Origin of the sequence: Roseovarius azorensis (assembly GCF_900109455.1) — a bacterium.
GTDB classification, from domain to species: Bacteria; Pseudomonadota; Alphaproteobacteria; order Rhodobacterales; family Rhodobacteraceae; genus Roseovarius; species Roseovarius azorensis.
Genome location: NZ_FOAG01000016.1, coordinates 1 through 57,671, shown reverse-complemented (window position 1 = coordinate 57,671; position 57,671 = coordinate 1). Strand labels below are relative to the sequence as shown.

The following is a 57,671-nucleotide window of genomic DNA, read 5'->3' as shown; positions in this document are numbered from 1 at the left end:
CTGCAAGGCGTTCAACGCCAGAACCGCAGACATGGAGCCGGGCGCGCCCTGCCCGGTGGTGATTTCCTATTATCAGGACAAATCCTTTGATCTGGAGATCAAGACGCCGCCCGCGTCCTATTTTCTGAAAAAGGCCGCCAAGCTGCAGTCGGGGGCGAAAACCCCGGGTCGCTCCACCGCTGGCACAGTCACCACCAAGCAGGTGCGCGAGATCGCCGAAGCCAAGTGGAAAGATCTGAACGCGAACGATATCGACGCCGCCATGCAGATCATTCTGGGCAGCGCGCGTTCCATGGGCATCGAGGTGAAGTAAGATGGCAAAGCTTGGAAAACGGACCCGCACCCTGCGCGAAGCCTTTGCTGGCAAGGACAATCTCAGCGTCGAGGACGCAATTGCCCTGATCAAAGGCAATGCCACCGCGAAATTCGACGAGACCGTCGAGATTTCGATGAATCTCGGCGTCGATCCGCGTCACGCAGACCAGATGGTCCGCGGCGTTGTAGGTCTGCCCAACGGCACCGGCAAGACCGTGCGCGTCGCAGTCTTTGCCCGCGGTGCCAAGGCCGATGAGGCGCAGGCCGCAGGGGCCGACATTGTCGGCGCCGAGGATCTGATGGAAATCGTGCAGGGCGGCAAGATCGAATTCGACCGATGCATCGCCACGCCCGACATGATGCCCGTAGTGGGCCGTCTGGGCAAGGTGCTGGGCCCGCGCAACCTGATGCCGAACCCCAAGGTGGGTACGGTGACGATGGATGTGGCGCAGGCCGTCAAGAACGCCAAAGGCGGCGAAGTGCAGTTCAAGGCCGAAAAGGCCGGGGTCGTGCATGCCGGCGTCGGCAAGGCGTCGTTCGACGCGGCCAAGCTGGCCGAGAACGTCCGCGCCTTCGTGTCGGCCGTGCAAAAGGCCAAACCCGCCGGTGCCAAGGGCACCTATGTCAAGAAGATCTCGCTATCGTCCACAATGGGCGCGGGCGTGTCGGTCGACATCAACAGCGCGGTCACCGAATAAGAATTTGCTCCGGGCCACGGTCCGGGGCGAATAGGCGGGGCCTCAATCCGGCCCTGTCCTGTCCGAGACGGAGGGTTCAGGCGGTCGCCTGAATAATTCCTTCCTGAGATGGGGAACGAGATGAGATTTCCGGCGCGGGCGACCGCACTCGGGTGATCTTGGCCTCGGGACCCTTGTTTTGGACCCGAACGCCGCCCCGTCGGGGTGGCAGAACTGAGCCGGGGGGAGACCCCCAAATTTGGAGTAAAACTGTGGATAGAGCCCAGAAAGAGAAAGTGGTCGAGGAACTCGGCCAGATCTTTGAAAGCTCTGGCGTTGTAGTGGTGGCCCACTACACGGGTCTTACAGTTGCCGAAATGCAGGATTTGCGTGCCCGCGCCCGTGCGGCAGAGGCATCAGTCCGCGTTGCCAAGAACAGGCTCGCCAAGATCGCCCTTGAGGGCAAGCCCTGCGCAAGCATTGCTGAATACCTCTCGGGCATGACCGTGCTCACCTATTCCGAGGACCCCGTGGCAGCAGCCAAGGTGGCCGAGGACTTTGCCAAGGTTAACAAGAAATACGAGATCCTTGGCGGGGCAATGGGAGACACGGCGCTGAACCGGGCCGGTGTCGAGGCCGTGTCGAAAATGCCTTCGCGTGACGAGCTTATTGCTTCGATCGTGGGCTGTATCGGCGCACCTGCTTCGAACATCGCCGGGGCAATTGGCGCACCTGCTTCGAACATCGCGGGCATCCTTTCGACCATCGTAGAAAAGGCCGAAGCCGCGTAAGGCAAACTGTAATATCCGCGTAGGGTTTACTTCCCGACGTTGGAACACATCTAGATAACGGAAAGAGTCACAAATGGCTGATCTGAAGAAACTGGCAGAAGAGATCGTTGGTCTGACGCTTCTCGAAGCACAAGAACTGAAAACCATCCTGAAAGACGAGTACGGCATCGAACCCGCCGCTGGCGGCGCGGTCATGATGGCCGGCCCCGCAGGCGGCGACGCCGGTGGCGCGGCTGCCGAAGAGCAGACCGAATTTGACGTGATCCTGAAATCGGCCGGTGCGTCGAAGATCAACGTCATCAAGGAGGTGCGCGCCATCACCGGTCTGGGGCTGAAAGAAGCCAAGGATCTGGTCGATGCCGGCGGCAAGGCCGTCAAGGAGCAGGTCTCGAAGGACGAAGCAGACGACATCAAGGCCAAGCTGGAAGCAGCTGGCGCCGAAGTCGAAATCAAGTAATCCACGCCGGGGAAACCCGGACAGGATTTTACGGCTGGACCCGGAATCCCGGGTCCGGCCAAACCTGTCTCAGAGAGGCCCTGCGGTGCCGGGGCTTTTCTCAGGCAAGGTTTACGTGATCGGGAGGCCGTCATTGGGACGACGGCCATGAATGGATCAAACCCTGCCCTCTCTGATGGCCGTGGCGCTGGACCCCGACAGCGCGCGACCGGTGAGAAATGAAAGGTGACATCGACCATGGCTCAGACCTTCCTCGGCCAGAAACGTTTGCGCAGATATTACGGCAAGATCCGCGAAGTGCTGGAAATGCCGAACCTCATCGAGGTGCAGAAATCCTCTTATGATCTCTTCCTGAAATCGGGCGACCAGCCTCAGCCGATGGACGGCGAGGGGATCAAGGGCGTATTCCAGTCGGTTTTCCCGATCAAGGATTTCAACGAGACTAGCGTGCTGGAATTCGTCAGCTACGATCTGGAGAAACCGAAATACGACGTCGAGGAATGCATGCAGCGCGACATGACCTATGCCGCGCCGCTCAAGGTCAAGCTGCGGCTGATCGTGTTCGATGTCGATGAGGATACCGGCGCGAAATCCGTCAAGGATATCAAGGAGCAGGACGTGTTCATGGGCGACATGCCCCTGATGACGCCCAACGGCACCTTTGTCGTCAACGGCACCGAGCGCGTGGTCGTCAGCCAGATGCACCGCAGCCCCGGCGTGTTCTTTGACCACGACAAGGGCAAGACCCATTCCTCGGGCAAGCTGCTCTTTACCTGCCGGATCATTCCCTATCGCGGCTCCTGGCTCGATTTCGAGTTCGACGCCAAGGACATCGTATTTGCCCGCATCGACCGTCGCCGTAAACTGCCGGTGACGACGCTGCTCTACGCGCTTGGTCTCGATCAGGAAGCGATCATGACGGCCTATTACGATACGGTCGAATACAAGCTGAAAAAGAAAAAGGGCTGGGTCACCAAGTTCTTCCCCGAGCGGGTGCGCGGCACCCGCCCGACCTATGATCTGATCGACGCGAAAACCGGCGAAGTGATCGCCGAGGCCGGCAAGAAGGTGACGCCGCGCGCGGTCAAGCAGATGATCGACGAGGGCAAGGTCAAGGAACTGTTGGTGCCGTTCGAGCATATCGTGGGCAAATTTGTCGCCCGCGACATCATCGACGAGGAAACCGGCGCGATCTATGTCGAGGCGGGCGACGAGCTGACACTGGAATATGGCAAGGATGGCGAGATTTCTGGCGGTACGTTGCAGGATCTGCTGGATGCCGGGATCATCGACATCCCGGTGCTCGACATCGACAACATCAATGTCGGCCCCTACATCCGCAACACCATGGCCGCCGACAAGAACATGAACCGCGAAAGCGCGCTCATGGATATCTACCGCGTGATGCGCCCCGGCGAGCCGCCCACCGAAGAGGCCTCTGCCGCGCTGTTCGAGACGCTGTTCTTTGACGCCGAGCGCTATGATCTCAGCGCCGTGGGCCGGGTCAAGATGAACATGCGGCTCGATCTGGACAAGCCGGACACGCAACGAACGCTGGACCGCGACGATATCGTGGCCTGCGTCAAGGCGTTGACGGAACTGCGCGACGGCAAGGGCGATATCGACGATATCGACCACCTCGGCAACCGCCGGGTGCGCTCGGTCGGCGAACTGATGGAGAACCAGTATCGCGTCGGTCTGCTGCGGATGGAGCGCGCGATCAAGGAACGCATGTCGAGCGTGGAAATCGACACGGTGATGCCGCAGGATCTGATCAACGCCAAACCGGCGGCGGCGGCGGTGCGCGAATTCTTTGGTTCCTCGCAGCTGTCGCAGTTCATGGACCAGACAAACCCGCTGTCCGAAGTCACCCACAAGCGCCGCCTCTCGGCGCTCGGGCCGGGCGGCCTCACGCGCGAGCGCGCAGGCTTCGAGGTGCGCGACGTTCACCCGACCCATTATGGCCGGATGTGCCCCATTGAAACGCCGGAAGGTCCGAACATCGGCCTGATCAACAGCCTCGCCACCTTTGCGCGGGTCAACAAATACGGCTTTATCGAGACCCCCTATCGCAAGGTGGTCAACGGCAAGGTGACGGATCAGGTGCAATACATGTCCGCCACCGAGGAAATGCGCCACACGGTCGCGCAGGCAAACGCCAAACTCGATGACAGCGGGCATTTCGTCAACGATCTGGTCTCAACCCGCCAGTCGGGCGAATACATGCTGGCCCCACGCGAGAGCGTGGATCTGATCGACGTGAGCCCGAAGCAGCTTGTCTCCGTGGCGGCCTCGCTCATTCCGTTCCTGGAAAATGACGACGCCAACCGCGCCCTCATGGGCTCGAACATGCAGCGCCAGGCGGTGCCGACGCTGCGCGCCGAGGCGCCGCTGGTGGGTACCGGGATCGAGGGCGTCGTGGCTCGCGATTCAGGCGCGGCCATCATGGCGCGCCGCGCCGGGGTGATCGACCAGGTCGATGCCGCGCGGATCGTGGTGCGCGCCACCGAGGATCTGGAAATCGGCGATCCGGGCGTGGACATCTACCGGATGCGCAAGTTCCAGCGCTCGAACCAGAACAGCTGTATCAACCAGCAACCGCTGGTCAAGGTGGGCGATACCGTGCAGAAAGGTGAGGTGATCGCCGACGGTCCCTGCACCGACATGGGCGAGCTGGCGCTTGGCAAGAACGTTATCACTGCCTTCATGCCGTGGAATGGCTACAACTACGAGGATTCGATCCTGATCTCGGAACGCATCGTGCGCGATGACGTGTTCACCTCGATCCATATCGAGGAATTCGAGGTGGCTGCTCGCGACACCAAACTGGGGCCCGAAGAGATCACCCGCGACATTCCCAACGTGGGCGAAGAGGCGCTGCGCAATCTCGACGAGGCGGGTATCGTCTATATCGGGGCAGATGTGCAGCCGGGCGATATCCTGGTGGGCAAGATCACCCCCAAGGGCGAAAGCCCGATGACACCGGAAGAGAAACTGCTGCGCGCGATTTTTGGCGAAAAGGCCAGCGACGTGCGCGACACCTCGCTGCGGGTGAAACCGGGTGACTATGGCACGGTCGTCGAGGTGCGCGTCTTCAACCGCCACGGGGTTGAAAAGGACGAGCGCGCCCTGCAGATCGAGCGTGAGGAAGTCGAACGTCTGGCGCGTGACCGGGATGACGAACTGGCGATTCTCGATCGCAACATCTATGCCCGCCTGCGGACGCTCATTCTGGGCAAGGTTGCGGTCAAGGGCCCGAAAGGCATCAAGCCGAATTCCGAGATCTCCGAGGATCTGCTTGCGACCCTGACCAGGGGCCAATGGTGGCAACTGGCACTCAAGGACGAGGCCGACGCGCAGATCGTCGAGGCGCTGCATGACCAGTACGAGGCGCAAAAGCGCACGCTGGATGCGCGGTTCGAGGACAAGGTCGAAAAGGTCCGCCGGGGCGATGATCTGCCACCGGGCGTGATGAAGATGGTCAAGGTCTTCATCGCCGTTAAACGCAAGCTGCAGCCGGGCGACAAGATGGCGGGGCGGCACGGCAACAAGGGTGTCATCTCCAAGGTGATCCCGATGGAGGACATGCCGTTCCTCGCCGATGGCACGCCAGTCGATATCTGTCTCAATCCGCTTGGCGTTCCCAGCCGGATGAACGTGGGCCAGATTCTGGAAACCCACATGGGTTGGGCGGCGCGCGCGCTGGGCCTCAGGATCGACGAGGCATTGCAGGAATACCGCCGCTCGGGCGATCTCACGCCGGTGCGCGAGGCGATGCGCATTGCCTATGGCGACGATGTCTACGCCGAGGGTATCGAGGGCATGGACGAGGAGACGCTGATCGAATCGGCCGGCACGGTGACACGCGGCGTGCCGATTGCCACCCCGGTTTTTGATGGGGCCAAGGAGCAGGACGTGAACGACGCGCTCCGGCGCGCGGGCTTTGACGAGAGCGGCCAGTCGGCGCTCTTTGACGGGCGCACCGGCGAGCAGTTCGCGCGGCCCGTGACCGTGGGCATCAAGTACCTGCTCAAGCTGCATCACTTGGTGGACGACAAGATCCACGCGCGCTCGACCGGGCCTTACAGCCTGGTGACACAGCAGCCTCTGGGCGGCAAGGCGCAGTTCGGCGGACAGCGGTTCGGGGAAATGGAGGTCTGGGCGCTTGAGGCCTATGGCGCCGCCTACACCCTGCAGGAGATGCTGACCGTCAAGTCAGACGACGTGGCAGGTCGCACCAAGGTCTACGAGTCGATCGTCAAGGGTGAGGACAATTTCGAAGCCGGCGTGCCGGAATCGTTCAACGTTCTCGTCAAAGAGGTCCGGGGCCTCGGCCTCAACATGGAACTCCTGGATGCGGAGGAGGATGAGTAAGCGCAACGCCGGGCCAAAGCCCGGCATGCGCCAACTCGGTAGGCCGGGCTTTGGCCCGGCATCCTCCACCGCCAGCCTCTAAGGATTTGAAAATGAACCAGGAACTCACAAACAACCCGTTCAACCCCGTGGCCCCCGCCAAGGTGTTTGACGAAATCAAGGTCAGCCTTGCCAGCCCGGAGCGTATTCTCAGCTGGTCCTACGGCGAGATCAAGAAGCCCGAGACGATCAACTACCGCACGTTCAAACCAGAGCGTGACGGGCTGTTCTGCGCGCGCATTTTTGGTCCGATCAAGGATTACGAATGCCTTTGCGGCAAATACAAGCGCATGAAATATCGCGGCGTCGTCTGCGAGAAATGCGGCGTCGAGGTAACCCTGCAAAAGGTTCGGCGCGAGCGTATGGGCCATATCGAACTGGCAGCCCCCTGCGCGCATATCTGGTTCCTGAAATCACTGCCCAGCCGCATCGGCCTCATGCTCGACATGACGCTGCGCGATCTAGAGCGGGTGCTCTATTTCGAGAATTACGTGGTGATCGAGCCGGGCCTTACCGATCTGAGCTATGGCCAGATGCTCAGCGAAGAAGAGTTCATGGATGCGCAGGATGCCTATGGCATCGACGCCTTTACCGCCAATATCGGCGCCGAGGCGATCCGTGAGATGCTCCAGAACATCGATCTCGAAGCCGAGGCCGACCGTCTGCGCGCCGATCTCAAGGAAGCCACCGGCGAGCTCAAGCCCAAGAAGATCATCAAGCGCCTGAAAGTGGTAGAGAGCTTCATCGATTCCGGCAACCGCCCGGAATGGATGGTGATGACCGTGCTGCCGGTCATTCCGCCCGAATTGCGCCCGCTGGTGCCGCTGGATGGCGGCCGGTTCGCCACCTCGGATCTCAATGATCTCTATCGCCGGGTAATCAACCGCAACAACCGTCTCAAGCGGCTGATCGAGCTGCGGGCGCCAGATATCATCGTGCGCAACGAAAAGCGGATGCTGCAGGAATCCGTCGATGCCCTCTTTGACAACGGCCGCCGTGGCCGGGTCATCACCGGCGCCAACAAGCGCCCGCTGAAATCGCTCTCGGACATGCTCAAGGGCAAGCAGGGCCGCTTTCGGCAGAACCTGTTGGGCAAGCGCGTCGATTTTTCGGGCCGTTCGGTCATCGTGACCGGACCGGAACTGAAGCTGCATCAATGCGGTCTGCCCAAGAAGATGGCGCTCGAACTGTTCAAGCCGTTCATCTACAGCCGTCTTGAGGCCAAGGGCCTGTCGAGCACGGTGAAGCAGGCCAAGAAACTGGTCGAAAAGGAACGCCCCGAGGTCTGGGACATCCTTGATGAGGTGATCCGCGAACATCCCGTGATGCTCAACCGTGCGCCGACACTGCACCGGCTGGGCATTCAGGCGTTCGAGCCGGTGCTGATCGAAGGCAAGGCGATCCAGCTGCATCCGCTGGTCTGCGCCGCTTTCAACGCCGACTTTGACGGCGACCAGATGGCCGTACACGTGCCGCTGAGCCTTGAGGCGCAGCTTGAGGCGCGCGTTCTGATGATGTCGACCAACAACGTCCTCAGCCCCGCCAACGGCGCACCGATCATCGTGCCCTCGCAGGACATGATCCTTGGCCTCTACTATGTCACGCTGATGCGTGCGGGCATGAAGGGCGAGGGGATGGTATTTTCCTCGATCAGCGAGGTTCAGCATGCGCTGGACGCGGGCGAGGTGCATCTGCATTCCAAGATCACCGTGCGCGTGCCGCAGATCGACGAAACCGGCAACGAGGTCATGGTGCGGGTCGAAACCACGCCGGGCCGGGCACGTCTGGGCGCGCTTCTGCCACAGAACGCCAAGGCGCCGTTCAGTCTTGTGAACCGCTTGCTGCGCAAGAAAGAGGTGCAGCAGGTCATCGACACCGTCTATCGCTACTGCGGCCAGAAAGAGAGTGTCATCTTCTGCGACCAGATCATGACGCTGGGCTTCCGCGAGGCGTTCAAGGCGGGCATCTCGTTCGGCAAGGACGATATGGTCATCCCTGACAACAAGTGGTCGATCGTCGAAGAGACCCGGGCGCAGGTCAAGGCCTTCGAACAGCAATACATGGATGGCCTGATTACCCAGGGCGAGAAATACAACAAGGTGGTCGATGCCTGGTCGAAATGCAACGACCAGGTGACCGAGGCGATGATGTCGACGATTTCCGCCGATATCCTCGACGAGAACGGGGCCGTGCAGGAACCCAACAGCGTCTACATGATGGCGCATTCGGGGGCGCGGGGTTCGGTCACGCAGATGAAACAGCTGGGTGGCATGCGGGGCCTCATGGCCAAGCCGAACGGCGATATCATCGAAACGCCGATCATCTCGAACTTCAAGGAGGGCCTGACCGTTCTTGAATATTTCAACTCGACCCACGGCGCCCGCAAGGGTCTGTCGGATACGGCCCTCAAGACCGCCAACTCGGGTTACCTGACCCGTCGTCTGGTGGATGTGGCTCAGGATTGCATCGTGCGCGAGCATGATTGCGGCACCGAGCGCGCGGTCATGGTCGAGGCGGCGGTCAACGACGGCGAAATCGTGGCATCTCTGGCAGAGCGCAGTCTTGGCCGCGTGGCGGCAGAGGATATCGTCGATCCGCTGACCGATACGGTCATCGTGACCAAGGGGCAACTGATCGACGAACGCATGGCCGACGCGCTGGAAGATGCGGCGGTGCAGACCGTGCGCCTGCGCTCGCCGCTGACCTGCGAGGCCGAGGATGGCGTTTGCGCCACCTGCTATGGCCGGGATCTGGCGCGTGGCACGATGGTCAATATCGGCGAGGCGGTGGGCATCATCGCCGCACAGTCGATCGGTGAGCCGGGCACGCAGTTGACGATGCGGACTTTCCACATCGGCGGCGTCGCGCAGGGCGGGCAGCAGTCCTTCCTTGAGGCGAGCCAGGAAGGCACGATCGCCTATGACCAGCCGCAGACGCTGGACAATGCGAATGGCGAAACCCTCGTGATGGGTCGCAACATGAAGCTGCGGATCATTGGCGACAAGGGCGTGGAACTGGCCAGCCACAAGGTCGGCTATGGTACCAAGCTCTTTGTCAAGGAGGGCGATAAGGTTGTTCGCGGCCAGAAGCTCTTTGAATGGGATCCCTACACCCTGCCGATCCTTGCCGAAAAAGCCGGAACCACGAAATTCGTGGATCTGGTCAGCGGCGTGTCGGTGCGTGACGTGACCGACGATGCCACCGGCATGACCCAGAAGATCGTGACCGACTGGCGCGCGGCACCGCGTGGCAACGAACTCAAGCCCGAGGTGTTCATCGTGGGCGAGGACGGCGAGCCGGTGCGCAACGATGCGGGCAATCCGGTGACCTATCCGATGTCGGTGGATGCGATCCTCTCGGTCGAAGAGGGCCAGGAGGTGCAGGCCGGCGACGTGGTTGCACGGATCCCGCGCGAGGGCGGCAAGACCAAGGACATCACCGGCGGTCTGCCGCGTGTGGCCGAACTGTTCGAGGCGCGCCGCCCCAAGGATCACGCGATCATCGCCGAAATCGACGGTCATGTGCGGTTCGGGCGCGACTACAAGAACAAGCGCCGCATCACCATCGAACCCACCGACGAGAGCCTGGAGCCGGTCGAATACATGGTGCCCAAGGGCAAGCATATTCCGGTGCAGGAAGGCGACTATGTCCAGAAGGGCGACTACATCATGGACGGCAATCCCGCGCCGCATGACATTCTCGCCATCATGGGGGTCGAGGCGCTGGCCAACTACATGATCGACGAGGTGCAGGAGGTCTACCGCCTGCAGGGCGTCAAGATCAACGACAAACATATCGAGGTCATTGTCCGCCAGATGCTGCAGAAATGGGAAATCCAGGACAGCGGTGACACGACGCTGCTCAAGGGCGAGCACGTGGACAAGATCGAGTTTGACGAGGCCAACGAAAAGGCCATCTCCAAGGGCGGTCGTCCGGCGCAGGGCGAACCGATCCTTCTGGGGATCACCAAGGCCAGCCTGCAGACGCGATCCTTTATATCGGCGGCGTCCTTCCAGGAAACCACCCGCGTCCTCACCGAGGCCTCGGTTCAGGGCAAGCGCGACAAGCTGGTGGGTCTCAAGGAAAACGTCATCGTCGGTCGTCTAATTCCGGCGGGCACGGGTGGTGCAACGCAGGACATGCGCCGCATCGCGCAGACGCGCGACAACATCGTGATCGAGGCCCGCAGGGAAGAGGCCGCCGCGGCGGCCGCGCTTGCGGCACCGGTCATGGATGATGACGTGGTCGGTGGTGACGAGTTCGACAACCTCGTCGATACGCCCGAGAGCCGGGAAGAGTAATCCCCAGCATGACGGATTGAAAGGCCCCGCCGATGGTGGGGCCTCAAAGCGTGGAGAAATCCTGCCCCCCGGAGCAGCCCCCGAAAGCCCGGGAAATGTTCCCGCTGCGATTCCGTTCCCTGAACGTAGCGTGAAGACGGGGTGGATTTCAGCGCCTGCTACCTTCGCCGGCAGTCTGATCCCGGCCTGCGCGGGGGCGACGACGGATCACTACAGGTGGCCGGCGTGTCGTGTCACGAGAACACCGTCTGTGCGGGGGTGAGGGGGCGCTTGCGGGACGGGCGCCGGGCGCATTAGGTTCGGGACATGACCGATATCGAGTATTTCTATTCCGCCCATTCCGCCTTTGCCTGGCTGGGCTCTGCGCGTCTGATGGAGATCTGCGCCGCGCATGGCGCGCGGCTGGTTCACAAGCCGATATACCTGTCGCCGGTGGTCGAGGCGGTGGGTGGCCTGTCCTTTGCCGGTCGCACGCAGGCGCATGTGGATTATTTCTTTGGCCGCGATATCGAGCATTGGGCCGAGTTTCGCGGAGTCGAGGTGATCCGCCACCGCCCGACGCATCACGACAATTCGCTCACGCTGCCCAATGGGGTGATCATCGCGGCACAAGAGGCGGGGCGGGGGGCGGATGCGCTGGCCCATGCCATCCTCGGCGCGCATTGGCGGGACGGTGCGGATATCGCCGACCCCGCCACCCTCGCGCCGCTGATCGCGGGCTGCGGGATTGATCCCGGTGGGCTGCTGGCTGCGGCGATGTCGGGGCCGGTGCAGGCCATCCACGACGCCAATACCGCCGAGGCGATCGCGCGGTCGGTCTTTGGCTCGCCCACCTATTTCGTCGGGGGCGATCCGTTCTATGGGCAGGACCGGCTCGATCTCGTGGAGCGAGCGTTGATGTGCCCCTTCTCGCCGTCCGGCTGGCGCAACCCGCTGGTGGGCTGATCGCTTGGCCCTTGATCCCGACGCGTCGGGCGTCTATACGCCCCCGGTGGCCATGTGGCCCGACTCAACCAGACACGCCGCGTTCGGCCGCTCCCGTCGCTGGGGGCCGCATCCGGCAAGAGGAGAAGCGACAATGAAACTGCATGAACTGCACGACAATCCCGGTGCGACCAAGCGCAAGAAACGCGTTGGCCGTGGTCCCGGTTCCGGCATGGGCAAAACCGCCGGGCGTGGCGTCAAGGGCCAGAAATCCCGTTCGGGCGTGGCCATCGGCGGCTATGAGGGCGGCCAGATGCCGCTCTATCAGCGTCTGCCCAAGCGTGGCTTTACCAAGCCGAACCGCAAGTCGTATGCGGTGATCAACCTTGGCCTGATCCAGAAATTCGTCGACGCCAAGAAACTCGACGCCTCGGCCGCGATCACCGAGGACGCGCTGGTGGCCTCGGGCCTGGTGCGCCGCAAACTGGACGGTATCCGGGTCCTGGCCAAGGGTGATGTCACCGCCAAGCTCGACATTGCCGTGACCGGCGCCTCGCGCGCCGCCATCGAAGCGGTGGAGAAGGCGGGCGGCAGCCTGACGGTCACAACCGCGCAGGTGGCCGAATAAGAGGTTGTGAGCGGCCTCTGTGCCGCTTACATATGCTTCGAGTTTTCCCTTGACGCCGCCTGAGCTGGAAAACAGCCCGAGGCGGCGTTCATACATGAAAGAGACCCGCCAATGGTATCTGCAGCAGAGCAAATGGCCGCCAATACAAGCTGGTCGGCGCTGGGTAAGGCCACCGATCTTCGCAAACGTATCCTGTTCACGCTGGGTTTGCTGATCGTCTACCGGCTGGGTACTTTCATTCCGGTGCCCGGTATCGACGGCGTGGCGCTGCGCGAATTCATGGAGGGCGCGCAGGCCAGTATCGGCGGGATGCTCAGCATGTTCACCGGCGGCGCGCTCGGGCGGATGGGCATCTTTGCCCTGGGGATCATGCCTTATATTTCGGCCTCGATCATCGTGCAGTTGCTGACCGCGATGGTGCCCGCGCTCGAACAACTCAAGAAAGAGGGCGAACAGGGGCGCAAGAAGATCAACCAGTATACCCGCTATGGCACGGTGTTCCTGGCGACGCTGCAGTCCTATGGTCTGGCGGTCAGTCTGCAGGCGGGCGATATCGTGACCACGCCCGGCGCATTCTTTATCGCGTCCTGCATGATCACGCTTGTGGGCGGCACCATGTTCCTGATGTGGCTGGGCGAGCAGATCACGGCGCGCGGCATCGGCAACGGGATTTCGCTGATCATCTTTGTCGGCATCATCGCCGAGGTGCCCGCCGCCCTGGCGCAGTTCTTTGCTTCTGGCCGATCCGGTGCGATCAGCCCGGCGGTGATCATCGGGGTGATGGTGATGGTGGTGGTGGTGATCGGCTTCGTGGTCTTCATGGAACGCAGCCTTCGCAAGATCCACATCCAGTATCCGCGCCGCCAAGTGGGCATGAAGGTCTATGACGGCGGTAGCAGCCACCTGCCGGTCAAGGTCAACCCGGCGGGCGTGATACCGGCGATCTTTGCCTCCTCGCTGCTCTTGCTGCCGGCCACGGTGAGCACGTTTTCGGGCAATCACGCCAGCCCGGTGATGTCCGCGATCATGGCCTATTTCGGCCCCGGTCAACCGCTCTATCTGCTGTTCTTTACCGTGATGATCGTGTTCTTCACGTATTTTTACACGTTCAACGTGTCGTTCAAGACCGATGACGTGGCCGAGAACCTGAAGAACCAGAACGGTTTTGTGCCTGGCATTCGGCCAGGCAAGCGCACGGCGGAATATCTTGACTACGTGGTCAACCGCATTCTGGTGCTAGGTTCTGCCTATCTGGTGGCGGTCATGCTGCTGCCGGAAATCCTGCGCGATCAGTTCGCCATTCCGTTCTATTTCGGCGGTACCTCGGTGCTGATCGTGGTCTCGGTGACCATGGACACGATCCAGCAGGTTCAGTCGCATCTGCTGGCGCATCAGTATGAGGGGCTGATCGAGAAGTCGCAGTTGAGCGGCAAGGGCAAGAAACGCACGCGCAGAGGGGGGGCAGCGCGCCGATGAATATCATACTACTGGGGCCGCCGGGGGCGGGAAAGGGTACGCAGGCGCATCATCTGGTCGAAACCCGCGACATGATCCAGCTCAGCACCGGCGACATGTTGCGCGAGGCCAAGGACAGCGGATCGGAAATGGGGCGCGTCGTGGCCGGGGTGATGGCGCGTGGCGATCTGGTGACCGACGAGATCGTGATCGGTCTGATCCGCGAGAAGTTGCAGGGTGACCGGCGTGGCGGTTTTATCTTTGACGGGTTTCCGCGCACGCTGGCACAGGCCGATGCGCTGGCCGATCTGCTGGAAGAGCAGGAACAGACGCTGGACGCGGTGATCGAATTGCGCGTCGATGACGAGGCTCTGGTCAGCCGCATCACCGCGCGTTCGACCTGTGGCGGCTGTGGTGAAGTCTACAACGACATCACCAAGCCCTGGCCCGCGGACGGCAAATGTGCCAGATGCGGCAGCACCGAGGTCAGGCGCCGGGCGGATGACAACGAGGAATCGCTGCGCAATCGACTGATGGAATATTACAAGAAAACCTCGCCGCTGATCGGCTATTACTATGCGCATGGCCAGCTCTTCTCGGTCGATGGGCTGGGCGATATAGACGCGGTAAAGGCGGCGATTGCAGAGGCGTTGGACAAATAGAGGTGGGGGGCTTGACGCCCCTTTGATTTCCCCATAACCAGCCCTATCTCGACCATGAGATTGATTCTCTTCCGGGTGCGCATCCGGGACGTGAATCGATAATCCGAATTCAGCTGCGGCCCGGAGCGATAGCGCCTCGGGCTTGCGTTGTGAAAAAAGGTTCTGGTGCTACGGAACCGCAACGAAAAGGAAACTGCACTTGGCACGTATCGCCGGCGTCAATATCCCGACCAACAAACGGGTACCCATCGCCCTCACCTATATCACCGGAATCGGCCATGCCTCGGCCAAGGCCATCTGTGAAGCCGTGAACATCGACGCATCGCGTCGCGTCAACGAGCTGTCGGATGCCGAGGCGCTGGCCCTGCGCGAACATATCGACGCGAATTACACCGTCGAAGGCGACCTGCGGCGCGACACCCAGATGAACATCAAGCGACTGATGGATCTGGGTTGCTATCGCGGTCTGCGTCACCGCCGCAACCTGCCGGTGCGCGGTCAGCGCACCCATACCAATGCCCGCACCCGCAAAGGCCCCGCAAAGGCCATTGCCGGCAAGAAGAAATAAGGGAGGGCAGCAGATATGGCACGCGATACAAAACGCACCAAGAAAAAGGTTTCCAAGAACATCGCCACCGGCGTTGCTCATGTTAACTCGTCCTTCAACAACACCAAGATCCTGATCTCGGACGTGCAGGGCAATGCGATTGCCTGGTCCTCGGCCGGGACCATGGGGTTCAAGGGATCGCGCAAATCCACGCCCTATGCCGCGCAGATGGCCGCAGAGGATGCGGGCCGCAAGGCGCAGGAACATGGCATGCGCTCGCTTGAGGTCGAGGTGCAGGGCCCCGGCTCGGGTCGCGAATCGGCGCTGCGCGCGCTGGCGGCGGTCGGGTTCAACATCACCTCGATCCGTGACGTGACGCCGATGGCGCATAACGGCTGCCGCCCGCCGAAACGTCGTCGGGTTTGATCCGGCAGAAATCCAAGCGGGACCGCGCATTTTCGTGCGGTCCCCTTTCGTCATTTTACATCCTCGGGCGTTCTGGACCTTTGGACATGGGGACAGAACTGGAATGGAGGGACGCATGATCCACAAGAACTGGGCTGAACTGATCAAGCCGACGCAGCTTGACGTTAAACCGGGCAATGACCCGCTGCGTCAGGCCGTGGTGATCGCCGAGCCGCTGGAGCGCGGCTTTGGTCTGACGCTGGGCAACGCGCTGCGCCGCGTGCTGTTGTCGTCGTTGCAGGGTGCAGCCATCACCGCAGTGCAGATCGACAATGTGCTGCACGAATTTTCATCGGTTGCCGGGGTGCGCGAGGATGTCACCGACATCGTCCTGAACCTCAAGGGTGTCGCGATCCGCATGGAAGTGGACGGTCCCAAGCGCCTGTCAGTCAACGCCAAGGGACCGGGTGTCGTGACAGCCGGTGATATTTCGGACAGCGCGGGCATCGAGATCCTGAACAAGGATCACGTAATCTGCCATCTGGACGAGGGCGCCGATCTGTTCATGGAACTGACCGTGAATACCGGCAAGGGCTATGTTTCGGCCGACCGCAACCGGCCCGAGGATGCGCCCATCGGCCTTATCCCGATTGACGCGATCTATTCGCCGATCACCAAGGTCAGCTATGACGTGCAACCAACCCGCGAGGGACAGGTTCTGGACTATGACAAGCTGACCATGAAGATCGAGACCGACGGTTCGCTGACGCCGGATGACGCCGTAGCCTATGCTGCGCGCATCCTGCAGGATCAGCTGTCGATCTTTGTCAATTTCGACGAGCCGGAATCGGCCAGCCGTCAGGATGACGATGACGGGCTGGAGTTCAACCCGCTGCTGCTCAAGAAAGTGGACGAGCTGGAATTGTCGGTACGTTCGGCCAACTGTCTGAAGAACGACAATATCGTCTATATCGGCGATCTGATCCAGAAAACCGAAGCCGAGATGCTGCGCACCCCGAACTTTGGTCGCAAGTCGCTGAACGAGATCAAGGAAGTGCTCAGCGGAATGGGGCTGCATCTGGGTATGGATGTCGAAGACTGGCCGCCCGACAATATCGAGGATCTGGCCAAGAAATTCGAAGACGCCTTTTGAGACATGGTGGGTTTCACCCACCCTACGGCAGGAACGTAGGGTGGGTGCCAACCCACCACCCCGGGCAATCCCGCCCCAAGGAGAGCGGTGCGACACGCATCGGACCGCCGGACAAAGCAAAACGCGAAGGAGATAGAAAATGCGTCACGCCAGAGGATACCGCCGCCTCAATCGCACCCAGGAGCACCGCAAGGCACTGTGGGCGAACATGGCCGGCTCGCTCATCGAACATGAGCAGATCAAGACCACCCTGCCCAAGGCCAAGGAACTGCGCCGGATCGTTGAAAAACTGATCACATTGGGCAAGCGCGGCGATTTGCACGCCCGCCGTCAGGCTGCTGCACAACTGAAACAGGATGCCCATGTGACCAAACTGTTCGACGTTCTCGGCCCCCGCTACGCGGAGCGTCAGGGCGGTTATGTCCGCGTGCTCAAGGCCGGGTTCCGCTATGGCGACATGGCGCCGATGGCAATCATCGAATTCGTCGATCGCGATGTCGACGCCAAGGGCGCCGGCGATCGTGCCCGCCTTGCCGCCGAAGAGATGGCTGACGAAGAATAATACAACCACATCAGTTGGTTGACGTTTTGCCCCTGCCTTCACCGGCGGGGGCCTTTGCATGTGGCGGATCGGGTTCTTGCCGCTGGGAGGAAACAGCGGAGGCTTGCATTGGCCGTGCCGCCCCCGCATATCCTGTGGCGGACAGTCAAGATGCGTGGAGGCCAGATTGATCCGCATTCTCTGTATGTTCCTGATCGCGCTTGCGGGTCCGGCCGTGGCCGAGACCCGTGTGCCGGTGACGCAATCCGAGATCCAGCTTGGTTTTGCCCCCGTGGTGCGGCAGGCGGCCCCGGCGGTGGTAAATATCTATGCCCGCCGCGTGGTCGAGGCGCAGCGTAGCCCGTTCCGGGGGGATCCGTTCTTTGAGCGGTTCTTCAACGATTTCGGGGCTGGTCGCCCGCAGGTGCAGAATTCGCTCGGGTCGGGCGTGATCCTGTCGGCGGATGGTATCGTGGTGTCGAACTATCACGTGGTGGGTGAGGCCACGGATATCCGCGTGGTTCTGAACGACCGGCGCGAATATGCGGCAAAGGTTCTTTTGGGCGATGAAGAGGCCGATCTTGCGGTGTTGCAGATCGAGGATGCGCCGGATCTGCCTGCATTGAACCTGCGCGACAGCGACAGCGTGCAGGTGGGCGAACTGGTGCTGGCGATCGGCAATCCGTTTGGCGTGGGGCAGACCGTCAGCAGCGGTATCGTTTCGGGGCTTGCACGGTCGGGCACCGCGATGGGCAATGCGCGCGGCTACTTCATCCAGACCGACGCGCCAATCAATCCCGGCAATTCGGGTGGCGCGCTGGTTGATGTGAATGGCGATCTGATCGGCATCAACACGGCTATCCTGTCGCGTTCTGGTGGATCCAACGGGATCGGTTTTGCTATTCCCTCGGCGCTGGTGGCGCAGTTCGTGGCGCAGGCGCAGGCGGGCAAGACCGCGTTCGAGCGGCCCTGGGCGGGGTTGGGCGGTCAGCCGGTGACGCCAGATGTGGCCGAGGGGCTGGGCCTTGTGCGACCCGACGGGATCGTGATTTCTCAGGTGCATCCGATGAGCAGTTTTGCCGGTCACATCCGACCCGGCGATGTGATCTCGCAGGTGGGCGGTCAGCCGGTGGGCAGCCCCGCCGAGATGGTCTATCGCATGTCGCTGGCGGGTATCGGCAACAGCGCCGTCATCACCCGCCTGCGTGACGGCGAGGCGGCACAGGTCGAGGTGCCGATGATCGCCGCCCCGGACGAGCCACCGCGTGCGACGGTCGAGACCGGCCCGCGCGCCGCGCTGCCGGGGCTGACGCTGTCGACCGTCAACCCGGCGGTGATCGACCAGTATCGTCTGCCGCTGATGGCCGAGGGGACGATCGTCGAGGATCCGGGGCCTTATGGCGCGCGGGCGGGTCTGCGGGCGGGCGATATCCTGCGCGCGGTCAACGGGGTTGCGACACCGGACAGCGCCAGCGCCGTGACCGCGTTGAACAACGCCGGTCGCAGCCTTGCGCTGGAGGTGCAGCGCGGGTCGCAGCGCGTGATGCTGCGGCTGCGGATCTGAGGTATGGCGGATCTTTTCGACAGTGGTGCAACGCCCCCGTCCGGCACCGCCCCGCGTCCGCTGGCCGACCGGCTGCGCCCGCGTGTGCTGGGCGATGTGATCGGGCAGGATCAGGTGCTGGGGCCTGACGCGCCGCTTGGGGTGATGCTGGCCTCGGGCAGCCTGGGATCGCTGATCTTCTGGGGGCCGCCCGGTGTGGGCAAGACCACCATCGCGCGGTTATTGGCGGATGAGACCGATCTGCATTTCGTGCAGATCAGCGCGATCTTTACCGGCGTGCCGGAGTTGCGCCGGGTGTTCGAGGAGGCAAAGCACCGGCGCGGCAACGGGCAGGGCACGCTGCTGTTCGTCGATGAGATTCACCGGTTCAACAAGGCGCAGCAGGACGGGTTTCTGCCGCATATGGAGGATGGCACGATCCTGCTGGTGGGGGCGACGACGGAGAACCCATCGTTCGAGTTGAACGCGGCGCTGCTGAGCCGCGCGCAGGTGCTGGTGCTGACGCGGCTTGATCTGGTGGATCTGGAACGGCTGGCACAGCGGGCGGAGAAGGATCTGGGCCGCGCCCTGCCGCTGGACGGTCCGGCGCGCGAGGCGCTGCTGGAAATGGCCGACGGCGACGGGCGTGCGCTGTTGAACCTGATCGAGCAGGTGACGGCATGGCGTGTCGAGGACAAGCTGGACAGCGCCGCGTTGGCGGGGCGCCTGATGAAACGCGCGGCCAAGTACGACAAGTCGGGCGACGAGCATTACAACCTGATTTCCGCGCTGCACAAGTCGGTGCGCGGGTCGGATCCCGACGCCGCGCTCTACTGGCTGGCTCGGATGCTGACGGGGGGCGAGGATCCGCGCTACCTGGCGCGACGGATCACCCGGATGGCGATCGAGGATATCGGGCTGGCAGATCCGCAGGCACAGTCCGTCTGTCTGCATGCCTGGGAGATCTACGAGCGTCTGGGCAGTCCGGAGGGCGAACTGGCGCTGGCGCAGGCGGTGACCTATCTGGCACTCGCGCCGAAATCGAATGCCGGTTATGGCGCCTACAAGGCGGCGATGCAGGAGGCCAAGAGGACCGGCAGCGAGCCGCCGCCCAAGCATATCCTCAATGCGCCGACCCGGCTGATGAAGGAGCAGGGCTATGGCGAGGGGTACGCCTATGACCATGATGCCGAGGACGGATTTTCGGGGCAGAACTATTTTCCCGAGGGCATGAAACGGCCCGTTCTCTATCAGCCGGTCGAGCGCGGATTCGAGCGCGAGCTCAAAAAACGACTCGATTACTTTTCCAGGCTGCGGGCACGTCGGACGTAGGTTTTCGTCATCCTGAACCAAAAAACCTCAGTATTTCTGACCTTTAAATCTTTGGTGATTTCCGGAATAGAGGCTGGAAACGTGGGTCGTTTCGTGTTTTGTTTTCAATATGTCGTATTTGAGCATCCTTGCAGGTCCTCTGAAAAGGAAGCTTTGGGAGAAGTCCGGTCAAGCGGGCTCTCCAATGACACATCAACCACAAAACAGGGAAGTCTCATGACAAAGAAAACCGATCAGGTCCTTCTGGACAGGCTGGCCGATGCCGCACGCAGGGGCGACATCTCGCGCCGGTCGTTCATGCATTTTGCCGCTGCCGCGGGGATCACGGCCTCTGCTGCCACTGGCCTATGGGGCACGTCCGCCGCCGCCAACCCGAGCCGCGGCGGCACGTTCCGCTGGGGCGTGCATGACGGCAACACCTCGGACACGCATGATCCGGGCACCTATGTGACGCGGCAGATGATCTTTCTGGCGCACACCCATCGCAGCTATCTGACGCTGATCGAGCCGGACAACACGCTCGGCCCGGATATCGCGTTGAGCTGGGAGGCGACGCCGGACGCGAAGCAGTGGACGTTCGAACTGAACCCCAACGCATCCTTCCACAGTGGCAAGCCGGTCACCTCGCAGGATGTCATCGACAGCCTAAACCATCACCGCGGCGATGCCTCGACCTCGGCGGCCAAGGCGCTGTTGACTGATGTGACGGATATTACCGCCGATGGCGATCATACGGTGGTGATCACGCTGGCGCGCGGCAATGCCGATTTGCCTTGGCTGATGACCGACTATCACTTTGCGATCTGCCCGTCGAACGGCGATGGCACGATCAACTGGCAATCCGGCGACGGGTCTGGCCCCTACAAGATCGACTCGGGCGAATTCGGCATCCAGTGGGCGCTCAGCCGTCATGACGGCTGGCATCTGGACGGCGCCTATTTCGATCAGGTGAGCATGATCATCCTCAACGATCCGAACGCGCGCCAGACGGCGCTGGTGACGGGCGATGTGGATTGTGTGTCGCTGATCGAGCTCAAGACTCTGGCGCTTTTGCAGCGCAATCCCGACATCTCGGTGGACAATATCCCATCGGGTGGAGCGATCACCATGCCGATGCATTGCGACACTGTCCCGTTCGACGATGTGCGGGTGCGCACCGCGCTGAAGCTGGCGATCGACCGCGACGAGATCATCGAGAAGATCTCGTTTGGTGCTGCGACCAAGGGTAACGATTTCCACCTGTCGCCGGTGCAGCCCTACTGGCCCGACGATATCCCGCAGCGCGAATATGACCCGGATCAGGCGAAATCTCTGTTGCGTGAAGCCGGCCAGGAAGGGCTGAGGGTCAATATCTCGGTCGCCGAAAGCGTCTATACTGGCGCGGTGGACATGTGCGTGCTCTACGCCGAACAGGCCAAGGCGGCGGGGATCAACATCAACGTCGTGCGCGAACCGTCGGACGGTTACTATTCCGATGTCTGGCTGAAAAAGCCGTTCAGCGCCGTATCCTGGGGCGCGCGCCCGACGCCAGACGTGATGTTCACGCTGGCCTACAAGGATGACGCCGCCTGGAACGAGACCCGCTGGCAGAACGAGCGGTTCAACGAGTTGCTGCTGCAGGCCAAGGCGGAGCTGGATCAGAATCTGCGGGCCGAGATGTATCGCGAAATGTGCATGCTGATGCGCGATGACGGTGGCACGCTGTTGCCGTTCTTCAACAACTGGGTCTATGCCCGCGGTAAAGGCGTGGAGCGCCCCGAGAATGTCGCGGCGAGTTGGGGCTGTGACGGCGCGCGCGCCGCCAGCCGCTGGTGGTTCGCGGCGTGACGCAATGATAAGCCCGGCATCTCTTACGGTGCCGGGTTTTTCCGTTGTCGGGACGGGGTTTGACGACCGGTGTCCGGAGTCATGAAAATAATTGCCGTCGTGGCATGAAATACTGTTAGCCTGAGCCGAAAAGGCCCCGCCGGAACAAGGCGGCAGGCAACAACAGCAGGAGGGAAAGATGGGGGACATCCTGGGGCTCGTTGCAAAACGGCTCGGACTGGGGTTGATCATTCTACTGGTCATCTCGGTCATCATATTTTTCATGGTTGAGCTTTTGCCCGGCGATATCGCGCAAGCGGTTCTGGGTCAGGGAGCGACGCCTGAAAACCTTGCTGCGCTGCGCAAAGAGATGGGGCTCGATCAGCCCGCTGTCGTCCGCTATCTGGGTTGGCTCAAGGGCGCGGTGGTGTTCGATTTCGGCAATTCCATCGTGACCGGGGCGAGCGTTTCTGAGACCATCGGCGAGCGGTTCGCCAATACGCTGTTTCTGGCAACCTATGCGGCGGTGATCGCGGTGCCGGTGTCGATCGTTCTGGGGGTTCTGGTCGCGCTGCTGCGCAACTCGATCTTTGATCGGGTGGCGAATGTGGCGACGCTCACCTCGATTTCGTCGCCCGAGTTCTTTCTGGGCTATATCCTGATCCTCTATTTCGCGGTGAACTGGGGCATGTTTCCGGCGATTGCCAGTCTCAGGGCCGACATGAGCTTTGTCGATCTGCTGCACCGCACCTTTCTGCCCGCGCTCACGCTGGTGCTGGTGGTGACGGCGCATATGATGCGCATGACCCGCGCGGCGATCATCAACCTGCTGGCCAGTCCTTATATAGAGATGGCGCGGCTCAAGGGCACGCCGCCCTGGAAGGTGATCGTGCGGCATGCCCTGCCCAATGCCTGGGCGCCGATCATCAACGTGGTCGCCCTGAACCTTGCCTATCTGATCACCGGCGTTGTGCTGGTCGAGGTGGTGTTTGTCTATCCCGGCATCGGACAGGCGCTGGTCGACGCGGTCAGCAAGCGTGATTTCCCGGTGGTACAGGCCTGCTGCCTGATCTTTGCCGCGACCTTCATCCTGCTCAATCTGGCGGCGGATGTGGGTGCGATTCTGACCAACCCGCGCCTGCGGCATCCGAAATAAGGGGCAGAGACATGAGTGTTTTCGTCATCCTCTACTATACTCTGCTTCTCGGCGCGTCCTGCCTTGCGGCCTATTTCAACAAGCGAGCGGCGTTTCTGTTGTTGTTTTCGCTGACGCTGGTCTCGTTCGTTCTGGGGATCATCGGCGGGGTTGCGGCGCTCAGAATCGTGGCGATCGCGGCGGGGCTGCTGGCGTTGTCGGCGATGGTGGCCTATGCGTTCCGCGAGTTCCTGATCGTCATCGCCTCGCAGAACATGGCCAAGGAGTTGCGCACCGCGCCGCTGACTGCAGCCTTCGGGATGTTCGTGATCTTCACCGTTGCGATTGCCGGGATATTTGCGCCTTTCATCGCCCCGTTCGGTGAGGCACAGGTGATCTCGTCGGCCTTTGCCCCGGCGGACGAGAACATGCTGCTGGGGGCGGATCAGTTGGGCCGCGACATGTTCAGCCGACTGGTCTACGGCGCGCGCAACACGGTGGCGCTGGCGCTCATGGGCACGGTGCTGGCGTTCACGCTGGGCGCGCTGGCGGGGTTGCTGGCGGCGACGAGCGGTGGCTGGTTCGATCAGGTCATCGCCCGCACCTCGGATGTGATCATGTCGATCCCCTCGCTGATCTTCGCGCTGTTGATGCTGTCGATCTTTGGCGGGGAACTGGCCAATGACACGACGAGTTTCTATCTGCTGACTGGTTTCGCCATTCTCACCGGGCTGCTGGTGGTTTCGGCGGTATCGGAGCGCAGCGTGATCGGCTGGCTGATAGGCATTACGGTTCTGGTGGGCGTGGCGGTCGTCTTTGCCGGTGCCATGCTGATCATCTTCAACCCGTCCGAGATCATTCTGGTTCTCGTCGTCGCGGTAATCTACAGCCCGCGCGTCTTTCGCCTTACGCGGGCGGTGGCGGGTAATGTGGTGGTCATGGATTACATCGAGGCCGCCAAGCTGCGGGGTGAGCGGACGTGGTATCTGATCCGGCGCGAGATCCTGCCCAATTCCACGGCACCGCTGGTGGCGGAATTCGGGCTGGAATTCTGTTTCGTGTTCCTGCTCATCGCCGGCCTGAGTTTCCTTGGTCTGGGCATTCAGCCACCGACCGCTGACTGGGGATCCATGGTGCGCGAAAATGCGACGCTGATCTCGTTCGGTGACATCACTCCGCTCATTCCTGCGGCGGCCATCGCGCTGTTGACCGTCGCGGTCAATTTCGTGGTGGACTGGATGCTCTACCGTTCCTCTGGCCTGAAGGTGTAACCGTCATGACCAAGAAAAAAGAAGTTCTGCTGAAAATCCGTGACCTGAAAATCCAGGGCTATTCGGATGAAACCTGGATCGACATCATCAAGGGTGTCGATCTGACCCTGCATCGCGGCGAGGTGATGGGGCTGATCGGTGAATCGGGTGCTGGGAAATCCACCATCGGCGCGGCCTGCATGGGCTATGCCCGCGACGGCACGCGCATCTCGGAAGGCTCGATCGAGTTCGACGGGATGGAACTGACCACGGCGTCGGAGAGCGAGCGGCGCGCGCTGCGCGGGTCGCGCATCGCCTATGTGGCGCAGTCGGCGGCGGCGTCGTTCAACCCGGCGCACAAGATCATCGACCAGCACACCGAGGCCCCGCTGCAATACCGGCTGAAAAAGCGGCTGGAGGCGCAGGAGGATGCGATGGATCTGTATGAGCGGCTGCGCCTGCCCAATCCGCAGGAAATCGGATTCCGCTATCCGCACCAGGTGTCGGGTGGGCAATTGCAGCGGGCGATGACGGCGATGGCGATGGCGTGCCGCCCGGATCTCATCATCTTTGACGAGCCGACGACGGCGCTCGACGTGACCACGCAGATCGAGGTTCTTGCCGCGATCCGCGACATCGTGGAACAGTTCAACACCGCCGCGATCTACATCACCCATGATCTGGCCGTCGTGGCGCAGATGGCCGATACGATCAAGGTGCTGCTCAAGGGCGAAGAGGTCGAGGAAGCCTCGACCAAGGAGATGCTCGACAACCCCAAGGAGGATTACACCAAATCGCTCTGGGCGGTGCGCAGTTTCGAGAGTCCGCAGCGTTATCGGCCCAAGGATGGCGTGCCGCTGATTTCGGTACGCAATGTCGATGCCGCCTATACCGGCGGGGAAAAGGTGCTGGATGACGTGAGTTTCGATATCTACGAGGGGATGACGGTGGCGGTGGTCGGCGAATCCGGTTCCGGCAAATCCACCACCGCGCGGGTGATCACCGGCCTTTTGCCGCCGATGAAGGGCGAGGTACTGTTCAAGGGCAAGCCGTTTCCGGCCAGCTACAGGGATCGCACCAAGGATCAGTTGCGGCAATGTCAGATGATCTATCAGATGGCCGATACCGCACTCAATCCCAAGGTGCGGATTTCCGAGATCATCGGGCGGCCCGCCGCGTTCTATTCGGGCCTCAAGGGGGTCGCGCTCAAGAACCGGGTGGATGAGTTGCTCGACCTGATCGAGCTGGAGCCGTCGCAATATTACAACCGCTATCCGCCGGAACTGTCAGGCGGGCAGAAGCAGCGCATCGGGATTGCCCGTGCTCTGGCGGCGGAACCTACGTTCATCGTCTGCGACGAGGTGACATCGGCGCTGGATCAGCTTGTGGCGGAGGGCATCCTGCGCCTTCTGGACCGGCTGCAGAACGAGATGAACCTGGCCTATATGTTCATCACCCACGATCTGGCCACGGTACGCTCGATCGCCGATGAGGTTGTGGTGATGCAGCATGGCAAGGTGGTTGAACAGGGTCCCAAGGACGAGATGTTCAAGCCGCCGCATCATCCCTATACGGATCTGTTGCTGAGTTCGGTGCCGGAGATGGATCCCAACTGGCTGACCACGTTGCTGGAGGAGCGCGGGGTGGACAATGTGGGCGATGCCGCATCGGCGCGGATCGACCCGAACGATCCCAAGGTTACGGGCGCCAATGCCTGACACCGGGCGGGGAGGGGTAACCCCTCCACCGCTGATCCGGTCTGAATTCTGCGGGCGTCTCGGCGGTTACAGGATCGCCATGGCCGACAGCACCATGGTGCCGACGATCATTCCATAGACGATCAGCACGGCCTGCCAGGAGGCACTATGTGCGCGCAGTTCGCGGTTCAGTTCGTCGCGGGTCATGGCTTGCCTCCATCATAAAGGGTTGCGATCGGGGCCGGATCACCAGCCACGCCCCGCACATATTGGATTTTTGCCATGGCGCAAGGGGTAAAGCGCGGAAAATCCATGCGGCATTTGCAACTCACCTGCGCAGTCAGGACATAGCGGAGAAAACCGGATATTCAGGGTCTGAAAACGGCAGGAGGGTTCAGGCGGGCAAAGGGCTCGGGCTGCGTGTCCGGGTGCGCATCAGGATCAGGACCATGATCCCGATATTGAGGAAATTCCAGGCGATGCCGTTGAGGAACGCCATCTTGTAGCTGCCGGTCAGGTCATAGATCCAGCCCGACATCCAGCCGCCCAAGGCCATGCCGAGGATGGTGCCCATGAGCACGAAACCGACACGGCGGCCGGCCTCTTCGCTGGGCATGTATTCGCGCACGATGACCGCGTAGCTGGGCACGATGCCGCCCTGCGCCAGACCAAAGACGAGGCTGACGATATAGAGCGATGTCAGCCCGTCCGAGGGCAGGTAGAGAAAGAGTGCCAGGCATTGCAGACCCGAGCCGATCAGCAGCGTGCGCACACCGCCCAGCCGGTCGGCCAGCAGCCCCGAGACCAGCCGCGAGGCAACCCCGCCCAACAGCATCAGCGACAGCATCTGCGAGCCGACGGCGGGTCCATAGCCCAGATCGACGCAATAGCTGACGATATGGACCTGCGGCATGGACATGGCGACGCAGCAGCCGATCCCGGCCAGCCCCAGCAGCAGCATGAGCATGCGCGGCGAGAGGCCGGTGGCGCTGGCGCGGGCGATGGACAATGTGTCGGCATGGGCGCGCGCGGCCAGCGGCACGCGGCGGCGCAGGAAAAACGCCAGCGGGATGACGATGGCGAGGGTGGAGGCGGCCAGCACCAGGTAGACGGCGCGCCAGCCCTGCCCGGCGAGAACCCCTGCGAGGATCACCGGCCAGACCGCCCCGGCGAGGTAGTTGCCACTGGCCGCGATCGCCACGGCGATCCCGCGTCGTCGGAGAAACCATTGCGACACATCCGCGATGAGCGGGCCAAAGCCGACGGCGCTGCCGAAGCCGATCACGAATTGCAGGCCGGTAAGCACCGGCACAGATGGGCTGAGCGCCGCCATGCCGGTGGCGGCGGCAATCAGCAGCGCCGAGGCGATCAGGGTGACGGTGATGCCAAAGCGGTCAACGATTCGCCCGATCACGAGGTTGCCGAGCGCAAAGCCCAGCATGGTCAGCGTATAGGGCAGCGAGACATCGCCGCGCGCCACGCCGAAATCGGCCTGAATGGCGGGCATGACGACGACGATCGACCAGATCCCGGCGCTGCCCACGGTGGCGATGACCAGCGACAGCGCGAGGCGTGTCCAGGCATAGCGGCTGTCGAGGATTGCGGTATCGGGGCTCATGGTGGCGACGTTATGGCGGTGCGCGGGCGGTGACCAGTAGCAAAATCGTGAGAGATTGCAGGTTGTGTCCGGCGGAAATACCCGGCCCCGGCATCCTGTCGCTTGGCCTCGCGCCCGCGTCGCGCTATCAGTGCGAACGCATATAGGAGCCCTGTCAATGTCAGCGACACAGACGTCCACCCAGATCGCCCGCGAGGTGATCAGAATCGAGGCCGAGGCGCTTGTGGCGATGCAGGCGGCGTTGCCCGCGGATTTCGACGCGGTGGTGGCGCGGCTCTTGCAGGTGCGGGGGCGGGTGATCGTCTCGGGCATGGGCAAGTCGGGGCATATCGCCGCCAAGATCGCCGCAACCATGGCCAGCACCGGCAGTCCGGCGCAATACGTCCATCCCGGCGAGGCGAGTCATGGCGATCTGGGAATGATCACGGATCAGGATGCGGTGATCCTGATCTCGAATTCCGGCGAGACGCGCGAGTTGGCCGATATCATCGCCCATACCCGCCGTTTTGCCATTCCGCTGATCGCGATCACCAAGAAGGCGGACAGCACGCTGGCGCAGCAGGCCGATCATCTGTTGCAACTGCCCGATGCACCCGAGGCCTGCGCCATCGGCATGGCGCCCACCACCAGCACGACCTGCACGATGGCGCTGGGCGATGCGCTGGCGGTGGCGATGATGCGTCTGCGCGGTTTCGAGCGCGAGAATTTCCTGGCTTTTCATCCCGGCGGCACGCTGGGGGCGCAGCTATTGCGGGTGTCGTCGGTCATGCATACCGGCGCCGCGCTGCCGGTGGTGCGGGAGGCGACGCCGATGGGGGAGACGCTGATAGAGATGACCGCCAAGGGGTTTGGTGTGGCGGCGGTGGCCGAGGGCGGGCGGCTGTTAGGTGTCATCACCGATGGCGACCTGCGGCGCAACCTGTCGGATCTGATGGCGCGCAGCGCCGGAGAGGTCGCCACCCGCAATCCGCGCAGCATTGCGCCCGAGGCGCTGTTGTCCGAGGCGTTGGGCGTGATGAACACCTACAAGATCAGCGCGCTTTTCGCGGTGGATGAGGACGGGATGCTGCGCGGGCTGGTGCATATCCATGACGCGCTGCGGGCGGGGGTGGCGTAGGGCGCCGGGCTGAAGCCCGGTCTACGAGACCTGAAACACCTTGTCGCGCGAGGTTTGCCCGTGGATCAGCGTCAGCCGTGATTTGGGCAGGCCGAGCGCCTTGGCCAGCAGTTTGAGCACGGCGGCGTTGGCCTTGCCGTCCTCGGGCGGGGTGGTGACATAGACGCGCAGGGTATCGCCCTCGGCCACGATCCGGTTGCGCGATGCCCTGGGGGTGACGCGCAGGGCGATGCGCGTGCCGGGCCGGGCAAGGGAGCTGAGATCGGGGATGTCCATGGCATATGCCTAGCCGGGGGGACTGTGCGGTTCAACGCGGTTTCCGCCGCTTGGCCCTTGACCCCGGGCGCGGCTTTGCCGACATGTGGGGGCGTCCCGAGTGAGAAAGAGCACCATGCCCCAGCCCAACCAAGCCGCATTGGAATTCCTGCAAACCCGCCGGTCACGGCCGGCAAAGACGCTGATCCTGCCGGTGCCGGATCGCGCGGCCCTGCGCCCGCTGCTGATCGCCGCCGCGCGCAGCCCCGATCACGGCAAGCTGGAGCCGTGGCGGATGATCGTGCTGGAGCGTGCGGCACTCTTGCGGCTGGCGGGGCTGGTGCCTTCGGTCGGCGCGCGGCTGGGCAAGGGGCCCGAGGATATCGCCAAGCAGGTTTCACAGTTTGCGGATGCACATCTGGCGGTGGCGGTGATCGAGAGTCCGAAGCCATCCGAGAAGATCCCCGCCATCGAGCAGATGTATTCGGCGGCCTGCGTCTGTCTGGGGCTGCTCAACGCCGCGCTTGCCGCCGGCTGGGGGGCCAACTGGCTGACCGGCTGGGCGAGCCAGGACCGGGATTTCGCCGGGGCCGCCCTGGGGCTGGCGGAGCATGAGCGGGTGGCCGGGCTCATCCATATCGGCAGCGAAGGCGTCGCGCCGCCCGAGCGCCCGCGCCCGGATATCGACGCGATCACCACATGGGTTTCGGAATGATTTTCGCCAGTTTCCTCAAGGCTGTCGGGCAGGTCGGCGATCCCCGGTTCCGCCGGGTTCTGATCCTGGGCGTCGGATTGACGCTGGCGCTCTTGATCGCGGTCTATGCGGCGGTGCTCTGGGTGATCCAATGGACGGTGGGCGACAGCACCAGCCTGCCGCTTCTGGGCGAGGTGACGTGGCTGGGCGATCTGCTGAGCGCGGGGTCGCTGCTGGTCATGCTGATGCTGTCGGTTTTCCTGATGGTGCCGGTGGCCTCTGCGATCACCTCGATGTTTCTCGACGAGGTGGCGCAGGCGGTGGAGGACCGCCATTATCCCGGCCTGCCGCCCGCGCCAAACGTGCCGTTTGGTGAGGCGCTGCGCGACACGGTGAATTTTCTCGGTGTGATCATCGGCGCGAACATCCTCGCGCTCTTTCTCTACGTGATCCTCTCGCCCTTCGCGCTCTTCATCTTCTGGGGGTTGAACGGGTATCTGCTGGGAATGGAGTATTTCCAGCTGGCCGCGATGCGCCGGGTGGGGCGGGCGGAGGCGCGGGCGCTGCGCCGCAGGCACCGGATGACGATCTGGGCGGCGGGGGTGCTGATGGCGATGCCGCTCTCGGTGCCGCTGGTAAACCTGCTCATACCAATTCTGGGCGCGGCCACGTTCACCCATATCCATCACGCTATTCAGTCGCGGTCGCGGGCCCCATCCGGTTGAACATGTCGAGATCGCGCACGGTGATCGCGCCGGAAATGATCGTGCCGCCGATGATGATCCAGAGCACGAGGGCGATGCCGGTGGTGATCCAGGCCTTTTTCCTGAGGTGGTGATGTTCGGGGGAGCCTGCATGGGTGCCGGGGGTGACCTTGCCCAGATCGCCTTGGGTCTGGATGCGAATCGGCAGCACGACGAAGAAGGTCATGAACCAGATCACCGCGAAGAGGACGATGGCGGAGGTGATGCCCATCAGACCTGCTCCAGTTCCACGAGGCAGCCGTTGAAATCCTTGGGATGCAGGAAGAGCACCGGCTTGCCATGCGCGCCGATCTTTGGCTCGCCGTTGCCCAGAACGCGCGCGCCGGTGGATTTCAGGTGGTCGCGCGCGGCGATGATATCCTCGACCTCGTAGCAGACATGGTGGATGCCGCCCGAGGGGTTCTTTTCCAGAAAGCCGTTGATCGGGCTGTTTTCTCCGAGGGGATAGAGCAATTCGATCTTGGTGTTGGGTAGTTCGATGAAAACGACCGTGACGCCGTGATCGGGTTCGTCCTGCGGCGGACCTACACGGGCACCCAATGCGGTGCGATACTGGTCAGCGGCGGCTGTCAGGTCGGGCACGGCGATGGCCACGTGGTTGAGGCGTCCGATCATGGGGCGGTCCTTTCGTCTGGTCTGGTCCTGTTATGGGGGTGATGCGCGACTGTGACAAGCGACAGGCGGCCGCAATCCGCGCATTAACCTGACGTTCACCAAAGCCGCGCCATGCTGATGGCCTGAGGATCACGAGAAGGATCAGCGCCATGAGTGATGTTGACAGCCTTGCGCCGTTGCGCGCGCCCAGTGCCCAGCGCCCGCTTCTGGGCATGACCGTGCTGGCGGTCGAGGACAGCCGCTATGCGTCAGAGGCGTTGCGGCTGATGTGTCTGCGCAGCGGGGCGCGGATCCGGCGCGCCGATTGCCTGGTGTCGGCACGGCGACATCTGCAGGTCTACCGCCCCTCGGTGGTGATCATTGATCTGGGTCTGCCGGACGGGTCGGGGGTTAATCTGATCGCCGATCTGGATCAGGCACGCCCGCGCGTCGGCGTGATTCTGGCGATCAGCGGCGATGCGTCGGCGGGTGTGGCGGCGCTGGCGGCGGGGGCGGACGGATTTTTGCCCAAGCCGGTGGAAAGTCTGGGGGCGTTTCAGCAGGCGGTGCTGCGCCACCTGCCGCCCGAGCGCTGCCCGGTCGGACCCTACGGCGTCAGCGACGAGGTGGTCAGCCCCGATCCGCTGGCCTATCGCGACGATCTGGAGCATGTGCAGAGCCTGATGGAGAGCGGGCAGAGTGCCGCCGTGCTGGCCTATGTGGCGCAATTCCTGAGCGGTGTGGCGCGCGCGGCGGGGGACCGTGCGCTGGCGCAGGCCGCCGAAGCGCTGACCGGGCATGGGTCCGGGGCCGGGATTGCCCGGGTGAGCGGGTTGATCAAGGCGCGGCTGGCCGCGCGGATGGCGATCTAGCCCAGCGCGGGATCGGAGGCCGCGCGCACATGGCGGGTGAGATTGCCGAGACGTTCGCGTTGCCGACCCGCGCCGTCGAAATTCGCCGGATCGAGCCAGAGGCTGAACGCCTCTTGCAGCGCGAGCCATTCGGCGTCGATGGCGGCGAACCAGGCGGTGTCGCGGTTGCGGCCCTTGACCACGGTGGCCTGCCGGAACACCCCCTCATAGCTCAGCCCCAGGCGCTGTGCCGCGCGGCGCGAGGGCAGGTTGCGCGCATCGCATTTCCATTCGAACCGGCGATAGCCTGCCTGAAAGGCCCATTGCATCATCAGGTAGATCGCCTCGGTCGCGGCGCGGGTGCGCTTGAGTGCCGGGGCGAAATTGATATGGCCCACCTCGATGCTGCCTGATGCGGGCATGATGCGCAGATAGCTGGCAACGCCGCCCAACTGGCCGCTGTCCAGATCGGTGATCGCGTAGAACAGCGGATCGCTGCCCGCCGCCATCTGCCGCGCCCAGCGGTGATATTGCGCAGCCGAGGAAAACGGGCCGTAGGGCAGATAATCCCAGATCGCGTCGTCGGCGCAATTCGCGGCGTGCAGATCTGCGGCGTGCCGGTCGGCATCGAGCCGTTCGAGGCGTGCATAGCGCCCGGCAAGAGGCGATCCGTCGGGCGGGGGCGGGGGGCGCCAATCGGCGAGGGGGCGGTCATCGGTCATGTGTGACGGTTTATCCTGCCGTGGCGGGGTCGCCAAGTGAATGGTGTGAGCGGGATGCGAAACCGCGCTTGTGTTAACCGGATGGAAAGGGCTATGTTCCAGTATTGTTCACCATGACAAGCCGGGTGGAGTTCTTCAATATGTTGGATATGGGACAATCCGCAACACAAGACCTGCGCAGGTTTCTCGGGGGTGACCGGTTCGGCTGTGTGCTGGCCGATCCGCCGTGGCGCTTTACCAACCGCACCGGCAAGGTTGCCCCGGAACACAAGCGGCTGTCGCGCTATCCGACGATGACGCTGGAGGATATATGCGCGCTGCCGGTCGCCGAGCATCTGGAGGATGCGGCGCATTGTTACCTCTGGGTGCCGAATGCGCTTTTGCCCGAGGGGTTGCAGGTTCTGATGGCATGGGGGTTCGACTACAAGTCGAACATCATCTGGCACAAGGTTCGCAAGGATGGCGGCAGTGACGGGCGCGGTGTGGGGTTCTATTTTCGCAATGTGACCGAGATTCTGCTGTTCGGGACGCGGGGCAGGAATGCGCGCACCCTTGCCCCCGGACGACGTCAGGTGAACATGGTGCAGACCCGCAAGCGCGAACACTCGCGCAAACCGGATGAGCAATACGATCTGATCGAGGGATGTTCCTGGGGCCCCTATCTGGAACTGTTCGGGCGCGGCGTGCGCGAAGGCTGGACAGTCTGGGGCAATCAGGCGGATGCGGATTACAAACCGAGCTGGAAGACGTATTCCTACAATTCAGGCGTAGCGGCTGAATAGCATGGCACGTCGCGTCGAGGACGCCGTGTTTGACGAGCCGGCGCTGGTGAGATCGCAGATCGGCTGGAGCCTGGCAGGACGCTATTCCGTTACCAGCTACAGGAGTGCCGCTGCGGTGCTCGCACAGCGCGCGCCGGATGAACTGGCGTCAATCCTGCGCATTCTTGACGGGTTCACGATAAGCCGCACCGAGATCCGTTCGCCGGGTGGCAACCGGATGTCGGCAACGACCCGGTTCGCCGATCTGGCTGCGGCGGAGGGATTTCATCAGGAGGTCAGGATCGAGGCCGATCTGCTGGTGAAACTTCGCGAAGGCAAGGGCGACAAGGCACCGGAAATCGACCGTATCCTGCGCGAGGATTACATACATAACCATCTGGTCGATTTCTGGCGCGGTCGGGTTGCGTTTGACTACGAATGGAACAGCAAGGATCAGACCTATGACCGCGATCTTTATGCGTTTCGCAGTTTCTTCGAGGCGGGTGTGATTGACGTCGGGGTTATCGTCACACGCGAGTTGTCGCAGGAGTTCTTTCAGTCGCTTGGATATTGCCTGGACAAGCACGGCAATGAGACCGCCAGCACGGTCGCGGCGAAATTCGGGGCGAGCACGACAGGCACCCATAAGCTCATCAGCCGGATAGCCGCAGGGCGCAGTGGCGGCTGTCCGGTTCTGGTTTTCGGGATACTGCCGGGCAATATCACACCGGAGTAGAATCACTCCTGCGGGATGACCCTTAGCCCCAGTTCCATCAGCTGATCGCTGGTTGGATCGGAGGGGGCGTTCATCATCAGGTCCTCGGCGCGCTGGTTCATCGGGAACATGATGACCTCGCGGATGTTCGAGGTGCCCGCCAAGAGCATGACGATGCGGTCGATGCCCGCAGCACAGCCGCCGTGCGGGGGCGCGCCGTATTGAAAGGCGTTGACCATGCCGCCGAAGCGCTTGCGCACCTCGTCCTCGCCGTAGCCGGCGAGGGCGAACGCCTTGAACATGATCTCGGGTTTGTGGTTGCGGATCGCGCCGGACACGAGTTCATAGCCGTTGCAGGCGAGGTCATACTGATAGCCCAGCACCCTGAGCGGGTCGCCGTCGAGGGCGTCGATTCCGCCCTGGGGCATTGAGAAGGGGTTGTGCGAGAAATCGACCTTGCCGGTTTCCTCGTCCGCCTCATACATCGGGAAATCGACGATCCAGGCAAAGGCGAAGCGGTTTTCGTCCGTCAGGCCGAGTTCCTCGCCGATCACGTTGCGCGCCTTGCCCGCCACCCGCTCGAACGTCTGGGGTTTGCCGCCGAGGAAGAAGGCGGCATCGCCTACGCCAAGGCCGAGTTGCTGGCGGATCGCCTCGGTGCGTTCGGGGCCGATGTTCTTGGCGAGCGGGCCTGCGGCTTCGGGGATAGACTGCCCAAACAATTCGACGATTGCGGGCTGAGCCTGATCGGGACGATCAGAATCGAGGTATGCGAGCACCTGAAGGGCATCGCTTTCTTCACTTGGCCTGAATTCCTTTATAAGGAGGTCGATCTTTTTCCTGGATTCATTACCATCACAAAGATCCCAAAGCATGTCCGCCAGCTTTGAATTGCCGCGAATGTAGGCTTTTTTTGCCTCCCGCCAGAAGATATACCCCATCCCCGGCAGCCCCTCTTTCTGGGCAAAGGCGTTCATGCGGTCGCAGAACTTGCGGCTGCCGCCTGTGGGCGCGGGGATGGCGCGGATCTGGGTGCCCTCCTGTTCGAGCAGCCTGGCGAAGATGGCAAAGCCGCTGCCCCGGAAATGCTCTGACACGTCCTGCATCCTGATCGGGTTGCGCAGGTCGGGCTTGTCGGTGCCATACCAGAGGGCGGAGTCGGCATAGGAAATCTGCGACCACTCCTCGGGCGCATCGACCGTCTTGCCGTCGGCGAATTCCTCGAACACGCCCGCGATCACCGGGGCGATGGTGTCGAACACGTCCTGTTGCGTGACAAAGGACATTTCCATGTCCAATTGATAGAAATCGGTGGGCGAGCGGTCGGCGCGCGGGTCCTCGTCGCGAAAGCAGGGCGCGATCTGGAAATACTTGTCGAAACCCGAGACCATGATGAGCTGCTTGAACTGCTGCGGCGCCTGCGGCAGGGCGTAGAACCTGCCCGGATGCAGGCGCGAGGGCACCAGAAAATCGCGCGCGCCCTCGGGGGAGGAGGCGGTGATGATCGGCGTCTGGAATTCGCGGAAACCGCGATCCCACATGCGGCGGCGCAATGAGGCCACAACGTCCGATCGCAGCGTCATGTTGCGCTGCATCGCCTCGCGGCGCAGATCGAGATAGCGATAGCGCAGGCGGGTTTCCTCGGGGTATTCCTGATCGCCAAAGACCTGAAGCGGCAGTTCCCCCGCCGCGCCGAGTACTTCGAGGTCGTGGATATAGACCTCGATCTCGCCGGTGGGCAGCTTGGGGTTCACAAGGCCCGCATCGCGCGCCTTTACCGCCCCGTCGATTCGGATGCAGTATTCGCTGCGCAGCCGCTCGGCGGCGGCGAAAACCGGGCTGTCGGGGTCGCAGATCAGCTGTGTCACGCCATAGTGATCGCGCAGGTCGATGAACAGAACCCCGCCATGATCGCGGATGCGGTGGACCCAGCCCGCGAGGCGGATGGTCTGGCCGACATTGGATTTTCCGAGATCCGCGCAGGTATGGCTGCGATATGCGTGCATGATATGCTCTCCGGGCCGGGGCCTTGGGGTGTGTGACGGGTCCGGGGTGATACACATTGGCGGGGCGGCAAAGTCAAGGGTGCGGGGGGCGGCGCCGGGGCAAAACCGTTTACACAGAATGGGATTTGGGTAAAAATGCCGCCTGCACCCGCCGTCAGGCCCGAATAGACCGGCCGAACGGCAGGTTCCGGACACCGTTGAGATGCGCCGGGGTGGGCGCGCGACAAGGGGGTGAAAGATGTGGGCCAGGGCACTGAACAGGTTGCTGAGCCATCTGTTCAAGCAGGGTCGGCTGAGCGTGACCTTTCCGGGTGGGGATACGCGGGTTTACGGCAGCGGCGCGGGTGGGCCGGAGGTGGCGATCACCCTGCATGACGAGAACCTGCCGCGCCGGATCGTGATCTCGCCCGACATGGCGGTGGGCGAAGGTTACATGGATGGCCGGCTGACCATCGAGGGCGATGATGTCTACGGCTTTCTCAGTCTGGCGATCATGAATATCGCGGCACAGGGGCAGCCGTGGTTTCGGCGTCCGCTGGAGACGCTGCGCTGGCTCAAGCGGCGGTTCGATCAGTTCAACCCGGTGGGGCGGTCGCGAGCCAATGTGGCGCATCACTATGATCTGTCGGGCGAGCTGTACGATCTGTTCCTGGATGCGGACCGGCAATATTCCTGCGCCTATTTCGCGCGCCCCGACATGACGCTGGACGAGGCGCAGGCGGCCAAGAAGGCGCATATCGCCGCAAAGCTGCTGATCAAGCCGGGGATGCGGGTGTTGGATATCGGGTGCGGTTGGGGAGGCATGGGGCTGACGCTGGCGCGGGATTTCGGCGCGCAGGTGACCGGGATCACCCTCTCGCAGGAACAGCACAGGGTGGCCAATCAGCGCGCCGAAAAGGCCGGGCTGGCGGACAAGGCGCGGTTTCATCTGATGGATTACCGGGACGTCGCGGGACAGTTCGACCGGATCGTATCGGTCGGCATGTTCGAGCATGTAGGCGTGCCGCAGTATGACACCTATTTTGACAGCGTGCGGCGGCTGCTGGCGCCGGACGGCATCGCGCTCATTCACACCATCGGGCGGGCCGGACCGCCGGGGGCGACAAGCCCGTGGATTCTGAAATACATCTTTCCGGGCGGCTATTGCCCGGCCATGTCAGAGGCGGTCGCGGCTGTCGAACGACACGGGCTGGTCACCGCCGATGTCGAGGTGTGGCGGCTGCATTATGCCGAGACGCTGCGCCACTGGCGCGAGCGGTTCGAGGCCAATATCGACAAGGTGCGCGCGCTCTACGATGACCGGTTCTGCCGGATGTGGCGCTATTACCTGATCGCCAGCGAGTTGACGTTCCGGCTCAACAATCAGGTGGTGTTCCAGTTTCAACTGACGCCGAAACAGGATGCGGTGCCGCTGACGCGCGATTACCTCTATTGCGGGGAGGATGGCGGGCTGCGCCACGCGGCGGAGTGAGGCGTCGTCACGCGCAGGCGGGGATGAGGGCGCGGGCAAAGCGCGCCTTCCAGAGCGCCTCTTCGTATTCGCCTGCCGCCGTGCTGTCATAGACGACGCCGCCGCCCACGTTGAGTGTGGCGCGGCCATCCTCGATCATCAGGGTGCGGATGGCCACGTTGAATTCCGCCCGCCCGTCGGGGGCGGCCCAGCCGATGGTGCCGCAATAGATGTCGCGGGAGCGGTTTTCGAGTTGGGCGAGGATCTGCATGGCGCGCAGTTTGGGCGCGCCGGTGATCGAACCGCAGGGAAAGAGGGCGCGCAGGATGTCCGAGAGGCCCGTGCCCGGCTGCATCTGCGCCGTTATGCGCGAGGTCATCTGATACACCGTCTCGTAGGTTTCGACCGAAAATAGCTCCGGCACGCGCACCGATCCCGGCAGGCTGATCCGCGAGATGTCATTTCGGAGAAGGTCGACGATCATCAGGTTCTCGGCGCGGTTCTTGGCGTCCGATTGCAGGAATTGGCGGCGGCGGGCGTCCTCTGCGGGGTCGGGCGAACGCGGCTGCGTGCCCTTCATCGGGCGGGTTTCGATCCGCCCGTCGGCATGGGTGCGAAAGAACAGTTCCGGCGAGCGTGACAGGATCGCGGGTAGGCCGGGGGCCTCGATCAGCGCGCCGTGGCGCACCGGCTGGACGCGCGCCAGCGCGGCATGGAGCGCCTGCGGGCTGCCGGTGGCGGTCAACGTCAGGGGAAAGGTCAGGTTGGCCTGATAGATATCGCCCGCGCAGATATAGTCATGCACGGTCTGAAACGCGCGGCCATAGCGGGGCTGGTCCCAGCCGGGGGTCATATCGCCAAGAGTGGCGGGGCCGGGGGCCAGCGGTGCGGCGTCACGCGGTGTGGCATAGGCGCCGAATTGCAGGAGCGGCAGGCGGCGACGGGCGGGCATGCAGGATGCAAGCCGCGGTTCGAGGGCATGGCCAAGCTCGTAACTGGCGAAGCCGGCCAGCCAGTGACCCTCGGTGCGGGCCTGATCCAGCGCGGCGAGAGCGGCGGGCACCTCTGCCGGGGTTTCGGCCACGATCAGCCGCGCCGCCTGTGCAAAGGTGCAGGCGGTCCCCGTCGGTCCGTGGTCAAAACGAATCTGCAATGCGCATCCCCTTGCGTGCTGCTGCGATATTTAGGCCTGCCACGGGTAAAACACACCCACAAAAGCGTCGTTGCAGCCCGGTTTTGCGATGCCCCTTGCGCCGGGGCATGACATGGCTATAACCCCACCAATTTGCGCGCGCGGGTCGATCCCGCGAGCAGACGTCAGATGTCCGGGGACCGATTATGCCGAAAAGAACCGATATTTCATCCATCATGATCATCGGAGCGGGGCCAATCATCATCGGACAGGCCTGCGAGTTCGACTATTCCGGCGCACAGGCCTGCAAGGCGCTGCGCGAAGAGGGATATCGCGTCATTCTGGTCAATTCCAACCCGGCGACGATCATGACCGACCCGGAACTGGCCGACGCCACCTATATCGAGCCGATCACGCCCGAGGTCGTCGCCCGGATCATCGAAAAGGAACGCCCCGACGCGCTGTTGCCCACGATGGGCGGGCAGACGGGTCTGAACACCGCGCTGGCGGTGGCCGACATGGGCGTGCTGGAGAAATTCGGGGTCGAGCTGATCGGGGCGAACCGGCAGGCCATAGAGATGGCCGAGGACCGCAAGCTCTTTCGTGAGGCGATGGACCGGCTGGGGCTGGAAAACCCCAAGGCGACGATTGCCAACAACATGGACGAGTGCATGGCGGCGATTGATTACGTGGGCCTGCCCGCGATCATCCGCCCGGCCTTCACCCTTGGCGGCACCGGCGGCGGCGTGGCCTATAACCGGGATGATTACGTGCATTACTGCAAGTCGGGCCTCGATGCCTCGCCCGTGAGCCAGATCCTGATCGACGAGAGCCTGCTGGGCTGGAAGGAATACGAGATGGAGGTGGTCCGCGACAAGGCGGATAACGCGATCATCGTCTGTTCCATCGAGAATGTCGATCCGATGGGCGTGCATACCGGCGATTCGATCACCGTGGCCCCGGCGCTGACGCTGACCGACAAGGAGTATCAGATCATGCGCAACGGCAGCATCGCCGTGCTGCGCGAGATCGGGGTCGAGACTGGTGGGTCGAACGTGCAATGGGCGGTGAACCCTGCCGACGGGCGCATGGTGGTGATCGAGATGAACCCGCGCGTGTCGCGTTCTTCGGCGCTGGCGTCCAAGGCGACGGGGTTTCCGATCGCCAAGATCGCGGCCAAGCTGGCGGTGGGCTATACGCTGGATGAGCTGGACAATGACATCACCAAGGTGACGCCAGCCTCGTTCGAGCCGACTATTGATTATGTAGTGACCAAGATCCCGCGTTTTGCCTTCGAAAAATTCCCCGGCTCCAAGCCGCATCTGACCACCGCGATGAAATCGGTGGGCGAGGCGATGGCGATTGGCCGGACCATTCACGAGAGCCTGCAAAAGGCGCTGGCCAGCATGGAAACCGGCCTGAGCGGTTTTGACGAAATCATCATCGAGGGCGCGCCCGACAAGGCCGCCGTGATCCGTGCGCTGTCGGTGGCGACGCCCGACCGGATGCGCACCATCGCGCAGGCGATGCGCCACGGGCTGTCGGATGACGAGATCAACGCCGCTACCGCCTATGATCCGTGGTTTCTGGCCCGTATCCGAGAGATTGTCGAGGCCGAGGAGCGCATCCGTCGCGACGGCCTGCCGATGACCGAAGAGGGGCTGCGCAGGCTCAAGATGATGGGCTTTACCGATGCGCGCCTGGCTAGGCTAACGGGCCGGGACGAGGGGCAGGTGCGCCGGGCGCGCGCCAACCTGGGGGTGCGTGCCGTGTTCAAGCGGATCGACACCTGCGCCGCCGAGTTCGAGGCGCAGACGCCCTATATGTATTCCACCTACGAGGCCCCGATGATGGGCGAGGTGGAATGCGAGGCGCGCCCCTCGGGCCGCAAGAAGGTGGTGATCCTTGGCGGCGGGCCGAACCGGATCGGGCAGGGGATCGAGTTTGACTATTGCTGCTGTCACGCCTGTTTCTCGCTGAGCAAGGCGGGCTATGAGACGATCATGATCAACTGCAACCCGGAAACGGTGAGCACGGATTACGACACATCCGACCGGCTGTATTTCGAGCCGCTGACATTCGAGCATGTGATGGAAATCCTGACCAAGGAGCAGGAAAACGGCACGCTGCACGGGGTGATCGTGCAATTTGGCGGGCAGACACCGCTGAAACTCGCGCGCGCGCTGGAGGCGGAGGGGATTCCGATACTGGGCACCACGCCCGATGCCATCGACCTGGCCGAGGACCGCGAGCGGTTTCAGGCGCTGGTCAACCGGCTGGGTCTGAAGCAGCCGCGCAACGGGATTGCCAGCACCGATGCGCAGGCGCTGGCGATTGCGGAGGAGATCGGTTTTCCGCTGGTTATCCGCCCGTCCTATGTGCTGGGCGGACGCGCGATGGAGATCGTGCGCGACATGGCGCATCTGGAGCGTTACATCAACGAGGCGGTGGTGGTCTCGGGCGACAGTCCGGTGTTGCTGGACAGCTATCTGTCGGGCGCTATCGAATGCGATGTGGACGCGCTCTGCGATGGCCGCCGCGTGCATGTGGCGGGCATCATGCAGCATATCGAGGAGGCCGGTGTGCATTCCGGCGATTCGGCCTGTTCGCTGCCGCCCTATTCGCTGAGCGAGGCCACCATTGCCGAGATCAAGAAACAGACCGAGGCGCTGGCGCTGGCGCTCAACGTCGTGGGGCTGATGAACGTGCAGTTCGCGGTCAAGGGCGAGGACATCTATCTGATCGAGGTCAACCCGCGCGCCAGCCGCACAGTGCCATTTGTCGCCAAGGCCACGGATTCAGCCATTGCCGCGATTGCCGCACGGCTGATGGCGGGCGAGACGTTGGACGACTTTGCCTATCGCGGCCCATATCCCAAGGATACCAAGCCCGGCACCCTGCCGATGGCCGATCAGATGACGCTGGCCGATCCCAACATGCCGTGGTTCTCGGTCAAGGAGGCGGTGCTGCCATTCGCGCGCTTTCCGGGGGTCGATACGATCCTTGGCCCCGAGATGCGCTCGACCGGCGAGGTGATGGGGTGGGACGTGTCGTTCCCGCGCGCCTTTCTCAAGGCGCAGATGGGCGCGGGGGTCGATCTGCCGGAGGGCGGCAAGGTGTTCGTGTCGATCAAGGATTCCGACAAGCAGCCGCAACTGGTCGAGGCGGCGCAGGTGCTGGTCGATCTGGGATTCGAACTGGTGGCGACGCGCGGCACGGCGGCGTTCGTGCAGGAACATGGCATGGCTTGCGAGGTGGTCAACAAGGTCTATGAGGGCCGCCCCAATATCGTGGACATGATGAAGGACGACCAGATCGTTCTGGTGATGAACACGACCGAGGGGGCGCAGGCCATCGAGGACAGCCGCGAGATCCGCTCGGTCGCGCTATATGACAAGATCCCCTATTTCACCACGCTGGCCGGATCGCATGCCGCGGCCCTCGCCATCAAGGCGCGGCAGGAGGGGGAACTGAAGGTGATGCCGTTGCAGGGCGGCGGCTGAGCGGGCCATCGCAGGCGGGCTACGCGACCGCTCTGCCCTTTCACTGTTCTGCCAATACTCGAATATCGGGCGGCTCCGCCCGCGCGCCGGTCCGGGGCTCAGCCCTCGTGGACCACCTTGATATGTCGCGCGCCGCGCGCTTCGGCCAGCGCCATCTGTTTTTGCCGCTCGCGGAACCGCGCCTTGTCGTCGTCGCTGGTCTCATGCGCGCAATGATGACAGGCGACGCCCTCCTCGTATTCGGGGCGGGTGCGGTCCTCGGGCAGGATCGGGCGGCGACAGGCGTGGCACAAGAGGTGCGGGCCTTCCCTTAGCCCGTGCCCGACCGATACGCGCCCGTCAAAGACGAAACAGTCGCCCTGCCAGATGCTGTCGGTCTCGGGCACCTCTTCGAGGTATTTCAGGATGCCGCCCTTGAGGTGATAGACCTCTTCCACCCCTTGTCCCAGCAGGTAGTTGGTGGATTTCTCGCAGCGGATGCCGCCGGTGCAGAACATCGCGATCCTCTTGTTGTGAAAGCGGTGCTTGTTGTTCTCCCACCATGTCGGAAAGTCGCGGAAGCTGGCGGTCCCGGGGTCCACCGCGCCATGAAACGTGCCGATCGCCACCTCGTAATCGTTGCGCGTGTCGATCACCGCCACGTCCGGCGCGCGGATCAGGTCGTTCCACTGGTCGGGTTCGACATAGTGCCCGACGCGCGCGCGCGGATCGACATCGGGCTGGCCCATTGTGACAATTTCGCGTTTCAGGCGCACTTTCATCCGGCGAAAGGGCTGCGCGGCGCTCTGGCTTTCCTTCCATTCCAGATCCGCGCAGCCGGGCAGGACGCGGACATGCGCCAGCACCCTGCCGATGCCGTCATGCGGTCCGGCGATGGTGCCGTTGATCCCCTCGCGGGCCAGCAAGAGCGAGCCGCTGATCCGTTCGGCCTTGCAGAGCGCCAGAAGCGGTGCGCGCAGCGCGGCGGGGTTTTCGAACCGGGTAAAGTGGTAGAGGGCGGCAATCCGATACATGGGCCGCGATTTACGCCCGCGCAGGCCGCCCCGCAAGGGGGCAATGCGCCGCCATTGACGCCGATTGCCCCGCCCCCTACCCATAGAGGGGTAAAGGAGACCCGCCATGACCCAGGCACTGATCGTGATCGACATGCAAAACGATTTCTGCCCCGGTGGCGCGCTTGCCGTGCCCGGCGGCGACGAGATTGTCGCGGGAATCAATGCGCTCATGGCGGAATTCCCTGCGGTGATCCTGACGCAGGACTGGCATCCGGCGGGCCATTCTTCTTTCGCCTCGGCGCATCCCGGCAAGGCCCCGTTCGGGACGGTCGAGATGCCCTATGGCGCGCAGGTACTCTGGCCCGATCACTGTGTGCAGGGCAGTGACGGGGCAGCGTTTCAAAAGGATCTCGACACGACCCGCGCCGATCTGATCCTGCGCAAGGGATATCATCCCGGCATCGACAGCTATTCGGCGTTTTTCGAGAATGACCGCGAAACGCCCACCGGGCTGCATGGCTATCTTCAGACCCGCGGTCTGACTGATCTGACCTTTGTCGGGCTGGCCACCGATTTCTGCGTCAACTATTCGGCGGTGGACGCGGCATGGCATGGCTATCGCGCCACCGTGCGCCGCGATCTGTGCCGCGCCATCGACCTTGATGGTTCGGGTGCGGCGGCGGAGGCGGGGATGCGGGCGGCGGGGGTGACGCTTGCATGACGCGGGCGGCGATATCGCAACGCGCATCCGCGCTTGCCGTCTCTGCGCGGACCGCTTTGCCGCCACGCGGACCGCGCATGCGCCGCGCCCGGTGGTCTGGTTCCGGTCGTCGGCGCGTCTGCTGATCGCCGGTCAGGCGCCGGGGATGCGGGTGCACCGCTCGGGCAAGCCGTTCGATGATCCCTCGGGCGAGCGGCTGCGCGACTGGCTGGGGCTGGGGGAGGCGGAATTCTACGACAGATCGCGTGTGGCGATCGTGCCGATGGCGTTCTGCTTTCCCGGTTACGACGCGAAGGGCGCGGACCTGCCGCCACCGCGCATCTGCGGGCGCACCTGGCATGAGGGGGTCATGCAAACCCTTGAGAACGTGGCGCTGACCGTGCTTGTCGGGGGCCATGCCCATAAATATCATCTTGGTGTCACGACCGGGGTGACCGAGACGGTGCGCGGCTGGCGCGACCATGCACCGCGTCTTTTCGTCTTGCCGCATCCGTCGTGGCGCAATACCGCATGGCTGAAGAAGAATCCGTGGTTCGAAGCCGAGGTGCTGCCCGAATTACGCGCAGCCGTTCAAAGGGTTATTCATGACTGACCTCACGCGCCTCGATGTCGCCCATGCCGAGATGGAGGCGACCCCGGATGACGCGAGCGCACGCTTGCGCTTTTATGAGACACTGGCGGCGAGCGAGTTGTATCTGCTGCTGAAATCCGAAGTGGAAGGTGACAGGATCGACCCGGACCTGTTCGAATTGTCGGATCATTCCTATGTCCTCGTGTTCGACCGCGAAGACCGTCTGGGGGTCTTTGCCGGTCGGGCGGTGCCCTATGCCGCGCTTTCGGGCCGGATGATCGCCAGCCTGCTGGCCGGACAGGGGGTTGGGCTTGGTGTCAATCTTGATGGCGCGCCCTCGTCGATCCTGATCCCGCCCGAAGCTGTTGACTGGCTGTCCGAGACGCTGGGGCAGGAGCCGTCGGAAATCGAGGCGCGACCGGAGAAATTCACGGCCCCAAGGGGGTTGCCCGAGAATTTCATGCTGGCGCTCGATGCACGGCTGGCCTCTGCGGCGGGGCTGGCGCGACTGGCCTATCTGGTGGGTGTGACCTATGAAGGCGGCGCGCGGGGGCATATGCTGGGCTTTGTCGATGCAGTGCCCGGTGCAAGGGCCGCTCTGGCGCGGGCGGTTTCGGAGGTGTTGATCTTTTCCGAACTGGAGGCGGCGGCGCTTGATGTGGCGTTCCTGTCGGCGGATGATCCGGCGGCGGCGCGTCTTGCGGCGGCGGGGCTGCGGTTCGATCTGCCGCAACCGGCAGCGCCCGAACCGCGCGCGGCAACCGGCATGGACCCGGATAGACCGCCGCGTCTGAGGTAGTCAGGTGGCGCGTTCAATAGCCGGTCTTGCGGTCCACCAGATGCAGGAACGGCTCTCGCGCCTCGCCGCGACGGATGTTTTCGGCGATCACCTGGGCGGCGGTGTCGGGGCGGGTCTCGGAGGCGATATGCGGCGTCACCGTCACGCGGGGGTGCGCCCAGTAAGGGTGGTCGGGGGGTAGCGGCTCGACCCGGAAGACGTCGAGCGTGGCGTGGCCGACATGACCCGCGTCGAGGGCGTCAAGCAGTGCATCGTCGTCGATCAGCGGTCCGCGCCCCGGATTCACGATCACCGCGCCGCGCGGCAGAAGCGCCAGCCTTGCGGTGTTCAGCAGGTTCTCGGTTTGCGCCGTCAGCGGCAGCAGAAGCACCAGGATTTCGGCCGTTCGCAGCGCGTCGCGCAGGCCCGCATCCCCCGCAAGGCAGTTGATGCCGGGAATGTCCTTTGGGCTGCGGCTCCAGCCGGTGACGGCAAAGCCGAGGGCACGCAGCGCCTCGGCGCAGGCCCGCCCGAGCGCGCCGAGGCCCAGCACCGTGACCGGGCGGTCCTGCGCCAGCGGCGGGATCGTCTTGCGCCAGACCCCGTCCTGCCCGTGGATATGCGCATCCATTCCCAGGTGATGGCGCAGCACATGGCCGGTGACCCATTCCATCATGCCCTGCGTCAGCCCGTGATCGACCATGCGCGCCAGCGGGATGCGCAGCGTGGGATTGCCCACCACATCCTCGACCCCGGCCCAGAGGTTGAGCACCGCCCTGGCACGGGTGAAGGGGGTGAAGTCCTGCACCTCGCTGTTGGGGGCATAGACGATGTAATCCACCTCTTCGGCAGGCAGGCTGGTGGAAAGGCGCGCCGCGACGCCCGCCTTGGACAGCGCGGTTTCCAGCGGCGCCTGATATGTGTCCCACCGCTCGGGGTGGGCGGCGAAGAGGATGTTCACAGCCATGTCGGATCACCTTGGTTTGTGGATATGCGCGCTCTGGACAAGGCCGAAACCCACCATCAGCACCAGCATCGCCGAACCGCCATAGCTGATCAGCGGCAGCGGCACGCCCACGACGGGCATCAGCCCCATGACCATCGCCATGTTCACCGCGAAGAACAAAAAGAACGTCACCGCCACGCCAAGGATGAGCAAAGACGAGAACCGATCACGGTTGGACAATGCGGCGGCGATGCAGAACACGAGGATCAGCGCATAGAGGCCCAGAATGGAAACCGCACCGACAAAGCCGAATTCCTCGGCCAGCGTCACGAAAATGAAATCTGTGTGTTTCTCTGGCAGGAAGTTCAGCCGCGACTGAGTGCCCTGCATGAAGCCACGCCCGGTCCAGCCGCCCGAGCCGAGGGCGATCTTGGACTGAGTGATGTGATAGCCTGCGCCGAGCGGGTCATTTTCCGGGTTGAGAAAGGTGTCGATGCGCCGGTACTGATAGTTTTCAAGCAGTTGCCAGTCTGTGCCGCGGCTCTTGATGACGGCGAACACACCGCCTGCCATGGCCAGGATGACGGTCGCGAAATAGGCCCAGTGGACGCCTGCCAGGAACATCATCACCCCGCCTGCCGCCAGAAGCAGGATAGAGGTGCCCAGATCGGGCTGTTTCAGGACGAGGGCCACCGGGGCCAGGATCAACGCAACCGGGATCAGCACCCAGAAGGGTCGGGATACACGTGACATCGGCAACCAGTCGTAATAGGCCGCCAGCAGCATCACGAGAGTGATCTTGACCAGTTCCGAAGGCTGCAGCCGCATGAAGCCCAGATCAATCCAGCGCTGCGCCCCCTTGCCTTCGATGCCGACAAGAGCAACGGCAACCAGCAGTGCGAGCGAGACAAGATAGGCCAGCAGCGATATGTTGCGCCAAAACCATATCGGCACCATGGCGACGACGAACATCCCGGCGAGGGCGAGCGCAAATCGCTTCATGTGCGGCTCTGCCCATGGCGACATCGAGCCGCCCGCGACGGAGTAGAGCATCAGGGTGCCGATGCCCGCCACCGCGCAGAGCAGGATGATCAGTGGCCAGTTCAGATAGAGGATCTTGCCCGGGCCGGTGGGTGTGGATTTGACCGTATATTCGAGATAGCTCATGCGCGGTCTTTTGCCTCTGCATCCGGTAGCGGGCGGGTGCGGCGAAACTGCTCCTGCCGGGCCTTGACCGCCGGGCGGTCGGCGGTCGGATAGGCCTCGAGCGGCGGATCGCCATTGTAAAGCGCCTGCAGGGTAATGTCGCGGGCAATCGGCGCCGCCGCGGTCGATCCGCCGCCGCCATGTTCGACCACGACCGCGACGGCGATCCTGGGGGTGTCGAACGGCGCGAAATTGACGAAGAGCGCGTGATCGCGCTGTTCGCGGGGCAGGTTCTTGTTGCTGATCACGCCGCCCGCGCGCTCGGTGGCCGTGATATTGCGCACCTGGCTGGTGCCGGTCTTGCCGGCCATGCGGAAGGCATCCTCGACGATGCGTGAGTTGTAGGCGGTGCCGCGATTGCTGTTGGACACGGCGAACATCGCGTTGCGGATCTCACGCAGCATGTTCTCGTTGAGGCCGAGATCCTCGCCATGACCGGTCGGTTGTTCGACGCCGTCCACCGACTTGATCAGCCGTGGCGTCACGCTGCGGCTGGTGGCGAGGCGGGCGGTCATCACCGCCAGTTGCAGGGGTGAGGCCAGAACGAAGCCCTGGCCGATGGCGGCGTTGACGCTGTCACCGACCACCCATGGTTCGCCGCGATTGGAGAGTTTCCATTCCTTCGTTGGGGCGAGACCCTTGGCCACGCTGGTCATCGGCAGGTCGAACTGCACACCGAGGCCAAGGCGCTCGGCCATGGCGCTGATCCTTTCGATGCCGGTGCGCAGGGCCAGTTCGTAATAATAGATGTCGCAGCTTTCGCGTAGCGAGCGGTGCAGGTCCATGTTACCGTGTCCGCCGCGTTTCCAGCAATGGAACCGACGACCGCTGACCGTCAGGTGGCCAGGGCAATAGACGGTTTCATCGAGGCCTATCTTGCCATCCTCCAGCGCCGCCAGCGCCGTCACCATCTTGAAGGTCGATCCCGGCGGATAGATCCCCTGCACCGCCTTGTTGGGCAGCGGGCGATAGGGGTTTTCCAGCAGCGCCCGGTAATCGGTCGAGGAGATGCCCCGCACAAAGAGGTTCGCGTCATAGCTTGGCGACGAAGCGCAGGCGAGAATATCGCCGTTGTCGCAGTCGAGCACCACCACGGCGGCGCTCTCGCCGTCCAGTCGTGCACTGCAATAGCCCTGAAGGCTGTTGTCGAGCGTGGTCTGCAGATCGGCGCCGGGCTGTCCCTCTTGCCGGTCCAGTTCGCGCATGACGCGCCCGGCGGCGTTGACCTCGACCTGCCGGGTACCAGCGCTGCCGCGCAGGAGGTTCTCGCGCTGTGCCTCGAGACCAATCTTGCCGATCTGGAACCGCGGCAGTCGCAGCAGCTGTTCGGGGGCATCGGTATTTTCCAGGTCGCGCTCGCTGACCGGGCCGACATAGCCGATCACATGCGCATAGTCGCCCTTCGCCGGATAGCGCCGGGACAGGCCCACCTCTGGCAGGACGCCAGGCAGGGCGGGGGCATTGACCGCGACCCGGCTGAGCGCACTCCAGCTGACGCGGTCGGCGACGGTGACCGGCGTGTCGCCGCGCAACTCACGCAGGTCACGCCGGGCCCGTTCCAGTTCGTCGGGGTCAAGTTCGATCAGTTGCGCGAGGCGGGTGATCACGGAATCGACATCACCGGCCTGTTCCCGCACGATGGTGATGCGATAGCTGGGCACGTTGTCGGCGATAATTGCACCGTTGCGGTCGAATATGCGCCCGCGCGTGGGCGGAATAAGCTGGATATTGATGCGGTTTTCGTCCGCGAGCAGGCGAAACTGGTCGGCCTGTTCGACCTGCATGAACCGCATCCTGAGCGCCAGAACCCCCAGCACACCAGTCTGCAGCCCGCCCAGGATCAGACCTCGGCGGGTGATCCGGCGCTGGCTCTCGGTGTTCTCGCGCCCCGGACGTCTCATGGCCGTTTGCCCATCGCGTCAAGGTCGCCCGGCGCCAGTTTGCGCACACCAAGCAGGCTTTGCGAAGCGAAGGCGACGAACGGGTAGACCATCAGTGTCGAGAGAAGCTGCATCAGGGACAGGCCGAGCGGGGCCTGGTCGACCATGAAAAGCGCGAGCAGGATGCGATAGCCCAGCGTGATCAGGATCATCGTGCTGGCGACCGAGGCCCATTCCGCAGCGAAGCTGAGATCGCGCAGCATGAGCACGCGATTGCGCAGTGTTTCCGCGCCGACGACGACCAGAGCCGCCCACAGGCCCGGTGGGCGCTGCAGCAGCAGGTCCATCGACAGCGCGACCAGCGCGATGAGAGCGGCAGGCACATATTCCGGCCGGCGCACCACCCAGGCGCAGGTGAGCGCCAGCATGAGATCGGGTCCGGCCCAGCTAGGCGGCAGGATGTCGAGCGGCAGCAGCAGGGTGAAGATCAGCACGAGGCACAGTGCCAGGTAGAGCATGCGCATCAGCCAGTGCCGCGGGATCAGCCGATCAGCCATTGCCGGCCTCGGCGGCGGCTTCGGGGGTTGTGTCGTCCGGCAGGAGGTCGGGCGCGATCAACTGGCCGGGATCGCTCAGATCCTCCAGCCCGTAGCTGCGCAGGACGCGCAGGAATTCCAGCCGTTCGTAATCGGCGGCAATGCGCAGGCGCATCCGTCCTCTCGGGTCCGTCGCCAGTTGCCCGACCAGCAGGCCCGCCGGGAACACCCCACCATCCCCGGATGTCAGCACCCGGTCGCCCGGCCGCACCTGATCGGGGGCCTCGACAAAGTCGATGAGCGGCGCAAGACTGTTGTCGCCCACCACCAGAGCCGTCTGGCCGGAGGGCTGGATCGTCACCGGAACGCGGCTGGAGGTATCGGTCAGCAGGATCACCCGTGCGGTGTTACGCCCTACCCCGGAGACCCGCCCAACCAGACCCAGCCCGTCCATCGCGGCCCAGCCATCCATGATCCCGTCACGCATGCCCACGTTGATCAGGACCGATTGCCGGAAGGGCGAGCCGCTGTCGGCCATCACCACGCCGGTAACGAAGGTCAGGCGCGGATCGAGTTGCACGTTGTTGAGATCGAGCAGCCGCGCGTTTTCCTGCTCGAGTTGCAGCGCAGCCTCTTTCCAGGCCTTCATCTGCTGCAACTCGCGGCGCAGATCCTGATTTTGCTGATACATCCTCTGATAGCTCTGAAAATCGCGCAGGATGTTCACTGCGCTTGTAACCGGTGCCATCGCCCAGTCGAGGTTGGGCACGATCCGGTCTACCACCTGTGCCCGAAACCGCTCGACACGCGGGCTGTCGATACGCCAGACTAGGAACAGGCCGATCAGGCAAAGGACCAGAACCCCCAGAAGCAGACGCTTGAGCGGGCCGGTGTAATCGTCGCCTTGTCCTCGGTCCCTTGCCAAAGGATCCCCCTTTTCGTCAAAAGGTGGGCGTCTTAGCTGTCGTAGTCAATCGCGTGGCGCAGCTGCTTTTCGAATTCCAGCGCCTTGCCGGTGCCAAGCGCCACGCAGTTCAGGCTGTCATTGGCGATCGAGACCGCAAGCCCGGTCTGTTCGCGCAGTGCCAGGTCGAGATTGCCCAGCAATGCGCCCCCCCCCGTGAGCATCACGCCCCGGTCGACGATATCGGCAGCGAGATCCGGCGGGGTCGCTTCCAGCGCGGTCATCACCGCCTCGCAGATTTGCTGCACCGGCTCGCTGAGCGCCTCGGCGACCTGCGCCTGGCTGATCTCGGTTTCCTTGGGCACCCCATTCAGAAGGTCGCGACCGCGGATCTTCATGGATGTGCCGCGCCCGTCATCGGGCATGCGCGCGGTGCCGATCGAGGTCTTGATCCGTTCTGCGGTGGATTCACCTACCAGCAGGTTCTGCTGGCGGCGCAGATAGTTGATGATCGCCTCGTCCATGCGGTCGCCGCCTACCCGGATCGAGCGGGCATAGACGATGTCGCCCAGGCTGAGGACCGCAACCTCGGTGGTGCCGCCGCCGATATCGACGACCATGTTGCCGGTCGGATCGGTGATCGGCATGCCCGCCCCGATGGCCGCAGCAATCGGCTCTGCGATGAGGCCCGCGCGCCGCGCGCCCGCCGACAGAACCGATTGGCGGATGGCGCGTTTCTCGACTGGCGTGGCGCCATGCGGCACGCAGACGATGATCTTGGGCTTTGAAAAGGTCGAGCGCCTGTGCACCTTGCGGATGAAATGCTTGATCATCGCCTCGGCGGTGTCGAAATCGGCAATCACGCCTTCGCGCATCGGGCGGATCGCCTCGATGCTGCCGGGGGTGCGGCCCAGCATGAGCTTGGCATCCTCTCCGACTGCCAGCACCTTTCGCACGCCGTCCTTGACATGGTAGGCGACCACCGACGGTTCGCTGAGGATGATGCCGCGGCCCTTGACGTAGACCAGCGTGTTCGCCGTTCCCAGATCAATTGCCATGTCTGAAGAAAACAGACTGGGAATCCTATCAAATATAGACATTTGCGCCTGTGCCCTGCCGCCCGAAACGATGATCAGCCCCGCGACTCGGGGTCCGGAGTGTCTGCCCTTATAGTGTCCGGATGCCGCAGGTGAAAGAGTATGTTTCGCCAGAGCGAGCGCCAAACCGCCATCCCGGCACACCAAGTCCGGTGTCTCAGCCGTTGAGATGATCCAGCCGCGCGCGCACCGAGAGGCCATGCGCCTCCAGGCTCTCGGATATTGCCAGTGTCTCAGCGGCCGGACCGATGGCGCGCAGCGCCTCGGGGGTCATTTTCGCCAGCGTGGTGCGCTTGAGGAAATCCATCACCGACAGACCGCTGGAGAACCGCGCCGAGCGCGCGGTGGGCAGCACATGATTGGGTCCGCCGACGTAATCGCCGATGGCCTCGGGGGTCCATGCCCCCAGAAAGATCGCCCCGGCATGGGTGATCTGCTGTGACAGGGCCTCGGGATCGGCAACGCAGAGTTCCAGATGTTCGGGGGCGATGCGGTTGCTCAGCGTTGCCGCCGTGGTCAGATCGGACACTAGGATGATCGCGCCGTAATCGCGCCAGCTCGCCCCCGCGATGGCGCGCCGCTCCAGCGTTTGCAGATGCCGGCCGATCGCGGCGCCGACGTCGCGCGCGAGGTCCGCATCGGTGGTGATCAGAATGGCCTGCGCGCTCTCGTCATGTTCGGCCTGGCTCAGCATGTCGAGGGCGATCCAGTCAGGGTTCTGCCCCTTGTCGGCGATCACCAGGATTTCCGAGGGTCCGGCGATCATGTCGATGCCGACCTTGCCGAACACCCGCCGCTTGGCTGTGGCGACAAAGGCGTTGCCGGGGCCGGTGATCTTGTCCACCGGCGCGATGGTTTCGGTCCCATAGGCAAGTGCTGCAATCGCCTGCGCGCCACCGATGCGATAGATCTCGTCCACCCCGGCGATCTGCGCGGCGAGCAGCACCAGCGGGTTGGCCTTGCCGTCCGGTGTGGGCACGGTGATGGCCAGCCGCCCGACCCCCGCCACCTTGGCCGGAATCGCGTTCATCAGCACCGAGGACGGATAGGAGGCTAGACCGCCGGGCACATAGAGTCCCGCCGCCGACACGGGCGTCCAGCGCCAGCCCAGCATCGCGCCGTTCTCGTCGGTCCAGCTTGCATCTTCGGGCATCTGCCGGGCGTGATAGGCGCGGATGCGTTCGGCGGCAAGTTCCAGCGCCGCGCGCTCTGACTCTGGCACCTGTGCAATGAGTGTAGCGATCTCGGTCTGCGAGAAACGCAGAGTGTCGGGCGTGAGCGTCATCCGGTCGAACCGCTCGGTCAGGGCGATCACCGCCGCATCGCCGCGGGCGCGCACATCGGCGATGATACCCGCGACGATATCGTCCACATCGGGGCTGTCCTCGCGCTTGGCGCTCAGAAGGTCGGTGAAACGGGCCTCGAAATCGGGCGCTGTGGTGTCGAGGGTGATCGGCATGGCGGCTCCTTTCGCGGGGACATAGCGGGGTGGCGGATGTGTCTCAAGCCCTGGTTTCTTCTTGGTGCAAATACCCGGTTCCGACGCTGCCCCCGCGCTCAGTCGTCGTGCCGGGGCACCTTGCCGGAGGGTGCGCGGTATGGTCGGGTCACATCCTTGAGCGTGACCTCCAGCGCCTCAACCGAGAGCCGCAGCGCGCCATCGCCCGCGAGCGTCAGCAGGACATCGCCCGCACCATCCTCGCCTGGCTCGAAATCTGCCGCGAGAAGCGACAGGATCGTGTCCTTGTCCCGCCGGTCGATCCCCTGGCTGGCCACACGCAGCACATTGTCCACCACGAGCAGCGACTGCACGCGTTCAGGCCCATGCCGCTCGCGCCCCGCATCCTCCCAGCGAAAGCGGTTGAGCAGCATGCCAAAGCGACGCTGCCCCGGCCGCCAGGTCATTTCCGTGATCGGAAAGACCGCGTCCTGCACGAGGCCGGAGATCACCCGGAGGTCATCGGCGTCCATCGCACCCAGATTGAGCGGGGCCTCGCGCCCGTCCTCGAATGTGGCGTCCCGGGTCATTGGCCGCTGATCCTCTCGATTCTGGCACCGACATTGCCCAGCTTTTCCTCGACCCGCTCGTAGCCGCGATCAAGGTGGTAGACCCGGTTGACGATGGTTTCGCCCTCGGCGGCAAGCCCGGCGAGGATCAGCGAAACGCTGGCGCGCAGATCGGTCGCCATGACCGGCGCGCCCTTGAGGTGCTCGACGCCGGTCACCGTGGCGGTGCCGCCATGCACGTCGATCCTGGCCCCCATGCGCATCAGTTCCGGCGCGTGCATGAAACGGTTTTCGAAAATCCGCTCTTCCAGCACCGAGGTGCCTTGGGCCGTGCACATCAGCGCCATCATCTGCGCCTGAAGGTCGGTCGGGAAACCGGGGAAGGGTTCGGTCACCACGTCGACGGCGCGCACGCGCCCGTTCTTGCGGCTGACCATGAGGCCCCTGCCGGTGTCCGAGACGCTGATCCCGGCGGCGTCGAGTTTTTCGCAGAACGCGCCCACCAGATCCATCCGCCCGCCCAGCAGTTCCACCTCGCCGCCGCAGATCGCGGGGGCGAGCATGTAGGTACCAAGCTCGATCCGGTCGGCCACGACCGCATGGGTCGCACCGCCCAGCCGGTCCACCCCCTGAATGGTGATCGTCTGCGTGCCCTCGCCCTCAATCTGGGCCCCCATCTTGCGCAGGCATTGCGCGAGGTCGACGATCTCGGGTTCGCGCGCGGCGTTCTTCAGCACGGTCGTGCCCTTGGCCAGCGTGGCCGCCATCAGCGCGTTTTCCGTAGCCCCGACCGAAACAAAGGGAAACTCGACCACGCCGCCCCTGAGCCCGCCGGGCGCGGTAGCGTGGACATAGCCCTCTTTCAGTTCCAGCACCGCCCCCATCGCCTCGAGCGCCCTGAGGTGCAGATCGACGGGGCGCGCGCCGATCGCGCAGCCGCCCGGCAGCGAGACCACCGCATGTCCATGACGCGCCAGCATCGGGCCCAGAACGAGGATCGAGGCGCGCATCTTGCGCACGATGTCGTAGTCGGCGACGTGATTGTCGAGCGCATGCGAGGACATCGCCAGCACCTGACCGCCCTGCAACTGCGAGACCTCGGCCCCCAGCGATTGCAGGAGCGTGGTCATCGTCTTGATGTCCGACAGCCGAGGCGCGTTGGTCAGGGTCAGCGGCTCATCGCTTAGAAGGGTTGCGGGCATCAGCGTGAGGCAGGCGTTCTTGGCGCCCGCGATCGGGATCTGCCCGTGGAGGGGGCCATTGCCCGTGACGATGATCGAATCCATCTGCTCTACCCTTTGTCCTTGCCCTTGTCGGCGGTTGCCGGTGGCTGTGTCGCTTGCGCGTCGCGCGCGCGTGACTGTGCCTTACGCCGCGCGAGATTGGCCTTCAATGCCGATTTCAGCCTGTCCTCGCGGCTCTGGCCCTGTTTCGCGCCTGCATCCGGTGTCTGTTTCCTGCTCATGCCGGTTCTTTACAGGAGCGGTGAAAAACCGTCTAGTTACCCCTTGCGCCATTGCGGATTAGCGTCTAATCAGCGCGCCACGACGTGCTGCTGTAGCTCAGTGGTAGAGCGCACCCTTGGTAAGGGTGAGGTCGGGAGTTCAATCCTCCCCAGCAGCACCATGAAAACACCAGCAAACACAAATATTTACGCGAAATCAGCGCCCTACGCTTGCCGACTCCTACACAGGAGTCCTACACAGTGACCCTTATCATGCCCCGTCCCGTCAAAGACCCGGATAGCGGAATCTACTATATCCGCGTGCGCGTTCCGGCTGATCTCACTGCCTCTGTAGGTCGCGCCGAAGTATCGAAATCGTTGCGAACGCGCGAACCTGCCGAAGCCAAGGAACGCTTTGCTATCGAGTATGCGGCCTTTCAATGCCGCTGGGCTGCCTTGCGGGCTAAACCAGAACCACTAACACTCAAACAAATCGTTAGCTTGTCAGGACGAGTCTATCAGCGCCTGATGGAAACCTTGGATGAAGAACCCGGTGAAACGTCGATCTGGGAACACGTTGCCCAACTGAACAAGCAGGCGGCGAGCGACGATAGCGCGTTGGAACTGTGGTATGGTCAGACTGTGGACGAGGTCTTGTTCGAAGAGGGCATCGCCATTGATCAGACATCGCGGAAGCGTTTGATCACAGAAACTCAGCGCGCATGGGAACAAGCCACCGAACAACTGCACAAGCGGTCGCAGGGAGATTTCTCACCCGACCCGAACGCCAACCGGTTCCCAGAATGGGCATCGGAAAAGAAACCCCCAAAGTCAGCTTCGGGGTCGACGCTTTCAGACCTATTCGATAGGTGGAAGAAAGATCACCTCGCCAACGGAAAAACTGAGAACACGGTCAAGGACTTCGCCCAGAAGTTGGAAGCCCTCAAAAATTATCTGGGTCATGAGGATGTTGAACGCATCTCTCCGCGAGAAATATCCGAATGGACGGACTATCTGCGGCACGAAAGAGGCCTGAACCCAAAGACCGTCAGCGCGAAATACCTAGCTGCGGTTAAGACAGTCTTCCGTTTGGCGCACTCCAAATTTCTCATAGAAAGCGACCCGACGAATAGTGTCAGCGTCAAGATTCCTACAAAGGTCAAATCGCGGTCGTCTGGGTTCACTGAAGCAGAGGCAAAATGCGTCTTGTCTGCTGCAAACAAGGTCTTTGAACACCCATCCAACATGGCGCACCATAACAAGCTGGCATGCCGTTGGGTGCCTTGGATATGCGCCTATACAGGAGCAAGGGCGGGCGAAATAACCCAGCTTCGGAAAGAAGACCTGACCGTCGTGAACGGTATTCCACAACTCACCATCACGCCAGAGGCCGGAAGCGTTAAAGCCGGTATGTATCGGGCCGTGCCAGTCCACCCTCACCTACAGGAGATTGGCCTTCTGGACTTCATCGCAAGCGCTAAGAGCGGTTATCTTTTCCACTCGGGCGGCTCTACCACGGCAGAGGCCAAGAAACGCTCAGGCAACGCCAGAGACAAGATTGCAGTCTGGGTGCGGGAAAGCGTCGGTATCACCGATGAGCGCATCCAGCCAAACCATGCATGGAGACATAGGTTCAAGACGGTGGGTCGCAATGCCGATATCGCGCCGGAATACCTCGGGGCCATCCAAGGCCACGCTGGTCGCACCGCTGGGGAGAACTACGGGGAATATCCGGTCGAAACGCTATACCGGGAAATCTGCAAGCTGCCGCGCATAGATGTGTCTTGAGAGAACCATGAGAGCCTCGAGTTCCACTTCCGCCGTCATGCTTGAAAGACCGTCCAACGCCGAGCAGGACTGTCTCTCGAATTAGTCCACCACCTAGGCAGTTGCGCCGGGGTGAAGAGAATATCGAAGCAATGCGATCACAGTCTAAGGACAAAGACTTGCTGAAGCACAGGAGAAGGTAGCAGCGCTGCTGAGCCGAGAGGGACATCTAGAGCGGTTCTCATTTTTGGCTCCGGCGGTAGGCGCGTGGAGCTGGCCCGTCTAGCTTCTACAAGATTGAAATATTTACATATTTCGTTCCTGTAGAACCTCGTGTTCCCCCGAGAGTATCTCTAATGTATCCCCGATTATCTGCAATTGGCAAGCGCCGATACCTAGTTCGCTCGTTTGTCCTGCGCTCGCTTGTGGTCGAACACGCCTAAAATTGCGCCGATAACAAGTTCGCACGTGCCTCTTTCATCAGGACCAACTCGTCGCCGTGTAATTGTCCTGAATCGCTCCGGGTTTGTCGGAGACCTATAGCTTCATTTCACGCGACCATATCGAGCACGTCGCGCTGTGCATAGAAGTTCTCTTCGGCCTCT

At 63.1% G+C, this 57,671-nt stretch carries 50 protein-coding genes and 1 tRNA gene (1 of these 51 running past the window's edge); 33 read left to right on the top strand and 18 right to left on the bottom strand.

The genetic code is table 11. The features are described from left to right. The 20 genes from rplK to BSG08_RS17325 form a co-directional block, all read left to right on the top strand. A protein-coding gene (gene rplK / locus BSG08_RS17420; protein ID WP_093039127.1) for a 50S ribosomal protein L11 crosses the window boundary here: on the top strand, positions 1–313 show its 3' portion. Its footprint begins 113 nt before the window's first position; only the last 313 of its 426 coding nucleotides appear in the window; its start codon lies off the left edge, out of view; the stop codon is at positions 311–313. A gap of 1 nt (position 314) precedes the next feature. Then, complete coding sequence (gene rplA / locus BSG08_RS17415; protein WP_093039126.1) at positions 315–1,013, top strand: 50S ribosomal protein L1; 699 nt, start codon at positions 315–317, stop codon at positions 1,011–1,013. Positions 1,014–1,264: 251 nt separating this feature from the next. After that, positions 1,265–1,783 carry a 50S ribosomal protein L10 gene (rplJ, locus tag BSG08_RS17410; protein ID WP_093039125.1) on the top strand — a complete coding sequence of 173 codons (519 nt, stop codon included), beginning with the start codon at positions 1,265–1,267 and terminating at the stop codon, positions 1,781–1,783. 73 nt (positions 1,784–1,856) lie between these two features. Then, positions 1,857–2,240: a 50S ribosomal protein L7/L12 gene (gene rplL, locus BSG08_RS17405; RefSeq protein ID WP_093039124.1), complete on the top strand. Its 384-nt coding sequence runs from the start codon at positions 1,857–1,859 to the stop codon at positions 2,238–2,240. Between the two features lie 237 nt (positions 2,241–2,477). Beyond that, a complete protein-coding gene (gene rpoB, locus BSG08_RS17400) occupies positions 2,478–6,614 on the top strand; it encodes a DNA-directed RNA polymerase subunit beta (protein ID WP_093039123.1) in 4,137 nt (1,378 codons plus the stop codon). 92 nt (positions 6,615–6,706) lie between these two features. Further along, complete coding sequence (rpoC, locus tag BSG08_RS17395) at positions 6,707–10,954, top strand: DNA-directed RNA polymerase subunit beta' (RefSeq protein ID WP_093039122.1); 4,248 nt, start codon at positions 6,707–6,709, stop codon at positions 10,952–10,954. Positions 10,955–11,260: 306 nt separating this feature from the next. Then, entirely contained in the window at positions 11,261–11,899 is a 639-nt protein-coding gene (locus BSG08_RS17390) for a 2-hydroxychromene-2-carboxylate isomerase (protein WP_093039121.1), read from the top strand. A gap of 133 nt (positions 11,900–12,032) precedes the next feature. Beyond that, on the top strand, positions 12,033–12,506 hold the full coding sequence (gene rplO / locus BSG08_RS17385) for a 50S ribosomal protein L15 (protein WP_093039120.1): 474 nt from the start codon (positions 12,033–12,035) through the stop codon (positions 12,504–12,506). A gap of 111 nt (positions 12,507–12,617) precedes the next feature. Continuing rightward, entirely contained in the window at positions 12,618–13,982 is a 1,365-nt protein-coding gene (gene secY, locus BSG08_RS17380; RefSeq protein ID WP_093039119.1) for a preprotein translocase subunit SecY, read from the top strand. After that, positions 13,979–14,623, top strand: a complete 645-nt coding sequence (locus tag BSG08_RS17375; RefSeq protein ID WP_093039118.1) for an adenylate kinase — start codon at positions 13,979–13,981, stop codon at positions 14,621–14,623. The genes secY and BSG08_RS17375 overlap by 4 nt, the downstream gene beginning before the upstream one ends. Before the next feature lie 199 nt (positions 14,624–14,822). Then, the gene (rpsM, locus tag BSG08_RS17370) at positions 14,823–15,191 is read left to right on the top strand and encodes a 30S ribosomal protein S13 (protein ID WP_093039117.1); all 369 of its coding nucleotides are present in this window, start codon (positions 14,823–14,825) and stop codon (positions 15,189–15,191) included. Positions 15,192–15,206: 15 nt separating this feature from the next. Continuing rightward, positions 15,207–15,596: a 30S ribosomal protein S11 gene (gene rpsK / locus BSG08_RS17365; protein ID WP_093039116.1), complete on the top strand. Its 390-nt coding sequence runs from the start codon at positions 15,207–15,209 to the stop codon at positions 15,594–15,596. Positions 15,597–15,711: 115 nt separating this feature from the next. Beyond that, positions 15,712–16,728, top strand: a complete 1,017-nt coding sequence (locus tag BSG08_RS17360; protein WP_093039136.1) for a DNA-directed RNA polymerase subunit alpha — start codon at positions 15,712–15,714, stop codon at positions 16,726–16,728. Positions 16,729–16,867: 139 nt separating this feature from the next. Further along, positions 16,868–17,290: a 50S ribosomal protein L17 gene (gene rplQ / locus BSG08_RS17355; RefSeq protein ID WP_093039115.1), complete on the top strand. Its 423-nt coding sequence runs from the start codon at positions 16,868–16,870 to the stop codon at positions 17,288–17,290. Positions 17,291–17,456: 166 nt separating this feature from the next. Next, complete coding sequence (locus BSG08_RS17350) at positions 17,457–18,833, top strand: trypsin-like peptidase domain-containing protein (RefSeq protein ID WP_093039135.1); 1,377 nt, start codon at positions 17,457–17,459, stop codon at positions 18,831–18,833. 3 nt (positions 18,834–18,836) lie between these two features. After that, a complete protein-coding gene (locus BSG08_RS17345) occupies positions 18,837–20,144 on the top strand; it encodes a replication-associated recombination protein A (protein ID WP_093039114.1) in 1,308 nt (435 codons plus the stop codon). Between the two features lie 216 nt (positions 20,145–20,360). Beyond that, the gene (locus BSG08_RS17340; RefSeq protein ID WP_093039113.1) at positions 20,361–21,971 is read left to right on the top strand and encodes an ABC transporter substrate-binding protein; all 1,611 of its coding nucleotides are present in this window, start codon (positions 20,361–20,363) and stop codon (positions 21,969–21,971) included. A 178-nt stretch (positions 21,972–22,149) separates the two neighbouring features. Next, a complete protein-coding gene (locus BSG08_RS17335; protein ID WP_093039112.1) occupies positions 22,150–23,106 on the top strand; it encodes an ABC transporter permease in 957 nt (318 codons plus the stop codon). An 11-nt stretch (positions 23,107–23,117) separates the two neighbouring features. Beyond that, positions 23,118–24,356 (top strand): ABC transporter permease, encoded by a 1,239-nt coding sequence (locus BSG08_RS17330; RefSeq protein WP_093039111.1) that lies wholly within the window; start codon positions 23,118–23,120, stop codon positions 24,354–24,356. 5 nt (positions 24,357–24,361) lie between these two features. Continuing rightward, positions 24,362–26,053 carry an ABC transporter ATP-binding protein gene (locus BSG08_RS17325; RefSeq protein WP_093039110.1) on the top strand — a complete coding sequence of 564 codons (1,692 nt, stop codon included), beginning with the start codon at positions 24,362–24,364 and terminating at the stop codon, positions 26,051–26,053. 373 nt (positions 26,054–26,426) lie between these two features. Here BSG08_RS17325 and BSG08_RS17320 read toward each other — a convergent pair whose 3' ends face one another. Further along, the gene (locus BSG08_RS17320; RefSeq protein WP_093039109.1) at positions 26,427–27,650 is read right to left on the bottom strand and encodes an MFS transporter; all 1,224 of its coding nucleotides are present in this window, start codon (positions 27,648–27,650) and stop codon (positions 26,427–26,429) included. 157 nt (positions 27,651–27,807) lie between these two features. Here BSG08_RS17320 and BSG08_RS17315 point away from each other — a divergent pair, with 157 nt between their 5' ends. Continuing rightward, positions 27,808–28,767 (top strand): KpsF/GutQ family sugar-phosphate isomerase, encoded by a 960-nt coding sequence (locus BSG08_RS17315; protein ID WP_093039108.1) that lies wholly within the window; start codon positions 27,808–27,810, stop codon positions 28,765–28,767. A 21-nt stretch (positions 28,768–28,788) separates the two neighbouring features. On the opposite strand, the gene BSG08_RS17310 is transcribed toward BSG08_RS17315, so the two are convergent. Further along, entirely contained in the window at positions 28,789–29,043 is a 255-nt protein-coding gene (locus BSG08_RS17310) for a DUF167 domain-containing protein (protein ID WP_093039107.1), read from the bottom strand. Between the two features lie 115 nt (positions 29,044–29,158). On the opposite strand from BSG08_RS17310, the gene BSG08_RS17305 reads away from it, so the two are divergent. Both BSG08_RS17305 and BSG08_RS17300 read left to right on the top strand, forming a co-directional pair. After that, complete coding sequence (locus BSG08_RS17305) at positions 29,159–29,737, top strand: nitroreductase family protein (protein ID WP_093039106.1); 579 nt, start codon at positions 29,159–29,161, stop codon at positions 29,735–29,737. Beyond that, positions 29,734–30,441, top strand: coding sequence for an EI24 domain-containing protein (locus BSG08_RS17300; protein ID WP_093039105.1), 708 nt, complete (start codon positions 29,734–29,736; stop codon positions 30,439–30,441). The genes BSG08_RS17305 and BSG08_RS17300 overlap by 4 nt, the downstream gene beginning before the upstream one ends. Here BSG08_RS17300 and BSG08_RS17295 read toward each other — a convergent pair. Both BSG08_RS17295 and mce read right to left on the bottom strand, forming a co-directional pair. Beyond that, positions 30,407–30,691: a DUF1467 family protein gene (locus tag BSG08_RS17295; RefSeq protein WP_093039104.1), complete on the bottom strand. Its 285-nt coding sequence runs from the start codon at positions 30,689–30,691 to the stop codon at positions 30,407–30,409. The genes BSG08_RS17300 and BSG08_RS17295 overlap by 35 nt on opposite strands. Further along, positions 30,691–31,095 (bottom strand): methylmalonyl-CoA epimerase, encoded by a 405-nt coding sequence (gene mce / locus BSG08_RS17290; protein WP_093039103.1) that lies wholly within the window; start codon positions 31,093–31,095, stop codon positions 30,691–30,693. The genes BSG08_RS17295 and mce overlap by 1 nt, the downstream gene beginning before the upstream one ends. A gap of 149 nt (positions 31,096–31,244) precedes the next feature. Between mce and BSG08_RS17285 the strand changes: the two genes are divergently transcribed. Then, a complete protein-coding gene (locus tag BSG08_RS17285; RefSeq protein WP_093039102.1) occupies positions 31,245–31,946 on the top strand; it encodes a response regulator in 702 nt (233 codons plus the stop codon). Here BSG08_RS17285 and BSG08_RS17280 read toward each other — a convergent pair. After that, positions 31,943–32,647: a GNAT family N-acetyltransferase gene (locus BSG08_RS17280; protein ID WP_093039101.1), complete on the bottom strand. Its 705-nt coding sequence runs from the start codon at positions 32,645–32,647 to the stop codon at positions 31,943–31,945. The two genes, BSG08_RS17285 and BSG08_RS17280, sit on opposite strands and share 4 nt — an antisense overlap. A gap of 149 nt (positions 32,648–32,796) precedes the next feature. On the opposite strand from BSG08_RS17280, the gene BSG08_RS17275 reads away from it, so the two are divergent. Both BSG08_RS17275 and BSG08_RS17270 read left to right on the top strand, forming a co-directional pair. Beyond that, positions 32,797–33,429, top strand: coding sequence for an MT-A70 family methyltransferase (locus tag BSG08_RS17275; RefSeq protein ID WP_093039134.1), 633 nt, complete (start codon positions 32,797–32,799; stop codon positions 33,427–33,429). Between the two features lies 1 nt (position 33,430). Next, the gene (locus BSG08_RS17270) at positions 33,431–34,144 is read left to right on the top strand and encodes a BglII/BstYI family type II restriction endonuclease (RefSeq protein WP_093039100.1); all 714 of its coding nucleotides are present in this window, start codon (positions 33,431–33,433) and stop codon (positions 34,142–34,144) included. A 2-nt stretch (positions 34,145–34,146) separates the two neighbouring features. Here the strand turns inward: BSG08_RS17270 and aspS are convergent, their stop codons facing one another. Next, complete coding sequence (gene aspS, locus BSG08_RS17265) at positions 34,147–36,129, bottom strand: aspartate--tRNA ligase (protein WP_093039099.1); 1,983 nt, start codon at positions 36,127–36,129, stop codon at positions 34,147–34,149. Between the two features lie 238 nt (positions 36,130–36,367). Here aspS and BSG08_RS17260 point away from each other — a divergent pair, with 238 nt between their 5' ends. After that, complete coding sequence (locus BSG08_RS17260) at positions 36,368–37,600, top strand: SAM-dependent methyltransferase (RefSeq protein ID WP_093039098.1); 1,233 nt, start codon at positions 36,368–36,370, stop codon at positions 37,598–37,600. A 7-nt stretch (positions 37,601–37,607) separates the two neighbouring features. Here BSG08_RS17260 and BSG08_RS17255 read toward each other — a convergent pair whose 3' ends face one another. Beyond that, positions 37,608–38,732 carry an aminodeoxychorismate synthase component I gene (locus BSG08_RS17255; protein ID WP_093039097.1) on the bottom strand — a complete coding sequence of 375 codons (1,125 nt, stop codon included), beginning with the start codon at positions 38,730–38,732 and terminating at the stop codon, positions 37,608–37,610. 185 nt (positions 38,733–38,917) lie between these two features. Between BSG08_RS17255 and carB the strand changes: the two genes are divergently transcribed. Next, entirely contained in the window at positions 38,918–42,214 is a 3,297-nt protein-coding gene (carB, locus tag BSG08_RS17250; RefSeq protein WP_093039096.1) for a carbamoyl-phosphate synthase large subunit, read from the top strand. A gap of 98 nt (positions 42,215–42,312) precedes the next feature. Here carB and trhO read toward each other — a convergent pair whose 3' ends face one another. Further along, positions 42,313–43,227: an oxygen-dependent tRNA uridine(34) hydroxylase TrhO gene (gene trhO, locus BSG08_RS17245; RefSeq protein ID WP_093039095.1), complete on the bottom strand. Its 915-nt coding sequence runs from the start codon at positions 43,225–43,227 to the stop codon at positions 42,313–42,315. A 106-nt stretch (positions 43,228–43,333) separates the two neighbouring features. Between trhO and pncA the strand changes: the two genes are divergently transcribed. Genes pncA through BSG08_RS17230 form a run of 3 tightly spaced genes read left to right on the top strand, consistent with a single transcriptional unit; the run spans position 43,334 to position 45,300 of the window. Further along, positions 43,334–43,930 carry a bifunctional nicotinamidase/pyrazinamidase gene (gene pncA, locus BSG08_RS17240; RefSeq protein WP_093039094.1) on the top strand — a complete coding sequence of 199 codons (597 nt, stop codon included), beginning with the start codon at positions 43,334–43,336 and terminating at the stop codon, positions 43,928–43,930. After that, positions 43,923–44,522 carry a uracil-DNA glycosylase family protein gene (locus BSG08_RS17235; protein WP_093039093.1) on the top strand — a complete coding sequence of 200 codons (600 nt, stop codon included), beginning with the start codon at positions 43,923–43,925 and terminating at the stop codon, positions 44,520–44,522. The genes pncA and BSG08_RS17235 overlap by 8 nt, the downstream gene beginning before the upstream one ends. Next, positions 44,515–45,300, top strand: a complete 786-nt coding sequence (locus BSG08_RS17230; protein WP_093039092.1) for an SseB family protein — start codon at positions 44,515–44,517, stop codon at positions 45,298–45,300. The genes BSG08_RS17235 and BSG08_RS17230 overlap by 8 nt, the downstream gene beginning before the upstream one ends. Before the next feature lie 13 nt (positions 45,301–45,313). On the opposite strand, the gene BSG08_RS17225 is transcribed toward BSG08_RS17230, so the two are convergent. From BSG08_RS17225 to BSG08_RS19535, 10 genes are all read right to left on the bottom strand, one after another. Next, complete coding sequence (locus BSG08_RS17225) at positions 45,314–46,246, bottom strand: 2-hydroxyacid dehydrogenase (protein WP_093039091.1); 933 nt, start codon at positions 46,244–46,246, stop codon at positions 45,314–45,316. 6 nt (positions 46,247–46,252) lie between these two features. After that, positions 46,253–47,392, bottom strand: coding sequence for a rod shape-determining protein RodA (gene rodA / locus BSG08_RS17220; protein WP_093039090.1), 1,140 nt, complete (start codon positions 47,390–47,392; stop codon positions 46,253–46,255). Further along, positions 47,389–49,332 (bottom strand): penicillin-binding protein 2, encoded by a 1,944-nt coding sequence (gene mrdA, locus BSG08_RS17215; protein WP_093039089.1) that lies wholly within the window; start codon positions 49,330–49,332, stop codon positions 47,389–47,391. Before mrdA ends, rodA begins: the two co-directional genes overlap by 4 nt. Further along, on the bottom strand, positions 49,329–49,868 hold the full coding sequence (locus BSG08_RS17210) for a rod shape-determining protein MreD (RefSeq protein WP_093039088.1): 540 nt from the start codon (positions 49,866–49,868) through the stop codon (positions 49,329–49,331). The genes mrdA and BSG08_RS17210 overlap by 4 nt, the downstream gene beginning before the upstream one ends. Next, the gene (mreC, locus tag BSG08_RS17205) at positions 49,861–50,772 is read right to left on the bottom strand and encodes a rod shape-determining protein MreC (protein WP_093039087.1); all 912 of its coding nucleotides are present in this window, start codon (positions 50,770–50,772) and stop codon (positions 49,861–49,863) included. The genes BSG08_RS17210 and mreC overlap by 8 nt, the downstream gene beginning before the upstream one ends. Before the next feature lie 32 nt (positions 50,773–50,804). Beyond that, entirely contained in the window at positions 50,805–51,851 is a 1,047-nt protein-coding gene (locus tag BSG08_RS17200; protein ID WP_093039086.1) for a rod shape-determining protein, read from the bottom strand. 154 nt (positions 51,852–52,005) lie between these two features. Then, on the bottom strand, positions 52,006–53,307 hold the full coding sequence (gene hisD / locus BSG08_RS17195; RefSeq protein WP_093039085.1) for a histidinol dehydrogenase: 1,302 nt from the start codon (positions 53,305–53,307) through the stop codon (positions 52,006–52,008). A 98-nt stretch (positions 53,308–53,405) separates the two neighbouring features. Further along, positions 53,406–53,876 (bottom strand): DUF2948 family protein, encoded by a 471-nt coding sequence (locus BSG08_RS17190; RefSeq protein WP_093039084.1) that lies wholly within the window; start codon positions 53,874–53,876, stop codon positions 53,406–53,408. Further along, positions 53,873–55,141 carry a UDP-N-acetylglucosamine 1-carboxyvinyltransferase gene (gene murA / locus BSG08_RS17185; protein ID WP_093039083.1) on the bottom strand — a complete coding sequence of 423 codons (1,269 nt, stop codon included), beginning with the start codon at positions 55,139–55,141 and terminating at the stop codon, positions 53,873–53,875. Before murA ends, BSG08_RS17190 begins: the two co-directional genes overlap by 4 nt. Before the next feature lie 5 nt (positions 55,142–55,146). Then, positions 55,147–55,320: a hypothetical protein gene (locus BSG08_RS19535; protein WP_175544816.1), complete on the bottom strand. Its 174-nt coding sequence runs from the start codon at positions 55,318–55,320 to the stop codon at positions 55,147–55,149. A gap of 86 nt (positions 55,321–55,406) precedes the next feature. On the opposite strand from BSG08_RS19535, the gene BSG08_RS17180 reads away from it, so the two are divergent. Continuing rightward, a tRNA-Thr gene (locus BSG08_RS17180) sits at positions 55,407–55,481 on the top strand. A 79-nt stretch (positions 55,482–55,560) separates the two neighbouring features. After that, on the top strand, positions 55,561–57,087 hold the full coding sequence (locus tag BSG08_RS17175; RefSeq protein WP_093039082.1) for a DUF6538 domain-containing protein: 1,527 nt from the start codon (positions 55,561–55,563) through the stop codon (positions 57,085–57,087). The last annotated feature ends 584 nt before the right edge of the window (positions 57,088–57,671 follow it).

Bases quoted from the DNA above. Each gene is read 5' to 3' on its own strand.
- rplA (WP_093039126.1), top strand. From the start codon at position 315: ATGGCAAAGCTTGGAAAACGGACCCGCACCCTGCGCGAAGCCTTTGCT.
- rplL (WP_093039124.1), top strand. From the start codon at position 1,857: ATGGCTGATCTGAAGAAACTGGCAGAAGAGATCGTTGGTCTGACGCTT.
- rpoB (WP_093039123.1), top strand. From the start codon at position 2,478: ATGGCTCAGACCTTCCTCGGCCAGAAACGTTTGCGCAGATATTACGGC.
- rpoC (WP_093039122.1), top strand. From the start codon at position 6,707: ATGAACCAGGAACTCACAAACAACCCGTTCAACCCCGTGGCCCCCGCC.
- BSG08_RS17390 (WP_093039121.1), top strand. From the start codon at position 11,261: ATGACCGATATCGAGTATTTCTATTCCGCCCATTCCGCCTTTGCCTGG.
- rplO (WP_093039120.1), top strand. From the start codon at position 12,033: ATGAAACTGCATGAACTGCACGACAATCCCGGTGCGACCAAGCGCAAG.
- secY (WP_093039119.1), top strand. From the start codon at position 12,618: ATGGTATCTGCAGCAGAGCAAATGGCCGCCAATACAAGCTGGTCGGCG.
- BSG08_RS17375 (WP_093039118.1), top strand. From the start codon at position 13,979: ATGAATATCATACTACTGGGGCCGCCGGGGGCGGGAAAGGGTACGCAG.
- rpsK (WP_093039116.1), top strand. From the start codon at position 15,207: ATGGCACGCGATACAAAACGCACCAAGAAAAAGGTTTCCAAGAACATC.
- BSG08_RS17360 (WP_093039136.1), top strand. From the start codon at position 15,712: ATGATCCACAAGAACTGGGCTGAACTGATCAAGCCGACGCAGCTTGAC.
- rplQ (WP_093039115.1), top strand. From the start codon at position 16,868: ATGCGTCACGCCAGAGGATACCGCCGCCTCAATCGCACCCAGGAGCAC.
- BSG08_RS17345 (WP_093039114.1), top strand. From the start codon at position 18,837: ATGGCGGATCTTTTCGACAGTGGTGCAACGCCCCCGTCCGGCACCGCC.
- BSG08_RS17340 (WP_093039113.1), top strand. From the start codon at position 20,361: ATGACAAAGAAAACCGATCAGGTCCTTCTGGACAGGCTGGCCGATGCC.
- BSG08_RS17335 (WP_093039112.1), top strand. From the start codon at position 22,150: ATGGGGGACATCCTGGGGCTCGTTGCAAAACGGCTCGGACTGGGGTTG.
- BSG08_RS17330 (WP_093039111.1), top strand. From the start codon at position 23,118: ATGAGTGTTTTCGTCATCCTCTACTATACTCTGCTTCTCGGCGCGTCC.
- BSG08_RS17325 (WP_093039110.1), top strand. From the start codon at position 24,362: ATGACCAAGAAAAAAGAAGTTCTGCTGAAAATCCGTGACCTGAAAATC.
- BSG08_RS17320 (WP_093039109.1), bottom strand. From the start codon at position 27,650: ATGAGCCCCGATACCGCAATCCTCGACAGCCGCTATGCCTGGACACGC.
- BSG08_RS17315 (WP_093039108.1), top strand. From the start codon at position 27,808: ATGTCAGCGACACAGACGTCCACCCAGATCGCCCGCGAGGTGATCAGA.
- BSG08_RS17310 (WP_093039107.1), bottom strand. From the start codon at position 29,043: ATGGACATCCCCGATCTCAGCTCCCTTGCCCGGCCCGGCACGCGCATC.
- BSG08_RS17305 (WP_093039106.1), top strand. From the start codon at position 29,159: ATGCCCCAGCCCAACCAAGCCGCATTGGAATTCCTGCAAACCCGCCGG.
- BSG08_RS17300 (WP_093039105.1), top strand. From the start codon at position 29,734: ATGATTTTCGCCAGTTTCCTCAAGGCTGTCGGGCAGGTCGGCGATCCC.
- BSG08_RS17295 (WP_093039104.1), bottom strand. From the start codon at position 30,691: ATGGGCATCACCTCCGCCATCGTCCTCTTCGCGGTGATCTGGTTCATG.
- mce (WP_093039103.1), bottom strand. From the start codon at position 31,095: ATGATCGGACGCCTCAACCACGTGGCCATCGCCGTGCCCGACCTGACA.
- BSG08_RS17285 (WP_093039102.1), top strand. From the start codon at position 31,245: ATGAGTGATGTTGACAGCCTTGCGCCGTTGCGCGCGCCCAGTGCCCAG.
- BSG08_RS17280 (WP_093039101.1), bottom strand. From the start codon at position 32,647: ATGACCGATGACCGCCCCCTCGCCGATTGGCGCCCCCCGCCCCCGCCC.
- BSG08_RS17275 (WP_093039134.1), top strand. From the start codon at position 32,797: ATGGGACAATCCGCAACACAAGACCTGCGCAGGTTTCTCGGGGGTGAC.
- BSG08_RS17270 (WP_093039100.1), top strand. From the start codon at position 33,431: ATGGCACGTCGCGTCGAGGACGCCGTGTTTGACGAGCCGGCGCTGGTG.
- aspS (WP_093039099.1), bottom strand. From the start codon at position 36,129: ATGCACGCATATCGCAGCCATACCTGCGCGGATCTCGGAAAATCCAAT.
- BSG08_RS17260 (WP_093039098.1), top strand. From the start codon at position 36,368: ATGTGGGCCAGGGCACTGAACAGGTTGCTGAGCCATCTGTTCAAGCAG.
- carB (WP_093039096.1), top strand. From the start codon at position 38,918: ATGCCGAAAAGAACCGATATTTCATCCATCATGATCATCGGAGCGGGG.
- trhO (WP_093039095.1), bottom strand. From the start codon at position 43,227: ATGTATCGGATTGCCGCCCTCTACCACTTTACCCGGTTCGAAAACCCC.
- pncA (WP_093039094.1), top strand. From the start codon at position 43,334: ATGACCCAGGCACTGATCGTGATCGACATGCAAAACGATTTCTGCCCC.
- BSG08_RS17230 (WP_093039092.1), top strand. From the start codon at position 44,515: ATGACTGACCTCACGCGCCTCGATGTCGCCCATGCCGAGATGGAGGCG.
- BSG08_RS17225 (WP_093039091.1), bottom strand. From the start codon at position 46,246: ATGGCTGTGAACATCCTCTTCGCCGCCCACCCCGAGCGGTGGGACACA.
- rodA (WP_093039090.1), bottom strand. From the start codon at position 47,392: ATGAGCTATCTCGAATATACGGTCAAATCCACACCCACCGGCCCGGGC.
- mrdA (WP_093039089.1), bottom strand. From the start codon at position 49,332: ATGAGACGTCCGGGGCGCGAGAACACCGAGAGCCAGCGCCGGATCACC.
- BSG08_RS17210 (WP_093039088.1), bottom strand. From the start codon at position 49,868: ATGGCTGATCGGCTGATCCCGCGGCACTGGCTGATGCGCATGCTCTAC.
- BSG08_RS17200 (WP_093039086.1), bottom strand. From the start codon at position 51,851: ATGTCTATATTTGATAGGATTCCCAGTCTGTTTTCTTCAGACATGGCA.
- hisD (WP_093039085.1), bottom strand. From the start codon at position 53,307: ATGCCGATCACCCTCGACACCACAGCGCCCGATTTCGAGGCCCGTTTC.
- BSG08_RS17190 (WP_093039084.1), bottom strand. From the start codon at position 53,876: ATGACCCGGGACGCCACATTCGAGGACGGGCGCGAGGCCCCGCTCAAT.
- murA (WP_093039083.1), bottom strand. From the start codon at position 55,141: ATGGATTCGATCATCGTCACGGGCAATGGCCCCCTCCACGGGCAGATC.
- BSG08_RS19535 (WP_175544816.1), bottom strand. From the start codon at position 55,320: ATGAGCAGGAAACAGACACCGGATGCAGGCGCGAAACAGGGCCAGAGC.